Source organism: Citrobacter sp. Cy070, assembly GCF_030332245.1.
Lineage (GTDB): Bacteria > Pseudomonadota > Gammaproteobacteria > Enterobacterales > Enterobacteriaceae > Citrobacter > Citrobacter youngae.
Window position 1 is genome coordinate 1 of the sequence record NZ_JAOWIG010000053.1, and the last position, 56,791, is coordinate 56,791.

Annotated in this window: 56 protein-coding genes, 2 tRNA genes, 1 pseudogene and 1 riboswitch; of the genes and pseudogenes, 43 read left to right on the plus strand and 16 right to left on the minus strand. The window is 52.8% G+C overall.

From position 1 onward, the window contains the following. Window positions 1-367 precede the first annotated feature (367 nt). Window positions 368-542: riboswitch (cobalamin riboswitch) on the plus strand. An 88-nt stretch (window positions 543-630) separates the two neighbouring features. From OGY19_RS07395 to ldtA, 21 genes and pseudogenes are all read left to right on the plus strand, one after another. Next, the gene (locus tag OGY19_RS07395; RefSeq protein ID WP_115602226.1) at window positions 631-2,010 is read left to right on the plus strand and encodes a cobyrinic acid a,c-diamide synthase CobB; all 1,380 of its coding nucleotides are present in this window, start codon (window positions 631-633) and stop codon (window positions 2,008-2,010) included. Continuing rightward, a complete protein-coding gene (gene cbiB, locus OGY19_RS07400) occupies window positions 2,007-2,966 on the plus strand; it encodes an adenosylcobinamide-phosphate synthase CbiB (protein ID WP_048211989.1) in 960 nt (319 codons plus the stop codon). The genes OGY19_RS07395 and cbiB overlap by 4 nt, the downstream gene beginning before the upstream one ends. Window positions 2,967-2,976: 10 nt before the next feature. Next, window positions 2,977-3,609 (plus strand): cobalt-precorrin-8 methylmutase, encoded by a 633-nt coding sequence (locus OGY19_RS07405; protein ID WP_048211988.1) that lies wholly within the window; start codon window positions 2,977-2,979, stop codon window positions 3,607-3,609. Then, complete coding sequence (gene cbiD, locus OGY19_RS07410; protein WP_048211987.1) at window positions 3,606-4,745, plus strand: cobalt-precorrin-5B (C(1))-methyltransferase CbiD; 1,140 nt, start codon at window positions 3,606-3,608, stop codon at window positions 4,743-4,745. The genes OGY19_RS07405 and cbiD overlap by 4 nt, the downstream gene beginning before the upstream one ends. After that, a complete protein-coding gene (locus OGY19_RS07415) occupies window positions 4,739-5,344 on the plus strand; it encodes a cobalt-precorrin-7 (C(5))-methyltransferase (protein WP_048211986.1) in 606 nt (201 codons plus the stop codon). Before cbiD ends, OGY19_RS07415 begins: the two co-directional genes overlap by 7 nt. Continuing rightward, window positions 5,334-5,903: a decarboxylating cobalt-precorrin-6B (C(15))-methyltransferase gene (locus OGY19_RS07420; protein ID WP_048211985.1), complete on the plus strand. Its 570-nt coding sequence runs from the start codon at window positions 5,334-5,336 to the stop codon at window positions 5,901-5,903. Before OGY19_RS07415 ends, OGY19_RS07420 begins: the two co-directional genes overlap by 11 nt. Continuing rightward, window positions 5,896-6,669: a cobalt-precorrin-4 methyltransferase gene (locus OGY19_RS07425; protein WP_005123046.1), complete on the plus strand. Its 774-nt coding sequence runs from the start codon at window positions 5,896-5,898 to the stop codon at window positions 6,667-6,669. Before OGY19_RS07420 ends, OGY19_RS07425 begins: the two co-directional genes overlap by 8 nt. Beyond that, window positions 6,650-7,705, plus strand: a complete 1,056-nt coding sequence (gene cbiG, locus OGY19_RS07430) for a cobalt-precorrin 5A hydrolase (protein WP_061067717.1) — start codon at window positions 6,650-6,652, stop codon at window positions 7,703-7,705. Before OGY19_RS07425 ends, cbiG begins: the two co-directional genes overlap by 20 nt. Next, the gene (locus OGY19_RS07435; protein WP_115602225.1) at window positions 7,705-8,430 is read left to right on the plus strand and encodes a precorrin-3B C(17)-methyltransferase; all 726 of its coding nucleotides are present in this window, start codon (window positions 7,705-7,707) and stop codon (window positions 8,428-8,430) included. The genes cbiG and OGY19_RS07435 overlap by 1 nt, the downstream gene beginning before the upstream one ends. Next, a complete protein-coding gene (locus tag OGY19_RS07440; RefSeq protein ID WP_048211982.1) occupies window positions 8,427-9,212 on the plus strand; it encodes a cobalt-precorrin-6A reductase in 786 nt (261 codons plus the stop codon). The genes OGY19_RS07435 and OGY19_RS07440 overlap by 4 nt, the downstream gene beginning before the upstream one ends. Window positions 9,213-9,222: 10 nt before the next feature. After that, window positions 9,223-10,017 (plus strand): sirohydrochlorin cobaltochelatase, encoded by a 795-nt coding sequence (gene cbiK / locus OGY19_RS07445; protein ID WP_048211981.1) that lies wholly within the window; start codon window positions 9,223-9,225, stop codon window positions 10,015-10,017. Then, entirely contained in the window at window positions 10,014-10,727 is a 714-nt protein-coding gene (locus tag OGY19_RS07450; RefSeq protein ID WP_115602224.1) for a cobalt-factor II C(20)-methyltransferase, read from the plus strand. Before cbiK ends, OGY19_RS07450 begins: the two co-directional genes overlap by 4 nt. Then, window positions 10,724-11,461 carry a cobalt ECF transporter S component CbiM gene (gene cbiM / locus OGY19_RS07455; protein WP_048211980.1) on the plus strand — a complete coding sequence of 246 codons (738 nt, stop codon included), beginning with the start codon at window positions 10,724-10,726 and terminating at the stop codon, window positions 11,459-11,461. Before OGY19_RS07450 ends, cbiM begins: the two co-directional genes overlap by 4 nt. A 2-nt stretch (window positions 11,462-11,463) precedes the next feature. Further along, window positions 11,464-11,745 (plus strand): energy-coupling factor ABC transporter substrate-binding protein, encoded by a 282-nt coding sequence (locus tag OGY19_RS07460; protein WP_003030289.1) that lies wholly within the window; start codon window positions 11,464-11,466, stop codon window positions 11,743-11,745. Beyond that, complete coding sequence (locus tag OGY19_RS07465) at window positions 11,732-12,409, plus strand: energy-coupling factor ABC transporter transmembrane protein (protein WP_048211979.1); 678 nt, start codon at window positions 11,732-11,734, stop codon at window positions 12,407-12,409. Before OGY19_RS07460 ends, OGY19_RS07465 begins: the two co-directional genes overlap by 14 nt. Window positions 12,410-12,417: 8 nt before the next feature. After that, window positions 12,418-13,233 (plus strand): energy-coupling factor ABC transporter ATP-binding protein, encoded by an 816-nt coding sequence (locus OGY19_RS07470; protein ID WP_061067720.1) that lies wholly within the window; start codon window positions 12,418-12,420, stop codon window positions 13,231-13,233. Then, complete coding sequence (locus OGY19_RS07475; protein WP_115602223.1) at window positions 13,230-14,750, plus strand: cobyric acid synthase; 1,521 nt, start codon at window positions 13,230-13,232, stop codon at window positions 14,748-14,750. Before OGY19_RS07470 ends, OGY19_RS07475 begins: the two co-directional genes overlap by 4 nt. Further along, a complete protein-coding gene (gene cobU / locus OGY19_RS07480) occupies window positions 14,747-15,292 on the plus strand; it encodes a bifunctional adenosylcobinamide kinase/adenosylcobinamide-phosphate guanylyltransferase (protein WP_115602222.1) in 546 nt (181 codons plus the stop codon). The genes OGY19_RS07475 and cobU overlap by 4 nt, the downstream gene beginning before the upstream one ends. Next, on the plus strand, window positions 15,289-16,032 hold the full coding sequence (cobS, locus tag OGY19_RS07485) for an adenosylcobinamide-GDP ribazoletransferase (protein ID WP_061067722.1): 744 nt from the start codon (window positions 15,289-15,291) through the stop codon (window positions 16,030-16,032). The genes cobU and cobS overlap by 4 nt, the downstream gene beginning before the upstream one ends. A 24-nt stretch (window positions 16,033-16,056) precedes the next feature. Continuing rightward, window positions 16,057-17,121, plus strand: coding sequence for a nicotinate-nucleotide--dimethylbenzimidazole phosphoribosyltransferase (gene cobT / locus OGY19_RS07490; protein ID WP_048211974.1), 1,065 nt, complete (start codon window positions 16,057-16,059; stop codon window positions 17,119-17,121). 185 nt (window positions 17,122-17,306) lie between these two features. After that, window positions 17,307-18,113: pseudogene (gene ldtA, locus OGY19_RS07495) on the plus strand (L,D-transpeptidase); the annotation flags it as partial. Window positions 18,114-18,136: 23 nt separating this feature from the next. Here ldtA and OGY19_RS07500 read toward each other — a convergent pair. The 4 genes from OGY19_RS07500 to OGY19_RS07515 all read right to left on the minus strand — a co-directional run bounded on the left by OGY19_RS07500 (window position 18,137) and on the right by OGY19_RS07515 (window position 22,654). Beyond that, the gene (locus tag OGY19_RS07500; RefSeq protein ID WP_115602221.1) at window positions 18,137-18,826 is read right to left on the minus strand and encodes an ABC transporter ATP-binding protein; all 690 of its coding nucleotides are present in this window, start codon (window positions 18,824-18,826) and stop codon (window positions 18,137-18,139) included. A 10-nt stretch (window positions 18,827-18,836) separates the two neighbouring features. Continuing rightward, a complete protein-coding gene (locus OGY19_RS07505) occupies window positions 18,837-20,525 on the minus strand; it encodes an ABC transporter permease (RefSeq protein ID WP_048211971.1) in 1,689 nt (562 codons plus the stop codon). Further along, window positions 20,509-21,546: an extracellular solute-binding protein gene (locus OGY19_RS07510; RefSeq protein WP_048211970.1), complete on the minus strand. Its 1,038-nt coding sequence runs from the start codon at window positions 21,544-21,546 to the stop codon at window positions 20,509-20,511. The genes OGY19_RS07505 and OGY19_RS07510 overlap by 17 nt, the downstream gene beginning before the upstream one ends. 235 nt (window positions 21,547-21,781) lie before the next feature. Continuing rightward, window positions 21,782-22,654, minus strand: coding sequence for a LysR family transcriptional regulator (locus OGY19_RS07515; RefSeq protein ID WP_115602220.1), 873 nt, complete (start codon window positions 22,652-22,654; stop codon window positions 21,782-21,784). A gap of 107 nt (window positions 22,655-22,761) precedes the next feature. Between OGY19_RS07515 and OGY19_RS07520 the strand changes: the two genes are divergently transcribed. From OGY19_RS07520 to OGY19_RS07535, 4 genes are all read left to right on the plus strand, one after another. Further along, window positions 22,762-23,940 (plus strand): MFS transporter, encoded by a 1,179-nt coding sequence (locus OGY19_RS07520; RefSeq protein ID WP_061067727.1) that lies wholly within the window; start codon window positions 22,762-22,764, stop codon window positions 23,938-23,940. Between the two features lie 151 nt (window positions 23,941-24,091). Next, complete coding sequence (locus OGY19_RS07525; protein WP_048211967.1) at window positions 24,092-24,301, plus strand: 2-hydroxymuconate tautomerase family protein; 210 nt, start codon at window positions 24,092-24,094, stop codon at window positions 24,299-24,301. Between the two features lie 75 nt (window positions 24,302-24,376). Further along, entirely contained in the window at window positions 24,377-24,658 is a 282-nt protein-coding gene (locus OGY19_RS07530) for a hypothetical protein (protein WP_233608831.1), read from the plus strand. After that, window positions 24,643-24,888 carry an AbrB family transcriptional regulator gene (locus tag OGY19_RS07535; protein ID WP_286596288.1) on the plus strand — a complete coding sequence of 82 codons (246 nt, stop codon included), beginning with the start codon at window positions 24,643-24,645 and terminating at the stop codon, window positions 24,886-24,888. The genes OGY19_RS07530 and OGY19_RS07535 overlap by 16 nt, the downstream gene beginning before the upstream one ends. Window positions 24,889-24,933: 45 nt before the next feature. On the opposite strand, the gene OGY19_RS07540 is transcribed toward OGY19_RS07535, so the two are convergent. Then, a tRNA-Asn gene (locus OGY19_RS07540) sits at window positions 24,934-25,009 on the minus strand. 6 nt (window positions 25,010-25,015) lie between these two features. On the opposite strand from OGY19_RS07540, the gene OGY19_RS24425 reads away from it, so the two are divergent. The 3 genes from OGY19_RS24425 (at window position 25,016) to OGY19_RS07550 (ending at window position 26,832) form a co-directional block, all read left to right on the plus strand. Next, entirely contained in the window at window positions 25,016-25,123 is a 108-nt protein-coding gene (locus OGY19_RS24425; RefSeq protein WP_353622658.1) for a DUF5951 family protein, read from the plus strand. Window positions 25,124-25,169: 46 nt separating this feature from the next. Next, entirely contained in the window at window positions 25,170-26,657 is a 1,488-nt protein-coding gene (locus OGY19_RS07545) for an EmmdR/YeeO family multidrug/toxin efflux MATE transporter (protein ID WP_225807936.1), read from the plus strand. Window positions 26,658-26,756: 99 nt separating this feature from the next. Next, window positions 26,757-26,832, plus strand: a tRNA-Asn gene (locus OGY19_RS07550). Between the two features lie 104 nt (window positions 26,833-26,936). Here the strand turns inward: OGY19_RS07550 and fhuE are convergent. After that, window positions 26,937-29,123: a ferric-rhodotorulic acid/ferric-coprogen receptor FhuE gene (gene fhuE / locus OGY19_RS07555; protein WP_286596290.1), complete on the minus strand. Its 2,187-nt coding sequence runs from the start codon at window positions 29,121-29,123 to the stop codon at window positions 26,937-26,939. A 348-nt stretch (window positions 29,124-29,471) separates the two neighbouring features. Here fhuE and hinT point away from each other — a divergent pair, with 348 nt between their 5' ends. The 8 genes from hinT (at window position 29,472) to OGY19_RS07595 (ending at window position 35,517) form a co-directional block, all read left to right on the plus strand. Beyond that, on the plus strand, window positions 29,472-29,831 hold the full coding sequence (gene hinT / locus OGY19_RS07560; protein ID WP_115602421.1) for a purine nucleoside phosphoramidase: 360 nt from the start codon (window positions 29,472-29,474) through the stop codon (window positions 29,829-29,831). Window positions 29,832-29,833: 2 nt separating this feature from the next. After that, complete coding sequence (locus OGY19_RS07565) at window positions 29,834-30,208, plus strand: YcfL family putative periplasmic lipoprotein (protein WP_048211964.1); 375 nt, start codon at window positions 29,834-29,836, stop codon at window positions 30,206-30,208. 22 nt (window positions 30,209-30,230) lie between these two features. Then, on the plus strand, window positions 30,231-30,863 hold the full coding sequence (gene lpoB / locus OGY19_RS07570) for a penicillin-binding protein activator LpoB (RefSeq protein ID WP_048212601.1): 633 nt from the start codon (window positions 30,231-30,233) through the stop codon (window positions 30,861-30,863). Continuing rightward, a complete protein-coding gene (gene thiK, locus OGY19_RS07575) occupies window positions 30,844-31,668 on the plus strand; it encodes a thiamine kinase (RefSeq protein ID WP_115602218.1) in 825 nt (274 codons plus the stop codon). The genes lpoB and thiK overlap by 20 nt, the downstream gene beginning before the upstream one ends. Window positions 31,669-31,678: 10 nt before the next feature. Continuing rightward, window positions 31,679-32,704, plus strand: a complete 1,026-nt coding sequence (nagZ, locus tag OGY19_RS07580) for a beta-N-acetylhexosaminidase (RefSeq protein WP_115602217.1) — start codon at window positions 31,679-31,681, stop codon at window positions 32,702-32,704. A 21-nt stretch (window positions 32,705-32,725) separates the two neighbouring features. Continuing rightward, window positions 32,726-33,268, plus strand: a complete 543-nt coding sequence (gene ycfP, locus OGY19_RS07585) for an alpha/beta hydrolase YcfP (protein ID WP_061067733.1) — start codon at window positions 32,726-32,728, stop codon at window positions 33,266-33,268. Window positions 33,269-33,504: 236 nt separating this feature from the next. After that, entirely contained in the window at window positions 33,505-34,809 is a 1,305-nt protein-coding gene (ndh, locus tag OGY19_RS07590) for an NADH-quinone dehydrogenase (protein WP_048211961.1), read from the plus strand. A 168-nt stretch (window positions 34,810-34,977) separates the two neighbouring features. Further along, a complete protein-coding gene (locus OGY19_RS07595) occupies window positions 34,978-35,517 on the plus strand; it encodes a glycine zipper 2TM domain-containing protein (RefSeq protein ID WP_048211960.1) in 540 nt (179 codons plus the stop codon). A gap of 56 nt (window positions 35,518-35,573) precedes the next feature. On the opposite strand, the gene OGY19_RS07600 is transcribed toward OGY19_RS07595, so the two are convergent. Then, window positions 35,574-37,754 (minus strand): TonB-dependent siderophore receptor, encoded by a 2,181-nt coding sequence (locus OGY19_RS07600; protein ID WP_115602216.1) that lies wholly within the window; start codon window positions 37,752-37,754, stop codon window positions 35,574-35,576. A 253-nt stretch (window positions 37,755-38,007) separates the two neighbouring features. Further along, entirely contained in the window at window positions 38,008-38,643 is a 636-nt protein-coding gene (gene comR / locus OGY19_RS07605) for a TetR family copper-responsive transcriptional repressor ComR (protein ID WP_115602215.1), read from the minus strand. A gap of 243 nt (window positions 38,644-38,886) precedes the next feature. Here comR and bhsA point away from each other — a divergent pair, with 243 nt between their 5' ends. Next, window positions 38,887-39,144: a multiple stress resistance protein BhsA gene (bhsA, locus tag OGY19_RS07610; RefSeq protein WP_040231961.1), complete on the plus strand. Its 258-nt coding sequence runs from the start codon at window positions 38,887-38,889 to the stop codon at window positions 39,142-39,144. An 83-nt stretch (window positions 39,145-39,227) separates the two neighbouring features. Here the strand turns inward: bhsA and ldtC are convergent, their stop codons facing one another. From ldtC to OGY19_RS07625, 3 genes are all read right to left on the minus strand, one after another. Then, complete coding sequence (gene ldtC / locus OGY19_RS07615; RefSeq protein ID WP_115602214.1) at window positions 39,228-40,193, minus strand: L,D-transpeptidase LdtC; 966 nt, start codon at window positions 40,191-40,193, stop codon at window positions 39,228-39,230. A 147-nt stretch (window positions 40,194-40,340) separates the two neighbouring features. Next, window positions 40,341-43,787, minus strand: coding sequence for a transcription-repair coupling factor (gene mfd / locus OGY19_RS07620; protein ID WP_137378674.1), 3,447 nt, complete (start codon window positions 43,785-43,787; stop codon window positions 40,341-40,343). A 118-nt stretch (window positions 43,788-43,905) separates the two neighbouring features. Beyond that, entirely contained in the window at window positions 43,906-44,970 is a 1,065-nt protein-coding gene (locus OGY19_RS07625; protein WP_115602212.1) for an acyltransferase family protein, read from the minus strand. Window positions 44,971-45,231: 261 nt separating this feature from the next. Here OGY19_RS07625 and lolC point away from each other — a divergent pair, with 261 nt between their 5' ends. The 5 genes from lolC to cobB are packed head-to-tail and all read left to right on the plus strand — an operon-like array spanning window position 45,232 to window position 50,161. After that, a complete protein-coding gene (lolC, locus tag OGY19_RS07630) occupies window positions 45,232-46,431 on the plus strand; it encodes a lipoprotein-releasing ABC transporter permease subunit LolC (protein WP_003030806.1) in 1,200 nt (399 codons plus the stop codon). Next, on the plus strand, window positions 46,424-47,125 hold the full coding sequence (gene lolD, locus OGY19_RS07635; RefSeq protein WP_003030805.1) for a lipoprotein-releasing ABC transporter ATP-binding protein LolD: 702 nt from the start codon (window positions 46,424-46,426) through the stop codon (window positions 47,123-47,125). The genes lolC and lolD overlap by 8 nt, the downstream gene beginning before the upstream one ends. Then, entirely contained in the window at window positions 47,125-48,369 is a 1,245-nt protein-coding gene (gene lolE, locus OGY19_RS07640; protein ID WP_115602211.1) for a lipoprotein-releasing ABC transporter permease subunit LolE, read from the plus strand. Before lolD ends, lolE begins: the two co-directional genes overlap by 1 nt. Window positions 48,370-48,412: 43 nt before the next feature. Next, window positions 48,413-49,324 carry an N-acetylglucosamine kinase gene (nagK, locus tag OGY19_RS07645; protein WP_048211952.1) on the plus strand — a complete coding sequence of 304 codons (912 nt, stop codon included), beginning with the start codon at window positions 48,413-48,415 and terminating at the stop codon, window positions 49,322-49,324. Between the two features lie 15 nt (window positions 49,325-49,339). Beyond that, window positions 49,340-50,161: a Sir2 family NAD+-dependent deacetylase gene (gene cobB / locus OGY19_RS07650; RefSeq protein ID WP_040231971.1), complete on the plus strand. Its 822-nt coding sequence runs from the start codon at window positions 49,340-49,342 to the stop codon at window positions 50,159-50,161. A 99-nt stretch (window positions 50,162-50,260) separates the two neighbouring features. On the opposite strand, the gene potD is transcribed toward cobB, so the two are convergent. Genes potD through potA form a run of 4 tightly spaced genes read right to left on the minus strand, consistent with a single transcriptional unit; the run spans window position 50,261 to window position 54,088 of the window. Then, window positions 50,261-51,307, minus strand: coding sequence for a spermidine/putrescine ABC transporter substrate-binding protein PotD (gene potD, locus OGY19_RS07655; RefSeq protein ID WP_115602420.1), 1,047 nt, complete (start codon window positions 51,305-51,307; stop codon window positions 50,261-50,263). Between the two features lie 27 nt (window positions 51,308-51,334). Next, window positions 51,335-52,114: a spermidine/putrescine ABC transporter permease PotC gene (potC, locus tag OGY19_RS07660; RefSeq protein ID WP_003030794.1), complete on the minus strand. Its 780-nt coding sequence runs from the start codon at window positions 52,112-52,114 to the stop codon at window positions 51,335-51,337. Further along, entirely contained in the window at window positions 52,111-52,968 is an 858-nt protein-coding gene (gene potB, locus OGY19_RS07665; RefSeq protein ID WP_003030793.1) for a spermidine/putrescine ABC transporter permease PotB, read from the minus strand. The genes potC and potB overlap by 4 nt, the downstream gene beginning before the upstream one ends. After that, the gene (potA, locus tag OGY19_RS07670; RefSeq protein ID WP_048211951.1) at window positions 52,952-54,088 is read right to left on the minus strand and encodes a spermidine/putrescine ABC transporter ATP-binding protein PotA; all 1,137 of its coding nucleotides are present in this window, start codon (window positions 54,086-54,088) and stop codon (window positions 52,952-52,954) included. The genes potB and potA overlap by 17 nt, the downstream gene beginning before the upstream one ends. 250 nt (window positions 54,089-54,338) lie before the next feature. Here potA and pepT point away from each other — a divergent pair, with 250 nt between their 5' ends. Beyond that, a complete protein-coding gene (gene pepT, locus OGY19_RS07675) occupies window positions 54,339-55,562 on the plus strand; it encodes a peptidase T (protein WP_005121077.1) in 1,224 nt (407 codons plus the stop codon). A gap of 106 nt (window positions 55,563-55,668) precedes the next feature. Here pepT and roxA read toward each other — a convergent pair whose 3' ends face one another. Next, a complete protein-coding gene (gene roxA, locus OGY19_RS07680) occupies window positions 55,669-56,790 on the minus strand; it encodes a [50S ribosomal protein L16]-arginine 3-hydroxylase (protein WP_048211950.1) in 1,122 nt (373 codons plus the stop codon). Between the last annotated feature and the right edge of the window lies 1 nt (window position 56,791).

The window sequence follows — 56,791 nt, forward strand, 5'->3', positions numbered from 1 at the left end:
ACAGCTGATAGAAACAGAAGCCACTGGAGCACCTCAAAAACACCATCATACACTAAATCAGTAAGTTGGCAGCATCACCGTCAGTCATTATAAAATGAAAAATAACTACAGCAGTCAATAAATTGTCATAGCGCAACAAAATAATAGTATTTGAGGGATAAACTGCACCAGTTTTTATTTTTGTGATGAGATACAGTGTCTGAGTGAAAGACTTTCTTTATTCTTTAATGACGCTTTCATTCAAAAAATGAACATATGAATAAACGGGTTGAGGCCATAACATTGGTTGAATGTACCCGGCAAGATATTAAATTGAATTATTGTCATGAGGTCGTGAATTTGCCTCAAGACACAGAGCCAAATTAAATCGGCTCTTGAACTGACAGGTTTGCCACATTTGTGGTAGGGAAGGGGGTGAGAATCCCCCGCAGCCCCCGCTGCTGTGATGCTGACGACCCCGTATAGACCACTGATCGTAAGATTGGGAAGGACGGGCGAGGACGACGCTAAGCCAGAAGACCTGCCTGTCGGTGACTACCAACAACTTCGGTGGGAAGTGGGTTGCGCAGATGCATACAGTCGAGAGACTGGGTATCTATACACCCCTACCACCCTGAACAGGATCAGGGTATGGCGGCCAGTTTTCACGCATTTGTTCTTGCAGGTACCGGTAGCGGCTGTGGCAAAACCACGGTGACGCTGGGCTTGTTGAGCCTGATGAAAAAGCGCGGTTTACGCGTCCAGCCATGCAAAGTCGGTCCTGATTACCTTGATACTGGCTGGCACACCGCGGTGTGCGGCACGGCTTCCCGTAATCTTGATAGCTTCATGCTACCCACCTCTACACTGAATGCCTTATTTTGCGAGCAGATGCAGCACGCGGATATTGCCGTTATCGAAGGCGTTATGGGGTTATATGACGGCTATGGTACAGACCCTGATTACTGCAGTACTGCGGCGATGGCGAAACAGTTAGGTTGCCCGGTCATCTTGCTGGTTGATGGTAAGGCGGTTTCCACTTCGATAGCCGCCACGGTGATGGGATTCCAGCATTTTGATCCCAGTCTGAACATTGCAGGCGTGATTGTTAATCGGGTCAACAGCGAAACACATTACCAGCTACTCAAAGTTGCCATTGAGCGTTACTGCTCCGTGCCTGTATTAGGCTACGTTCCCCGCATGGAGGGCGTCGCGCTTCCTGAACGTCATCTGGGCTTAGTTACCGCTCGTGAGTCAGTTATCAACCAGCTGCCGTGGCAGGATTTTGCCGCGACGCTGGAACAGACGCTGGATATCGACGCGTTGTTGGCATTAAGCCAGTTAAACACCCTTCCTGTTGGCGAATGGCCCGCGCTACCGGCAGCAGACGCAGGGGTAGGGCTAACGCTGGCCATCGCTGATGACGAGGCGTTCAACTTTTATTATCCGGATAACATTACATTACTGGCGCGTACGGGCCTCAATATTGTTCGTTTTAGCCCGCTGCATGATACCTGTTTACCAGACTGTCAGATGATTTGGTTAGGCGGCGGATATCCGGAACTGCATGCTGCGGCCCTGGCCCGTAATGTCACCATGCTGGAGCAACTGCGAGCGGCGCATCAGCGTGGCGTCGCTATTTATGCAGAGTGCGGAGGGTTGATGTATCTCGGTAGCTCGCTGGAGGACAGCAACGGCGATTGCTGGCTAATGGCGGATATCATTCCAGGACACAGCAAAATGGGCAAACGGCTGACCCGGTTTGGCTACTGCGAGGCACAAGCCACACAGCAATCATTGCTGGCAACGGCCGGTGAAGTCCTGCGCGGGCATGAATTCCACTATTCCGACTTTACCCCTGAAACCCCGGCGGTGATGAATTGCCGCAAGGTGCGTGATGGCAAAACGCTGCAGGCCTGGTCAGGTGGATGGCAGGTCGGAAATACCTTCGCCAGTTATCTGCACGTTCATTTTGCCCAGCGCCCCGAAATGCTCAATCACTGGCTGGCCGCTGCGAGGAATGCGCTATGACGATACTCGCATGGTGCGTTGCCTGGCTGCTGGATTTTATCATTGGTGATCCGCAGAACTGGCCTCACCCGGTGCGCTGGATTGGCAATCTGATTTCTGCCGTGCAACGCGTTGTTCGTCGTTACTGCCATAGCGACCGCGCGCTTCGCATTGGTGGTGCAGTGATGTGGATTGTGGTGGTTGGACTGACCTGGGCTGTGTCCTGGGGGGTACTGGCGCTGGCGCAATCAATTCATCCCTGGTTTGGTTGGGTCGTTGAGGTGTGGATGATTTTCACTGTGCTGGCGGGGCGTTGTCTGGCAAATGCTGCGCTGGATGTAGAGCGTCCATTGCGTGCCAATAATCTTGCCGAAAGTCGGGAAAAACTCTCCTGGATTGTGGGACGTGATACCTCACAGCTGCAACCAAAACAGATCAACCGCGCCGTGGTGGAAACCGTGGCGGAAAACACCGTTGACGGCATCATCGCGCCGTTGTTCTTCCTCTTACTGGGCGGTGCGCCACTGGCGATGGCCTACAAAGCGGTGAATACCCTCGATTCAATGGTGGGGTACAAACATGAAAAGTACCGTGCTATCGGCATGGTCAGCGCCCGTCTGGACGATGTCGCTAACTTTATTCCGGCAAGACTGAGCTGGCTGTTGCTGGGTGTGGCGGCGTTTTTATGCCGCCAGGACGGCGTACGCGCTTTGCAGCTTGGCTGGCGTGATCGCTACAACCATAGCAGTCCAAACTGCGCATGGTCGGAAGCTGCTGTGGCCGGCGCATTAGGTATTCGCCTGGGGGGACCCAATGACTACTTCGGCGAGCGCGTTGAAAAACCGTGGATTGGCGATCAACAACGAGACATTTCTGTAGACGACATTTCCCAAACGATTCGATTGATGTGGGTAGCATCGACCCTGGCACTGGCGCTTTTTATTGCGCTGCGCTGGCTGTGGCTCGGTGTCGCCTGAGGACAACAAAATGCACTATATCCAGCAGCCTCAAGCAATTGAGGCCAAAAGTTTCGACATCATTGGCGAGATTATCAGTGAAACCCGCCCGGACTATCAGTTTGCCAGTCCGTTGCATGAAGCCATCATCAAGCGGGTGATCCACACCACCGCGGATTTCGACTGGCTGGACATTCTGTGGTTTTCCAGCGATGTGCTGGAACAGTTTTGCGCTGCATTGAGTCGCCCGAGCGTGATTTATACCGATACCACGATGGCGCTTTCCGGGATCAACAAAAACCTGCTGGCAAAATTCGGTGGCGAATGCCGCTGTTACATCAGCGACCCACGTGTGGTGCGGGCAGCAAAAGAACAGGGGATCACTCGTTCAATGGCTGCAGTCGACATTGCCGTGAAGGAAGAGGGCGAAAAACTGTTTGTCTTTGGCAACGCGCCAACCGCGTTGTTCCGACTGCTGGAACATGATGCACCTGTCAGCGGTGTGGTTGGCGTACCGGTAGGATTTGTTGGCGCGGCGGAGTCGAAGGATGCCCTGACACAAAGTCATCTGCCCGCCATTGCCGCATTAGGTCGCAAAGGTGGCAGTAACGTCGCCGCCGCTATCGTCAACGCCATGCTTTATCACATGCAGGGGGCGCGATGAGCGACCAGTCCTTCGACACGCCAGTGTGGCACAACGGTAAAGCGCTGCGTAAAGGATACACCACGGGATCGTGTGCGACGGCGGCGGCAAAAGTCGCTGCGTTGATGGTGCTGCGCCAGCATCTGATCCATCAGGTTTCCATTGTGACGCCTTCCGGGGTGACGTTATGCCTGAACGTGGAGTCACCGCATATCGAAGGGCAGCAGGCGATTGCCGCCATCCGCAAAGATGGTGGCGATGATGTGGACGCCACGCATGGGATGCTGATCTTTGCCCGCGTGACGTTAGACGATAGCAAAGAGATCGTCTTACAGGGCGGTGAAGGTGTCGGTACGGTGACCCGTAAAGGGATTGGTTTGCCGGTGGGCAGTTCGGCGATTAACCGGACACCTCGTCAGACCATTGAGTCCGCAGTACGTGAAGCGATTGGACCAAATCGCGGGGCAAAAATTGAGATTTTTGCGCCTGAAGGTGAAGAACGGGCGCAAAAAACCTACAACTCGCGGCTGGGGATTCTGGGCGGTATTTCGATCATTGGTACCACGGGCATTGTTACGCCGATGTCAGAAGAGAGCTGGAAACGTTCGCTATCGCTGGAGCTGGAGATCAAACGCGCGGCAGGGCTGGATCGCGTAGTACTGGTACCGGGTAATCACGGCGAACGTTTTGTGCGTGAGCAAATGGGGATCGACACACAGGTTGTGGTCACTATGAGCAACTTTGTCGGTTACATGATTGAAGAAGCGGTACGCCTGGGATTCCGCCAGATCGTGCTGGTCGGCCACCCCGGCAAACTTATCAAAATCGCGGCAGGGATCTTCCATACCCACAGTCATATCGCTGATGCCCGCATGGAAACGCTGGTGGCTCACCTCGCATTACTTGGCGCGCCGTTGGAACTGCTGACGCTGGTCAGCGACTGCGATACCACCGAGGCGGCGATGGAACACATCGAAGCGTATGGTTTCCAGCACATTTATGACCATCTGGCCAGGCGCATTTGTATGCGCGTCCTGCAAACGTTGCGTTTTACCAAAAATCCCCCGACCTGCGACGCCATCATGTTCTCTTTTGATAACCAGGTGCTGGGGAGCAATCGCCCGATCGCCGAGATCGCTGAGGAGATGCAATGTTAACCGTTGTAGGGATGGGGCCCGCAGGGTTGCATTTGATGACGCCGGTGGCGCGCGATGCGGTTGCAATGGCCGATGTGCTGATCGGTGGCAAGCGACATCTGCAGCAGTTCCCGGATTTTGCCGGTGAGCGGTTTGCTCTTGGCGCCAATATTCCGGAGCTATTGAACTGGATAGGCGAACATCAGGCGCAAAACGTGGTGGTGCTGGCATCCGGCGACCCGCTGTTCTACGGCATTGGCACGCGGATGGTGGCGCATTTTGGTATTGAAAATGTGCGCATTATTCCCGGCATTAGCGCGGTGCAGTATCTGTGTGCGCAAGCGGGTATTGATATGAACGACATGTGGCTCACCAGTAGCCATGGTCGCAGTGTCTGTTTTGATGAACTGGCGCGACATAACAAGGTTGCGATGGTGACCGACGCGCTGTGTGGTCCGCGTGAAATTGCACAGCAGTTGGTTGCCAGAGGCAAAGGACATCGCTGGATGGTGATTGGCGAAAACCTGGCGATGGACAATGAGCGTATCCACTGCCTGCCTGTGAGCAAAATTACAGCCGACTATGACATGAATGCAGTGGTGATACTCGATGAAAGATGAGCTTTTTCTACGTGGAGAGAAAGTGCCGATGACCAAAGAAGCGGTACGCGCACTTGCCCTCTCAAAACTTGAATTACACCGCGCCAGTCACCTGATTGATATTGGTGCCGGAACCGGCAGCGTGTCGATAGAAGCCGCGCTGCAATACCCAGGATTACGCGTGACGGCAATTGAGCGTAATCCGGATGCGCTCAGGCTGCTGGACGAAAACCGTCAGCATTTTGCCTGCGCAAATATCGACATTTTTCCAGGTATCGCGCCGATGACTATCGCGGAAAAAGCCGATGCCATTTTTATGGGCGGCAGCGGCGGCCATCTGACCGAACTGATTGACTGGTCAATGCGTCAATTGCATCCCGCAGGGCGGTTGGTGATGACATTTATCCTTCAGGAAAACCTCAACACCGCGCTGGCTCATCTGGACCGTCCTGGCGTACAGGGTGTGGATTGCCTGCAACTGCAGGTTTCCTCACTTACCACGCTGGGTAGTGGTCACTATTTCAAACCGAATAACCCCGTATTTGTTATCGCCTGTCAGAAGGAAGGAACCCATGTCTGAGATTTTTGATCCCCGTAGTGTGTGGTTTGTTGGCGCAGGTCCTGGCGATCGCGAGCTGATTACCCTCAAAGGGTACCGGTTGCTCCAGCAGGCACAGGTAGTTATCTATGCCGGATCGCTGATTAACACTGAATTACTGGAATATTGCCCGGCCGGAGCGGAATGTCATGACAGCGCCGAACTGCATCTGGAGCAGATCCTTGATCTGATGGAAGCGGGTGTGAAAGCCGGTAAAACCGTCGTGCGTTTGCAAACCGGTGATGTTTCCTTATATGGCTCCGTGCGTGAGCAAGGCGAAGAGTTGACTAAACGCGGGATCGACTGGCAGGTGGTGCCTGGCGTTAGCGCATTCCTGGGCGCGGCTGCGGAGTTGGGCGTCGAGTATACCGTACCGGAAGTGTCGCAGAGTTTGATCATTACCCGTCTGGAAGGTCGCACGCCGGTACCGGAACGTGAACAACTGGAGTCGTTTGCCAGTCACCAGACATCGATGGCGATTTATCTTTCCGTCCAACGTATCCACCGGGTTGCTGAGCGTCTGATTGAAGGCGGTTACCCGGCGGCCACGCCAGTGGCGGTGATCTACAAGGCAACCTGGCCGGAAAGTCAGACCGTGCGTGGTACCCTGGCAGATATTGGCGACAAAGTTCGCGACGCAGGGATCCGTAAAACGGCGCTCATTCTGGTCGGTAATTTCCTGGGCTCGGAGTATCACTACTCCAAACTCTATGCGGCGGATTTTAGCCATGAATACCGTAAAGCCTGAATCACTTGCGCTATTTTGCCTGACCCCCGGCGGCGTTGTGCTTGCTAAACGTCTGGCGGCGATGCTGCCGGTAACCTGTTTTACCAGTGAAAAGCTGCTGGAGGAGGGGTTTATTCCCTTCGAAAACGGCTTTGCTAATACCGCCCGCGAAGCGTTTGCGAATTACTCGGCGCTGATTTTTATCGGGGCGACCGGCATTGCGGTGCGCGTGCTGGCCCCGCTGGTCAACGACAAATTTTGCGATCCGGCAGTGGTGGTCATTGATGAACGTGCCCAGCATGTCATTAGCCTGCTCTCCGGTCATGCGGGAGGAGCTAATGCTCTGGCGCGTTATCTGGCGGGGATGCTGGGGGCCGACCCGGTCATTACCACCGCGACGGATGTTAACGATATGGCGGCGCTGGACACGCTGGCGTTTCAGTTAAATGCCCGTATGAATGATTTCCGCTCGGCGGTCAAAATTGTTAACCAGATGCTGGTCAGCAACAAACGGGTTGGTCTGTGGTGGGACGACGAACTGGCACAGGACGTCAGCCATTGCGACCGCCGTGGATTTATCACGGTGACCGACCTCAATCAGCTTCCTGAACTGGATGCGCTGATTTGTATTACCTTGCGCAACAATCTGCCTGAGCTGCCAGTTGTGCACTGGAAGCTGGTACCGCAGCGAGTGGTTGCCGGAATTGGCTGTCGTCGGGATACGCCGTTTCCACTGTTAGCAGCGCTGCTGGCACGTCAACTCGAAGCACAGCGCTTCGACCCGCTGGCGTTAAAAGCCATTGGCAGCATCACGCTGAAAAAAGACGAACAAGGGCTTATCCAGTTGGCCTCCTGTTGCCGCGTGCCTTTCGAAACCTTTACCGCTGACGCGCTGCGTGAGCATGAACACCGTTTTCCGGCCTCATCGTTTGTTCGCAAAACGGTGGGTACAGGAAGCGTTTCCGGTCCTGCAGCCTGGCTGCTGAGCCACGGACAACTGTTAGGCGAGACCCTGCGAGAACAGGGCGTCACGATCACTTTGGGAGTTTCACACTGATGTTAAGCGTAATTGGAATTGGCCCTGGCTCGCAGGCAATGATGACCATGGAAGCCGTTGAAGCATTGCAGGCAGCGGAAATCATCGTGGGTTATAAAACCTACACCCATCTGGTAAAAGCGTTCACAGGCGACAAGCAGGTGATCAAAACCGGGATGTGCAAAGAGATTGAACGCTGTCAGGCAGCGATCGAACTGGCGCAGGCGGGTCACAACGTGGCGTTGATCAGCAGCGGTGACGCTGGGATTTATGGTATGGCCGGGCTGGTACTCGAACTGGTCAGCATGCAAAAGCTGGACGTTGAGGTCCGGTTGATACCTGGCATGACCGCAAGTATTGCCGCCGCTTCTTTGCTGGGTGCGCCGCTAATGCACGACTTCTGCCACATCAGCTTAAGCGATCTGTTAACGCCATGGCCGGTTATCGAAAAACGCATTATTGCTGCCGGTGAAGCTGACTTCGTTATCTGTTTCTACAACCCACGCAGCCGGGGTCGCGAAGGACATCTGGCGCGTGCATTTGAACTGCTTTCCGCCAGCAAGAGCGCACAAACGCCGGTTGGTATTGTGAAGTCAGCCGGACGTAAAAAGCAGGAAAAATGGCTGACCACGCTCGGTGATATGGATTTTGAACCGGTGGATATGACCAGTCTGGTGATTGTGGGCAATAAAACAACCTATGTTCAGGACGGCCTGATGATCACGCCACGAGGTTATGTGCTGTGAATTATGGTGATGTGCTGGTCATGGGCGGCACCAGCGACGCGCGCATGCTGTGCCAGCAACTGGATGCGGCAAACGTGGCTTACACCCTGTCAGTTGCGACCCCGACGGGAAAGCAGCTGGCGGGAGACATCAAAGGTCAGGTGCGCTGCGGGCGTCTGGAACGTGAGCAAATGATTGCCTGGCTTCAGGAAAATCGGACTCGCTGGGTGATCGATGCCTCGCATCCTTACGCCGAGGTAGTGAGCCGCAACATCATGAATGCCTGCGAAGCGGCGGGCGTACTGCTGAGTCGCTATCAACGCCCTGAACAGTTAAGCGGTTTAACCCACCCGCACCTGTATACCGTACAGAGCATTCAGCAAGCCAGCGAGGTTGCGCGGCGCTTCGGTGACCGCGTGCTGCTGACGACCGGCAGTAAAGATCTGGCCATCTGGCGCGAAGAGTTGCCTGAAAAAACGTTGCTGGCGCGCGTCCTGCCTGTACCCGAAGTCATTCAGCAATGCGCGGACCTGGGATTTGGCGTCGGTGAGATCTTTGCGCTGTGCGGACCGTTTAGCGCCGAGTTCAACGCTGCGTTTTATCGCCAGTGTCAGGCTGATGTGGTGATCACTAAGGCATCAGGCGCGGAAGGGGGTTATCAGGAAAAAGTGCAACCCTGTCTGGATGCCGGTATCCCCTGCATCGTGATTACACGCCCGGCACCGTTGGTGACGGGAGAAGAATTACTGGAAAGTCAGGCTGCCTTTGCGGCGCGTTTAACGCGCTGGCTGGCCGCGGCTTAAGGAGTTAGAGATGAAAAAGGCGCTTCTGGTGGTCAGCTTTGGCACCAGCTATCACGACACCTGCGAGAAGAATATTGTGGCCTGTGAGCGCGATCTTGCAGCCAGTTGCCCTGACCGCGACCTGTTCCGGGCGTTTACCTCAGGGATGATTATCCGCAAGCTCAAGCAGCGTGACGGCATTGAAATCGACACGCCGCTGCAGGCGCTGCAAAAGCTGGCGGAGCAGGGGTATCAGGATGTCGCGATTCAGTCGCTGCACATCATCAACGGCGACGAATACGAAAAAATTGTCCGCGAAGTACAAAGTATGCGCCCGCTGTTTTCTCGCCTGACGCTGGGTGTACCACTACTGAGCAGCGTTGAAGATTACGCACAGCTGATGCTGGCGCTGCAACAGCAGATGCCGGCGCTTGGCGAAAATGAAAAAGTGGTCTTTATGGGGCACGGGGCCAGCCATCACGCCTTTGCTGCCTATGCCTGTCTTGACCACATGATGACGGCGCAGCGCTTCCCGGCTCGCGTAGGTGCAGTGGAAAGCTACCCGGAAGTTGAGGTGCTGATCGAAAGCTTAGGTCAGGAAGGCGTGACGGCGGTTCATCTAATGCCGCTAATGCTGGTTGCAGGCGACCACGCTATCAATGATATGGCCTCCGATGAAGAGGATTCGTGGAAAACGTTGTTTAACGCAGCAGGCATTCCAGCAACGCCATGGCTCAGCGGTCTGGGTGAGAATCCGGCGGTTCGTGCCATGTTCGTCGCCCATTTACAGCAAGCGCTGAACGTAGCGTTGGAGGAAGCAGCATGAGTGGCAAATTGTATGCACTGAGCACCGGGCCTGGTGCTGCCGATCTGATAACCGTGCGCGCAGCACGCACGCTTGGGGCGCTGGATATTCTTTATGCACCAGCCGGGCGTAAAGGTGGCGATAGTCTGGCGTTGTCGATTGTGCGGGAGTATATCGGTGAGCAGACCGAGGTTCGCTGCTGCCATTTCCCGATGAGTGCCGACAGTGCTGAAAAAGAGGCCGTCTGGGATGAGGTCGCTGCTGCGTTGGTACAGGAAGTGGAAGCGGGTAAACAGGTAGGTTTTATTACCCTCGGCGACGCCATGCTGTTCAGCACCTGGGTCTTTTTACTGCAGCGTATTGGTTCGCCTGACTGGTTAGAAATCGTCCCGGGCGTGACCTCTTTCGCTGCGATTGCCGCGCGTTCGAAAACTCCGCTCGCCATGGAGCAACAATCGCTGGCAGTGGTCTCCTGTACCGCGCCGGAAGCTGAAATTCAGCAGGCGTTAAAGCAGCATGACAGCCTGGTGCTGATGAAAGTGTACGGTCGTTTTGCGCGCATCAAAACGCTGCTGCAACAAGAAGGCTTGTTGGACTGTGCACTGATGATGTCTGAAGCCACGCTGCCGGGCGAGCAGTGCTGGCGCCATCTCGACGAGGTGAGCGACGATCAGCCGCTGCCTTATTTCTCGACCATTCTGGTCAACAAACAGTGGGAGTATGCACAATGAAGCTTGAACAACAGCTAAAACAGCTGTCTTTCAGCGGGTTGGCAGCGGCGCTATTACTGATGATTGTTCCTGAGCAAGCGTTCGCGATGCACATTATGGAAGGCTTTTTGCCACCGATGTGGGCGCTGGCATGGTGGCTGCTGTTTTTACCCTGCCTGTGGTACGGGCTGGTGCGCCTGCGCCAAATCGTGCAGGAAGATAATCACCAGAAAGTTTTACTGGCACTGTGCGGCGCCTTTATTTTTGTGCTGTCGGCGCTGAAAATTCCTTCCGTTACCGGAAGTTGTTCACACCCTACCGGCGTAGGCCTGGCGGTTATCCTGTTTGGACCAGGCGTAGTGGCCATCCTCGGGGCAATCGTTTTGCTGTTCCAGGCTCTGCTGCTGGCGCACGGTGGTTTGACGACGCTTGGCGCTAACGGTATGTCGATGGCGGTAATCGGCCCGGTTGTTGGGTATATGGTGTGGAAGTTGGCCTGTCGCGCGGGGTTCCGCCGTGATGTTTGCGTCTTCTTGTGCGCGATGCTGGCGGATCTTGTTACCTATTTCGTCACCTCAGTGCAACTGGGCGTGGCGTTCCCGGATCCGTCTGCTGGCGCTACCGGTTCAATCATTAAGTTCATGGGAATTTTCTGTCTGACGCAGATCCCCATCGCGATTGCGGAAGGGTTACTCACCGTGCTGATTTACGATCAGCTAACCAAACGCCAGTTAATAACCGCACAAGGACATTAACGATGAAAAAGACGCTGATTATATTGGGCATGGTAGTGGCGCTGGTGATCCTGCCGTTCTTTATCAATCACGGTGGTGAATACGGCGGCTCGGACGGTGAGGCGGAGAGTCAGATTCAGGCTATTGCCCCGCATTATGAGCCGTGGTTCCAGCCGTTATATGAACCGGCAAGCGGTGAGATTGAAAGCCTGCTGTTTACGCTCCAGGGATCGCTGGGCGCAGCCGTAATTTTCTACATATTGGGTTATACCAAGGGCAGGCAACGTCGTGATGACCGGGCTTGACAGGCTTAGCTATCAAAGCCGCTGGTTTCATGTCTCACCGGTGCGGAAATTTCTGCTCTGGCTAATGATGATGATTCTGGCCTTTACTCTGCCCCCGCTGGGGCAGGGTATCGAGATGTTGCTGATAGCGGCGCTCAGTTGCTGGCTGCTGCGGGTTTCTTTCTGGCGCTGGTGTCGCTGGATGGCTCTACCATTTGGCTTTCTGCTGGTGGGCGTCGTGACGATTTTGTTTAGCGTCAGTCGCGACCCGCATACCTTACTGGCCAGCGTACCCGTGGGCAGCTACTGGTTGGGCGTTAGCGCCCCAGGACTTGTCACCGCCAATGAAACCTTCTGGCGCAGCCTGGCTGCGCTGGCGGCAACGTTCTGGCTGGTGCTGAATTTACCGTTTCCGCAGTTAATTATCCTGCTCAAACGTGCACATGTCCCACGACTGATGACCGAGCTGATTCTGCTGACCTGGCGCTTTATTTTTATCCTGTTAGACGAGGCACTCGCCATTCATCGCGCACAAACGCTGCGTTTTGGTTATCGTAGCTTGCCATTAGGCTATCGCTCGCTGGCGATGCTGGTGGGATTATTGTTTACCCGCGTGTTGATCCGTTATCAGCAAATGACCACCACACTGGATATCAAACTGTATCAGGGTGATTTTCACCTGTAAGGAAAAGTATGCTTGCCACCTCAGCGCTTTGGTTTCGCTACCAGGATGACCCGATTCTCAAAGGGCTAACGCTGGACTTTTCTCAACATGCCGTCACCGGACTGGTGGGGGCCAATGGCTGTGGGAAGTCCACGCTGTTTATGAACCTGAGCGGTTTACTGCGCCCACAACAGGGGGCGGTGATGTGGCAAGGAAAACCACTGGATTACAGCAAGCGCGGCCTGCTGGCGCTACGTCAGCAGGTGGCAACGGTATTTCAGGACCCCGATCAGCAAATCTTTTATACCGACATCGACAGTGACATCGCGTTTAGCCTGCGTAATCTTGGCGTGGACGAGGCTGAAATTGCCCGTCGGGTGGACGATGCCTTGACGCTGGTCGACGCCCAGCATTTTCGCCATCAGCCGATTCAGTGCTTAAGTCACGGGCAAAAAAAACGCGTGGCGATTGCCGGGGCGCTGGTGCTGCAGGCGCAGTATCTGTTACTGGATGAACCCACCGCCGGTCTCGACCCATCAGGGCGTACGCAGATGATCGAGATTATCAAACGCATTGTGGCGCAAGGAAATCATGTGGTTATTTCCAGCCATGATATTGATCTCATCTATGAAGTCAGCGATGCGGTGTATGTTTTACGTCGCGGAGAAGTGCTGACGCACGGTACGCCGGGTGACGTGTTTGCCCGTACCGATCTTATTGAACAAGCCGGGTTAACTCAGCCATGGCTGGTGAAATTGCACACCGAGCTGGGCTTCCCGCTGTGTAAAACAGAGGCTGAATTTTTTAGTTGTATGCGAGAGAACGCACTGAAGGAGGCGTCATGACGCAGGCGATAATGTTGCAGGGAACGGCATCTGATGTGGGTAAAAGCGTGTTGGTCGCCGGGCTGTGTCGAATTTTTTATCAGGATGGGCTGCGTACCGCGCCGTTCAAATCGCAAAACATGGCGCTGAACTCTGGTATTACGCCAGAGGGCAAAGAGATGGGCCGCGCGCAAATTTTTCAGGCTGAAGCCGCTGGCATTACGCCAGATGTGCGTATGAATCCGGTGCTGCTTAAACCGACCAGCGACCGTAAAGCGCAGGTTGTGCTGATGGGCAAAGTGGCAACCGATATGGATGCGGTCAGTTACCACGAGTACAAACCGCGTCTGCGGGATCAAATCCTGTCAGTTTATAACAGTCTGGCGCAAGAGTTTGATGTGCTGGTGCTGGAGGGGGCGGGAAGCCCGGCCGAGATTAACCTGCGCGATCGCGATATCGTCAATATGGGCATGGCTGAAATGGCGCAATGTCCTGTGATTTTGGTGGCGGATATCGACCGTGGCGGGGTGTTTGCCTCCATTTACGGTACGCTGGCGCTATTGCACGATCATGAACGCGCCAGGGTCAAAGGGGTGATCATCAATAAATTTCGCGGCGATGTGGCGCTGCTGTATTCCGGTATTGAGCAAATTGAAGCGCTGACCGGGGTGCCGGTACTGGGCGTCATGCCATGGCTGGATGTGGATCTGGAAGATGAAGATGGCGTTGCGCTGCAAAAGGGCAAATATTTGCGCACTGATAAACGCGACATCGACATCGCCGTGGTGCAAATCCCGCACATTTCTAACTTTACTGATTTCAATGCGCTTGCCGCACAGCCGGATGTGCGCGTGCGCTATGTGCGCCAGCCTGAAGAGCTGGCGGGGGCCGATCTGGTGATTCTGCCCGGAAGCAAAAATACGCTGGGCGATCTTGTGTGGCTGCGTGAGAGCGGAATGGCGCACGGCGTCGTGCAATTGCATCGTAATAACGTGCCGGTGGTGGGGATTTGCGGCGGCTATCAAATGCTCGGCGATACGATCATCGATGAAGTGGAGTCAGGGCTTGGCACGCTGCCGGGTCTGGGCTTGCTCAATACCGTCACCCATTTTGCCCAGCACAAAACCACCACTCTGGTTGAGGGAAAAATGTCCTCCTCGCTGCCTGACTGGCTGGCGGGCGCGGCAGGGTTATCCGTTCGTGGTTACGAAATCCATATGGGCGAAACGAGGTTAACCGAAGAATGCCGGTCGGTGATGACGCTGCGCAAAGACGGCGGCAATGTGGCTGACGGCGCGGTTACGCCGGATGGCCTGGCGTTTGGTACTTATCTTCACGGTCTGTTCGACAGCGATGAATTTACCCGGGAGTTGGTTAATGGCCTGCGTGTACGTAAAGGGTTAGCACCGCTGGATTCCACCTTCCATTACGCGCAATATAAATCGCAGCAGTTTGATCTGCTGGCGGATGCGATGCGGCAACACATCGATATTGAGAAAATTTATACCATCATGCAGCAACACCGGGAGCCCGTATGATGATTCTGGTTACCGGCGGTGCGCGAAGCGGCAAGAGTCGACATGCGGAAGCGCTGATCGCGGATTCTCCAAACGTTTTGTATATCGCGACTTCGCAGATCTTTGATGAGGAGATGGCGGCGCGAATTCAGCATCATCGCGATGGACGCCCTGCGCACTGGCGTACAGCTGAACGCTGGCAACATCTCGATGAACTGATAACGGCAGAAAACGATCCGCAGGAAGCCATTTTGCTGGAGTGCATTACCACGATGGTGACCAATCTGCTGTTTGCACTGGGCGATGACAGTGACCCGGATAGCTGGGATTACGCGGCGATGGAGCAGTCGATCGAGGATGAGATCCGTTCGCTGATTGCTGCCTGTCAGCGCTGCCCGGCAAAGGTTGTGCTGGTGACCAACGAAGTGGGAATGGGGATTGTTCCGGAGAACCGTCTGGCACGGCATTTTCGCGATATTGCAGGACGCGTGAATCAGCGACTGGCGGCAGCAGCCGATGAGGTCTGGCTGGTGGTATCAGGAATTGGAGTCAAAATTAAATGAGTAAGTTGTTCTGGGCAATGCTCTCTTTTATCAGTCGCTTGCCCGTTCCTGCTCGCTGGTCGCAAGGACTGGATTTCGAGCACTATTCACGTGGCATTGTGATGTTCCCGCTGATTGGCGTGGTGCTGGGCGGGCTTACGGGGCTGGTCTTTATGGCGCTACAGGCCTGGTGCGGTATCCCACTGGCGGCGCTGTTTGCAGTGTTGACCCTGGCGCTGCTGACCGGCGGTTTTCATCTTGATGGCCTGGCGGATACCTGTGACGGTATTTTCTCTGCCCGTCGACGCGAACGGATGCTGGAGATCATGCGCGACAGCCGGCTGGGAACCCACGGCGGACTGGCGCTAATTTTCGTGTTGCTGGCAAAAGTGCTGGTAGTGAGCGAACTGGCTTTGCGTGGCACACCGATGTTGGCGGCGCTTGCTGCGGCTTGTGTCGCCGGGCGGGGCTGTGCTGTTTTGCTGATGTATCGACATCGTTACGCGCGCGAAGAAGGGCTGGGCAATGTCTTTATCGGCAAAGTCTCCGGGCGTCAAACCTGCGTCACGTTGGGATTTGCGGCGATCCTTGCCGCCGTACTACTTCCCGGTATGCGTGGTGTGGCAGCACTGGTCGTTACGTTGGTGGCGATCTTCATTCTTGGGCAGTTATTAAAACGCACGTTAGGTGGGCAAACCGGCGATACGCTGGGTGCGGCCATTGAACTTGGCGAGTTGGTTTTCCTGCTGGCTCTGCTTTGAGTCAGTCAACATACTGGAACCCTTATGCAGACTTTATCCTCTTTACTTCACGCGATCCCTTCTCCCGATAGCGCTGCAATGTTGCGCGCGCAGCAACATATTGATGGCCTGCTTAAGCCGCCGGGAAGTCTTGGGCGACTCGAATCTCTCGCTGTGCAACTGGCCGGTATGCCAGGCCTGAAGGGTGTGCCGCATGTGAATGGCAAAGCGATGCTGGTGATGTGTGCCGATCATGGCGTGTGGGATGAAGGGGTTGCCGTTTCGCCTAAAATCGTCACGGCTATTCAGGCTGCTAATATGACGCGTGGGACGACCGGCGTTTGCGTGCTGGCTGCTCAGGCGGGGGCAAAGGTACATGTGATTGATGTCGGCATCGATGCTGAACTCATTCCCGGCGTGGTGAATATGCGCGTGGCGCGCGGCTGCGGTAATATTGCTCAAGGCCCGGCAATGCGCCGTTCTCAGGCCGAGGAACTGCTGCTGGAAGTTATCCGTTATACCCATGAGCTGGCCAGGGATGGCGTAACGCTGTTTGGCGTCGGTGAACTTGGTATGGCCAATACGACCCCCGCGGCGGCAATCGTCAGCGTATTGACCGGCAGCGATGCCGAGGATGTGGTCGGTATCGGCGCTAACCTGCCGCTCTCGAGGGTAGGCAATAAGGTTGATGTTGTACGGCGAGCCATTGCCGTCAATCAGCCGGATCGCAATGACGGTATTGATGTGCTGGCAAAAGTGGGTGGTTTTGATCTTGTCGGTATGGCGGGGGTGATGTTAGGTGCGGCGTCTTGCGGTCTGCCGGTCATCCTGGATGGTTTCCTGTCTTATTCGGCGGCACTGGCTGCCTGTCAGATAGCGCCGGAGATTAAACCTTATCTGATCCCGTCGCATTTCTCCGCCGAGAAGGGCGCTCGTACTGCACTGGCGCACCTGGAACTGGAGCCGTATCTCAACATGGGAATGCGTTTAGGCGAAGGCAGTGGTGCCGCGCTGGCGATGCCCATTGTTGAAGCGGCCTGCGCGATGTATAGCAATATGGGGCAGTTAGCTGCCAGTAATATTGTATTACCGGATGGCAAAGAAGCGTAGCCGCTCACGACCCCGCTTTATGGCGGGGTTTTTAATGTGCATTCTCGTCGTAACCCCCTAAAACAGATAAAAAAGCTATACTTAATGGATATCTGCTGCGACGAAGGAAAGGAAAAAGATGCGTCGTGTAAAACTGCTGTGTGCTCTTGTTATGCTGCTCGCGAGTCAGGGATCGCAGGCGGTGAGCTACCCCCGCTGGTAATACTCAGCCCCTGGAGGCTTTTGCCGCACAGTATGGACAGGGATTGAGCAATATGCTCGAAGCCAATCCTGGTGTGGACGTATTTCTGCCAAAGTCGGGTTCCACACTGGTGGTGCCACAACAATTGATATTGCCTGATACCGTACGTGAAGGCATCGTCATCAACGTCGCAGAAATGCGGCTCTACTATTACCCAGAGGGTGCTAATACGGTAGAGGTGTTACCTATTGGTATTGGGCAGGCGGGGAGGGAAACTCCGCGCAACTGGGTCACGGCGGTCGAACGTAAACAGGAAGCACCAAGCTGGACGCCCACGGCAAATACCCGGCGGGAGTATGCTGCTCGTGGGGAAAGCTTACCGGCGTTTGTGCCTGCCGGGCCTGACAATCCGATGGGACTGTACGCTATCTATATCGGCAGGTTGTACGCCATCCATGGTACTAATGCCAACTTCGGTATTGGGCTACGCGTGAGCCAGGGCTGCATCCGTCTGCGTAATGACGACATCAAATACCTGTTTGATACTGTGCCAGTTGGCACGCGTGTTCAGATTATTGACCGACCGGTAAAATTCAGCACCGAGCCAGACGGTAGCCATTGGGTTGAGGTTCATGAACCGCTGTCCCGCAATCGCTCCGAATATGAATCTGACAGAAAGGTTCCGCTGCCCATCACCCCCGTTTTGCGTACTTTTATCAGCGGGAATGACGTGGATGTGAATCGTGGGAATCAGGCGCTGGAACGCCGTTCCGGGATGCCGGTGAATATCAGTCTGGTGCAGACACATTAGCGATGCCACTACGCGGCTCTTTCTTAGTCCTGACTATGGTGGGCCGCTTTTTTAAGCTGATACTGACCCATTTTCACAAAACCGATATGGTCCGCCATCAACTGAGCTTCGTGCTCGCTGTGGGTAACCAGCAGCGCGGTCTGGCCAGCAGCGCGTAAAATATCCCGAACCTCATTACCAAGGCGCTCGCGTGTGCGCTTATCCAGGCTGGAGAAGGGCTCATCCAGCAGTAAAATTTCTGGGTGTGGCGCCAGCGCGCGGGCTAACGCGATGCGCTGCTGCTGCCCGCCAGAAAGTTCATGAGGGTAATGGTTAGCATGACTGTGCAATTCCACCATTTTCAACAGCTCCGTCACTCTGGCCTGTTGCGCTTCACGTGGCATACGCCGTAAACCGAAGGCTACGTTTTGTTGTGCGGTCAGATGGGGAAATAAGGCGTATTCCTGAAAGACCATGCCGACATGACGTTTTTCCGGGGGCAAATGAACGCCGGGGCCAGCGATACGCCGCTCTGAGACATAGATCTCTCCACACTGCAGTCGTTCAAAACCGGCAACTGCACGCAACACCGTTGTTTTCCCACAGCCTGAAGCGCCAAGCAGACAGGCAATTTCTCCTTTGCGTACCGACATTGAGAATCCGCTCAGGACCGGTTGCTGGCTGTTGCCGTAGGCAACGTGCACGTCCTGGAGTCGTAATGCGATTTCTGACATTGTTGCTCTCTTAACCACGGCGAGTCATCTGGTGACGCACCAACAATATAACGGGCAGTGTACCTGCTAAAACAATCATTAGCGCGGCGATAGCACCTTCTTCATAGGTCCCGCGGGCCGCTTCTGCATACAGCAGAGTGGCCAGCGTTTCGAAATTTACCGGGCGCAACAGCAGCGTTGTTGGCAGTTCTTTCATCGCATCGGCAAAAACCAGCAATGCGCTGCTCACTAATGCCGGACGCAGTAACGGAAAATGAACGCGGGCAAATGTTCCGGCACCGTTTTCGCCGAGCAATCGTGAAGCCTGTTCGAGTGACGGCGGGATGCGGCCCAGACCGGAGTCCAGCGCGCCGATGGCAATTGCCTGGAAACGCATCGCGCAGCAAATGACCAACAAAATACCGCCAGACATCAGCGGTAACCCGCGAATATCCAGTAAGTCGGCCAGCCAACGATCGACAGCCATCGCTGGGGGCAAAAAACCAATCGCCAGAATCGTTCCGGGCACCGCATAACCGAGGGAGGCCAGACGCATCACGCCACGACGAAAGCCAGGCATCGCGTTGTCTGCTGCGCTATGGCGTGCGCTCCAGGCCACCAGCAAGCTGACGCAAATCACCACCAGCGTGGTGCCTGCTGCCAGCAAGAGCGTATTTTGTAATGCTGAAAGCAACGAGGCGGAAAGGGGGCTCGTGTCCCCTAAGCGTTTGGCACTTTCCCACATCAAAAAGAGAACCGGGGCCACAAAGCCCAATATAACCGGTAGCGAAATGACCGCGCCGAGTAGCCAGCCACGCCAGCCGGGCACGCGAGTGGGTTGGATTTCCCGCAGGCTGCGGCTGCTGAATCCTTGCTTTCTGCGCCCGTAAAATTCCAGCGTCAGAATGAAGAAGATAAACATCAGCATCATGCAGGCGATTTGTGCGGCGGCGGATAAATCAGAGCGAGAGATCCACGTGGTGTAGACGGTAACGGTTAACGTTTGTACGCCGAGGAACTCCGATGCACCAATATCGTTGAGCGTTTCCAGAAGTGCCAGGCTGATGCCGACAGCCAGTGCCGGGCGCGCCATTGGCAGGGCGACCCGGAAGAACGTCCCGGCAGCGCTGCATCCCAGCGTACGGGCAGCCTCAAGTAAATGGGCCGGTTGACTGATAAACGTGGCGCGGGTCGTCAGGTAGACGTAAGGATAGAGCACTAAACCGAGCAAAATAATCGCGCCGGAAAGCGAACGCAAATCCGGTAGCCGGAACTGCCGTGGACTGTCAAAGCCCAGCAGGAAGCGGATAAAGGTTTGCAGAGGGCCAATCGGATGCAGTAGATCGAGCCAGGCAAAGGCGACGATGTAGGTTGGCATCGCCAGCGGCAGCAGCAACGCCCAACTGAGGATCTTACGTCCAGGAAAGTCCCATGCTGTGATGGCCCAGGCGCTGCCTACGCCAATCACGCCAACCAGCACTGCCACACCGGCTAACAGCAGTACGGTATTTTTTAATGCTGCAGGCAGCACAAACGTAATGAGATTGTCCCAGTGCGATAAATCCGACTGGGTAGCTTGCCAGATAAGCGCAATGATGGGAGTCAGGACGCCAAGCGCAATGCAAAGCGCCCCAAGGTGCAACGGCGTTAATAATGACTGCGGCCCGGAAACCAGGCCGCGTAACGTCGGAAACTGTAGAAGTTTATTGATCGAATCCAACTTTATCTACCAGCAGACTTGCTTGTTTACGGTATTTCACGATTTCGGTTAACGGAATTTTATCGACATCGATCTCACCAATTGTGGCGTTGATCACCGGATCGAGAGTGACACCTTTCAGTACCGGGTATTCGAAGTTCGCTTTTGCGTACTGCTGCTGGGCAGGTGCGGAAACCAGATATTCCATCAACTTAACGGCATCGGCTTTATTGGGGGCATAGCGTGCTACTGCCGCGCCGCTGATATTGACGTGCGTGCCGCCATTTTCAAAGGTTGGCTTAACGACTTTAATTGCATCGCCCCACTGGCGTGCATCGCTGCCTTCTTTGGCGTTTTTCATATGGCCGACGTAATAGGAGTTCGCCAGGCCAATATCGCAAATACCCCCGAGGATATCGCGGGCAACGTCACGGTCGCCGCCAGTCGCTTTACGTGCCAGATTCGCTTTCACGCCACGCAGCCATTCTTCCGTTTTTGCTTCGCCGTGATGCGCGATCATGGCGGCAATCAATGCAGTGTTATACGGGTGTTGTCCGGAACGGATACAGACTTTACCTTTGTACTCGGGGCTGGCGAGCTGTTCGTAATGCCAGTTATCGATTGGCATTGACTTCTCGGCGTACAACACTCGCGCACGCATTGACAGCGCAAACCACTGATTATCCGCACCGCGGAGATTGGCCGGAATAGCCGCTTTCAGTGCTTCTGATTCCACGGGTTGTGTCACACCCGCTTCGACTAAATCGATAAGGTTCCCGGCGTCAACGGTCATCAGCAGGTCGGCAGGGGAGTTTTTACCTTCCGCTTTAACACGCTCAAGCATGCCGTCCTTGATATAGACCGTGCTGACTTTTATACCGCTGGTTTTCGTCCAGCTATCAAGCAGGGGCTGAATCAGGCCCGGTTCACGGGTGGTATACAGCGTTAACGCATCCTGGGCGAAAGCCGGCAGGCTGACAGAGAGGACGAGAGCAGAAGCAAGCGTGATACGGCGCAGTCCAGTGCGAGGCAGAGCATTCATCGTTTATATCCCAGCGTAATTGGAACGTACAGTGACCCGGGCAGGGGCTCATTTTTTGCCTGCGTACAATAAATGATAATCACTAGCAATTACAATCATTGCAAAGTGTAAATAATTTACATTTACATAACTTTAATCAACGGTGTGAAGTGGCCTGTCCCTGTTATGGATAAGATATTTAGCATCCATGAATACACTGGGTTGCCGGCTGCCTGGCGTTACCAGACGTAATCACTTAAGCCCGCGTAATAAACGAGACAAAGTGATTAAGTACCCGGCTGACTTCGCGGCTTTTTAGCCATATCATCATGGTGTTCACTTTACCTATCTGTGGCGTAATCCTATGACTGCGGACAGGGAAGTTATTCTCATACTGTCTGACAACATTTTCTGGCAACAGCGCAATCCCCATCCCGGCACTCACACAGCCAAGGATCGCCTGAAAAGAGCCAAATTCCAGAGGATCGGCGTAATCGATCCCCTGTAGGCGCAGCCATTCTCCCAGGCGGGAGCGATAGTTGCACCCTTTAACAAAAACCAGCGGCCTTGTCACCTGGAGGTCAGCGCCAGTAATGACATTCTGGTGCTCTGCCGCTGTTACCAGTACCAGCGTTTCCTGACATAACACGTGTGATTGCAGGGGCGAATTTTCCATATGCAGTCCCTGATGATCGGCAACGAATGCGATTTCCAGTTCATTGTTCAGAATGTGTTGCACCAGCGCCTCAGTAGGGGAGGTTTTCAGGTTTAACTCAATGGAAGGCATTTCGCGGTGGAAATTCGCCAGTATCGAAGGGAGACGTACCGCTGCGGTCGTTTCCATTGCACCAATTCGCAATGGCCCCGCCACTTTTGTTCCCAGCATCGACAATTCTGCTTCCTCTAACAACGCCAAAATTTTGTTGGCGTAACGCAGAAGCAGTTCGCCCTCAGGGGTAATGTAGAGTCGATTTTTCTCGCGCACAAACAGAGAGACATCAAGGCTGGCTTCCAGCTGTTTAAGGCGGGTTGTGACATTCGAAGAAACGCAGTTCAGACTACGTGCAGCAGCGGATATGGAGCCCGTTTCCGCCACCGTTTTAAACAAGTTCAGAGAGGTACTGTTCATAGAAGCATCACTCAAAGTGAATGTTTTCGTTATTTTTATTAACTTTTTATTATCATTTCCTTGTGTAAGATAACAATCAAACTTAATTCGTCTTTTGAGGCCAAAATATGGATCTCGATCACAGTGCTGTTGGCCTCCGTCAGTTGAGTACTGCTGTATTTGGTATGATCGTCTTGACCTTAGGAATGGGCATTGGGCGCTTTTTATATACGCCTATGCTCCCGCTTATGCTTCATGAAGGACTGTTTACCTTTTCACAATTATCCATAATTGCCAGCGCCAACTACGCAGGTTACCTTGTGGGCAGCCTCCTTTTCTCTTTTGGTATTTTTAGCGCTGTCAATAAGTTAAGAGTGTTGTTACTGGTCTCAGCACTACTTACCGTCGTGCTGATTTTTTTGATGGCAAAAGTGACCCAGCCAGAAATTATTTTGTTAATCAGGTTCCTCGCAGGTGTGGCAAGCGCGGGAATGATGATATTTGGTTCAATGCTGGTCCTTCAGCATACTCATAACCCTTTTGTTATCGCCTCTTTGTTTTCGGGCGTAGGAATGGGCATTTTTATCGGCAATGAATATGTCATTGCTGGTGTATCCTACGCCTTAAATTCACATGTGTTGTGGATTGGCGCAGCCATAATTTCAGCGATACTTTTCGTCATACTGACGATGCTATTGCCGAAAGATAAGTATATGATCTCCTCAGTAAAAGCTGCCGCAGGTGCGGAGTCGGATATCCAGTGGTGGAATTTAGCCTTACTGTATGGCCTGGCGGGGTTCGGTTATATCATTGTCGCCACGTATTTGCCGTTAATGGCCAGGGGGGGTGGCAACACTTTTTTAGCCGACCATATCTGGTCTATTGTCGGCCTTGCTGTTATTCCTGGTTGCTATGGCTGGCTATGGGCTGCTCGCAAATGGAATATATTATCCTGCCTGAGCGTTAACTTAATTGTGCAAGCGAGTTGCGTAGTCATGGCCATATTTATTAACTCGCCACTGCTGTTAACCATTAGTTGTATTGGATTTGGCGGCACATTTATGGGTACAAGCTCTTTGGTCATGCCGCTGGCTAGAAAAATAAGCGCACCCCAGAAGATTAATCTCCTCGGTCTTGTTACGCTGACATATGGGATAGGGCAAATCCTCGGCCCATTAGTTGTCAGTGTCTTTCAGAGTAATAAAAATGGGATGACCTACTCCATATTGCTGGGGGCAGCCTCTTTATTTATCGCAGCAGCAATTAGTTATTGGCAATACAACAAAGTTAAATATTCTGGAAAATAATGATAATAGTTATATTTCAGCTAATAACCTTAATAGTTCTTGCGGCAGAACTCGTTTTCAAAAGCAGTATGACTCTGTTCTGCTGTTTAACGGGTTTGCGCTCTTCTATCTGTGCGCATTTCCCATAATTATCTGGTTTACAGGAGTTTTTATGCCCTATGTAAATATTAAGATCACCAAAGAAGGTGTTACTGATAAACAAAAGAAACAGCTGATGGAAGGTGTTACTCAGCTACTGGTGGATGTGCTTAACAAAAATCCTGACACCACTATTGTGGTTATTGACGAAGTCGATACTGATAACTGGGGAATTGGTGGCGTACCGGTGACCGAATTGCGTGAAAAAGCCAGTAAAGAGTGAATCTGATGGCGGGGGGCGTGGGCTCCTCGCCTGATATCAGTTTGTGATAGAACAATTGACCTGGAGAGGGCGTCGATGAGAGTGTTGGCAGGTATTATCCTCTGTTTTCTCGTCGGGCAGGGATTCACGTTCTGTAATGTTCCACTGGGTATGATGTTTGGTGCCCTCTTTACCGTGATTATACTTAAGCGGGTTGGGATCTCCGTAACCTCAATGCCGGGGAGTATAACGGTCATCCAGCTTTCTCTCGGTATCTCAATCGGGATGATGTTTAGGGATTTTTCATATGGTGAACATCGCCAGTTCAGTCTTTTTTTGCTCTGTTATTACTTTGCTTATCTTTGCAATTTACCTTGAGCTACTTCTGGTGTGTGCGGCGGTTGGGCTGGAGTAAAGAAGAGGCGCTTTTGGGTGCGGTGCCCGGAGCGATGGCGGCGGTGCTGGCGCTAGCCTCCCATATTAAGACTCCGCCACAAAAGATTGTTATCTCGCATTTTCTGCGTCTCATTACCCTGACGTTTCTGGCTGGCTACTTACAGCCCGACTGGAAGCCATTCTGGCCTGATGTTTTAGTCGCAATGCCATAATAACAAAAAGCCCGCTCAAGTTTCCTTAAGCGGGCTTCTTAAATATGGCTCCTCTGACTGGACTCGAACCAGTGACATACGGATTAACAGTCCGCCGTTCTACCGACTGAACTACAGAGGAATCGTTGTGGAGGCTTATCTTAGCGGCGAAAAAACTTTTGTCAAACCCCAATTCCTACATTGGGGATCAATTGGTGCTTCTCTCGACAGTTTGTTGCATTTACAGACATTTTAAATGGAAAAAACTTTGCAGCTTTTTTGATTCTCCCTCATCATTTGAAATGAGGTTTCAACTTTCTTCATTAAGGTCCACTTTGAACGTCTCCGCAGCCTTACGCCAGGTCGCATCCCGCACGCCCTGGTATGCCAAACGCAAGCGTTATAAAGTTCTCTTTTGGCGCGAAATTACCCCGCTTGCTGTCCCCATTTTTCTGGAAAACACCTGTGTACTCTTGATGGGAGTACTGAGCACCTTCCTGGTGAGCTGGTTGGGTAAAGAAGCTATGGCAGGCGTCGGACTCGCCGACAGCTTCAACATGGTCATCATGGCATTTTTCGCCGCCATCGACCTTGGCACGACGGTGGTGGTTGCTTTTAGTCTCGGAAAGCGCGATCGCCGACGCGCCAGAGCCGCAGCCAGACAATCACTGGTTATCATGACGATATTTGCTGTCGTACTGGCGGCGGTGATTCACTATTTCGGTGAGCAGATTATTGATGTCGTTGCAGGAGAAGCCACCCCTGATGTAAAAGCACTGGCACTTACCTATCTGGAATTAACAGTGCTCAGCTACCCTGCTGCGGCAATTGCGTTAATTGGCAGCGGCGCACTGCGCGGTGCCGGAAATACCAAAATACCGTTATTGATTAACGGTGGTATGAATATCCTGAACATTATTATCAGTAGCATCCTGATCTACGGCATTTTTTCCTGGCAAGGGCTGGGATTCGTCGGAGCAGGTCTGGGGTTGACGATTTCACGTTACATTGGTGCCATCGCCATTATATGGGTGCTGATGATTGGATTTAACCCAGCGCTGCGCATTCCCCTGAAGAGCTATTTTAAACCGCTGAATCTTGCCATCATCTGGGAAGTCATGGGGATTGGTATTCCTGCCAGTATAGAGTCAGTCCTGTTTAACGGTGGCAAGTTACTTACGCAGATGTTTGTTTCGGGTATGGGTACCAGCGTAATTGCCGGTAACTTCATTGCCTTTTCGATAGCGGCACTGATCAACCTGCCGGGAAACGCTTTAGGTTCCGCGTCTACTATCATTACCGGCAGACGTCTGGGAAATGGACAGATTGCTCAGGCGGAAATCCAGTTGCGGCATGTATTCTGGCTCTCCACAATCGGATTAACCGCCATCGCCTGGCTAACCGCCCCGTTTGCTGGCGTGATGGCTTCGTTTTACACCCACGATCAGGATGTAAAAGAGGTCATTGTCATCCTGATTTGGCTGAACGCGGCATTTATGCCGATATGGGCAGCATCATGGGTTCTTCCTGCTGGATTTAAAGGTGCACGTGACGCCCGTTTCGCTATGTGGGTCTCCATGTTGGGGATGTGGGGCTGTCGTGTTGTCGCCGGCTACACCCTCGGGATCGTATTAGGATGGGGTGTCGTTGGCGTCTGGATGGGGATGTTCTTCGACTGGGCAGTACGGGCCGCGTTATTTTACTGGCGAATGGTCACAGGCCGTTGGCTGTGGAAATACCCACGTTCTGAACGTGAAAAGTGTATAAAACAACCGTCTACGTCTGAATAAACGACGAAATGAAGAATATTTCAGCAAACGATCGCGAATATCCATTCAGGCTTTGACAACGCAGACAGGCATCGCTAATATTCGCCCCGTTCACACGATTCCTCTGTAGTTCAGTCGGTAGAACGGCGGACTGTTAATCCGTATGTCACTGGTTCGAGTCCAGTCAGAGGAGCCATATTTAAGAAGCCCGCTTAAGGAAACTTGAGCGGGCTTTTTGCTTTTTAGCTTTTCAGTAAATCCACCCGACATGCAGGTGGATACTTTACAGACTGGGTATTATCAGAACTGGTAGCTGGCAGTGAGGCTGACGTTACGCGGCTCACCATAGACGATAGAGCCTTCGACATTGGTATCGTAGGTTTTATCGAACAGGTTATTGATATTGCCCTGGAGGGCGAAATTCTTCGTTACCTGGTAGCGAGTGAATAAATCCACCAACGCGTAGCTTCCCTGTTCTGCACGGAACGTGCCGTATGGCGTCACGGTATCGCTATACACTCGATTCTGCCAGTTAACTCCGCCCCCCACGGTCAGTGCCGGCAGGGCAGGCAGGTTATAACGGGTGAACAGTTTTACTGTAGTACGCGGCAGGTTCGGATTGACGGCATTGCCGTCGTTGTCATCCGCAACGTACCGCGTTGCGCCGAAAGTCATCTGCCAGTTATCCGTGATCGCACCGTTCACTTCGAATTCAACGCCTTTGCTGACCGTTCCATCCATCGCTTTAAAGGCCGTATCCCCATTGCTACCGGCGATTGGTACGCCGGTTGATTGCGCCACGTTATCCTGCTCAATGCGGAATACGGCGAGGGTGGTGGTTAAACGGCTGTTCATCCAGTCTGATTTCAGACCAACCTCGTAGTTGTTGCCGGTAATCGGGGAGAGATATTTACCGGAACTGTCGCGTTTGTTCTGCGGCTGGAAGATAGAGGTATAGCTGGCGTAAGTGGACCAGTTATCATCGATGTCATAAACCAGACCCGCATAGGGCGTGGTGTGGTTTTGTTCCATGCTGTAGGTCAAGGTGTCGATACGCCAGTTGGTATAGCGCGCGCCGACGATCAAATGCAATGGGTCGGCCAGAGAAATGCGTGTCGCGGCGTACAGCGATTTCATGTGCGTGGTATCGTCCTGAGCCAATGACTGCGGGTTCCAGTTGGTTTCCGGGAAGTTACCATTGTAGGTATAGAAGCTGCCGATTTCGTTGGGGAAAACGTTCGCCCACGAGCTCTCATAACGGTTATTTAGCTTGCTGTAACTGCCGCCCAGCATCAGGTTATGCTGACGACCAAACAGGTCGTAGCCACCATCGGCAAAGAGATCGACGGCATCGACTTTACGCTTGCCGCTGTTCCAGCCTGTTCCACCCACGTAATCATAGCCCGGTCCATAGTTGCCATAGGGACCGATCAGTGTGCCGTCAGCTTTATTAACGTAAGCGTCGACGTACATCATCTTGCTGTCGAACTTGACCTCGGAATGTGTGGCATTCAGGGTTGTTTGCCAGGTATCCGCGAAACGCTGTTTGAGTGACACGAAGACTTTGTTGATGTCTTTGTCATTGTAAGTCCAGTCCGGCGCGGTGCTGCGCGAGCGGTCGTAGCTGTTTTTGCTGCCATCGGTATTCCAGCGCGGCAAGCCGCCCCAGGTCGGACTGTTGATATCAATACGCTGGTATTCGTAACCTGCTGACAGGCTGGTGGTGTCGCCCAGATCGGCATCGACAATCCCCGAGAAAAACATTTTTTCATTGTTGTAACGGTCAAGCCAGGAATCGTTATTTTGATAACCCGCCACGATGCGGGCACGCACGTTGCCGTCTGCCGTCAATGGGCTTTGCAAATCCGTCACATAGCGTTGCTTATTCCAACTGCCGTATTCCGCGGAGACATTCCCCGTGAACTCGCGGCTGGTTGCATGTTTACGGATCATGTTAATTGATGCCGAAGGATTCCCCGTGCCGGTCATTAACCCGTTTGCACCACGAACCACCTCTATACGTTCAAACAAGGCCGTGTCAGAAAGGGCATCGCCGAGGTTCCAGCGGGATTCAAAATAGGTCGGGATCCCATCGACCATGTAGTTATCGATCTGGAATCCGCGAGAGAAATAGCTGCTGCGATCAGAGTCCGCCTGGCTTTTACTGATCCCCAGGGTGTTATCCATCACATCGCCCAGTGTCTGGAGTTGCTGATCTTCCATACGCTGTTGGCTGACGATGCTGACAGATTGCGGGATATCTCGCTGTGTCATCTGCATTTTTGTGCCTGCGGATGTCGATTTAACGCTGTAATCCTGCTCATCACTGGATGTGGCGGAGGCTGAACCATCAACGATCACGGTCTCTTCTGCGGAGGCGGCGAGGCTGGTACAAGGCAATAACGCAGCCGTAATACAGGCTGCCAGGAGGGATGGGACAATGGCAGAACGATGCTGTTCGTCCCTGTAGTGTGTTGTGAAAGACATCGGAAAGTCCTTGATAATTATTAATATTAAGTTCGAATCACGTGACTGCGTAATGAACCCTTTGGCTGTTAATTATTTTTCTTGCATGAGAATGCAAATGCGAAATATACGCATTCATGTTCAATGTGTAAACAAATGCTACGCATAAATGAAATATTGTTTCAGTACTATGTCTGAGCGATAGCGCCGGGAAATGGTTATAAGAACAGCGCTGGCAGGGCTTTTTGCTTAAAAAATCGAGGGTTAAAGTTGAAAGAGCGTGAGTAACTCGCTCATACTCTATACTCGCAGAGTCACCCGGCGTAGCATGGCACAACGCATGGGCTCTTAATGAAAAAGGAAAACGTCGTGGCAGAAGAAACTATATTCAGCAAAATTATTCGTCGTGAAATTCCGTCGGACATCGTATACCAGGATGAACTGGTCACTGCGTTTCGTGATATTTCACCTCAGGCACCAACGCATATTCTGATCATCCCGAACGTTTTAATCCCAACCGTCAACGATGTGACGGCAGAGCATGAGCAGGTGCTGGGACGAATGATCACAGTGGCGGCGAAAATCGCTGAGCAGGAAGGCATTGCCGAAGATGGATACCGTTTGATTATGAATACCAACCGTCACGGCGGTCAGGAGGTGTATCACATTCATATGCATCTGCTGGGTGGACGTGCGCTTGGTCCAATGCTTGCGCATAAAGGTCTTTAAAAATGACCAGAGGATGCATTGCGCTTACGTTGGGTCTGCTGTTGCTGGCTGGCTGCCGTTCACACCCGGAAATTCCGGTCAGTGATGAACAGTCTCTGGTGATGGAATCAACAGTACTGGCGGCGGGTATCACCGCAGAGCCGCCTGAATTAACAACGTCTGATATTCAGGCCTCAGCATCCTCACGACTCTATAACGAAAGACAAGAACCCGTTACCGTTCATTATCGGTTTTACTGGTATGACGCCAGAGGGCTGGAGATGCACCCTCTGGAAGCGCCACGCAGCATGACTATCCCGGCTCGTTCGTCGGTAACGCTGTACGGCAGCGCCAATTATCTGGGGGCGCACAAGGTTAGGCTTTATCTTTATTTGTAAGGGGTGAATCTTGAAGATCAAAATGAATCGCTACGCATTGATTGCCGCGCTGGCGATGTTTCTCTCTGGTTGTGTGGCTCAACGTGAGCCCGCGCCGGTAGAGGAAGTGAAGCCAGTACCGGAACAACCCGTGCAGCCGCAACAGCCAGTTCCGGTTGTACCAACGGTGCCAACCATACCGCAGCAGCCGGGTCCGATTGAACACGAGGACCAAACGGCGCAGCCAACCCCACGTCAGCGTCATTATGACTGGAACGGGGCAATGCAGCCGATGGTCGGCAAAATGCTGCAAGCTGAGGGTGTGAAAGCTGGGGGCGTACTGCTGGTTGATAGCGTAAATAACCGTACCAACGGCTCGTTAAACGCGGGTGAAGCCACCGAGACTTTGCGAAATGCGCTGGCGAATAATGGTAAATTTACCCTGGTTTCTGCGCAGCAGTTGGCAGTAGCCAAGCAGCAGTTAGGTCTGTCGCCTAACGACAGCCTGGGAACACGCAGCAAAGCGATTGGTATTGCCCGTAACGTTGGCGCGCAGTATGTGCTCTATTCCAGCGCTTCCGGTAACGTCAATTCACCTGCGCTGCAAATGCAATTAATGCTGGTACAAACTGGCGAGATAATCTGGTCAGGTAAAGGTGCTGTTCAGCAACAATAACAAACTGACGCGCGATGAAGTTCTGTCGCGCTATTTCCCGCAGTATCATCCCGTCGCAGCCAGCCAGAGCGGCCTAAGCGGCGGGAGCTGCATCATCGAACATCAAGCCCACCGTTTAGTGTTGCGCTGTCATCACGATCCTTACGCGCCAGAATCGCATTTCTTACGCCACTATCATGCGTTAAAGCATTTGCCAGAAAGTCTTGCGCCGCGTCCTCGCTTTTATACGCGCGGATGGATGGTCGTCGACTTTTTTCACGGTAAGGTAGAATCCAGATTACCGGACGCCGACGAACTCGCTGGCTTATTGTATCATCTGCACCAGCAGCCCCGATTCGGCTGGCGAATCAGCCTGCTGCCGCTACTCGAGCAGTACTGGCAGTGTAGCGATCCAGCACGTCGTACGTCATGCTGGTTGCGCGCCCTGAAGCGGCTAAGAAAAAGCGGTGAGCCTCGACCTTTGCGCCTGGGGCCGCTGCATATGGATGTCCACGGCGACAACATCGTACGTACAGACTCAGGGCTGCGGCTGATTGACTGGGAATATGCCGGCGACGGTGATATTGCCCTAGAGCTGGCGGCGGTATGGGTCAGCGATGAGTCCCAGCACCAACGGCTGGTTAGCGCCTACGCCCAACGAGCGCATATTGAGCAAGATGCGCTCTGGCGACAGGTCAGGCGATGGCAAATCTGGATAATGATGCTGAAGGCGGGGTGGTTTGAGTATCGCTGGCAACAAACCGGCGATCGACAATTTATCAGGCTGGCCGATGAAACCTGGCGGCAGCTAACAATGAAAGGATAAGGAGAGCAGTGTGGGCCCAGTAATGTTGGATGTCGAAGGGTATGAGCTGGACGCTGAAGAGCGTGAGATTCTGGCGCATCCGCTGGTAGGTGGGTTGATCCTCTTTACCCGAAATTATCATGACCCGGAACAGTTGCGTGAATTAGTGCGCCAGATCCGCGCGGCATCGCGTAATCATCTGGTGGTGGCAGTGGATCAGGAAGGGGGGCGCGTCCAGCGCTTTCGTGAAGGTTTTACCCGTCTGCCCGCGGCGCAATCTTTTGCTGCACTGCATGGGCTGGAAGAGGGGGGCAAACTGGCTCAGGAAGCTGGATGGCTGATGGCCAGTGAAATGATCGCGATGGATATTGATATTAGCTTCGCGCCCGTTCTGGATGTGGGGCATATCAGCGCAGCAATCGGCGAGCGCTCTTACCATGCCGATCCGCAAAAAGCGTTAGCGATGGCAACCCGCTTTATTGATGGCATGCATGCGGCCGGAATGAAAACGACCGGTAAACACTTCCCCGGACATGGTGCAGTGACGGCGGATTCGCATAAAGAAACGCCAACCGATCCGCGTTCAGAAGCCGAGATCCGCGCGAAAGATATGTCGGTATTCCAGACGTTAATCACTGAAAACAAACTGGATGCCATTATGCCTGCGCACGTCATCTACAGTGATGTGGACCCGCGCCCGGCGAGCGGCTCGCCACACTGGTTAAAAACGGTACTGCGTCAGGAGCTGGGTTTTGACGGCGTGATTTTCTCCGACGATTTGTCGATGGAAGGTGCGGCGATTATGGGGAGCTACGCAGAGCGCGGGCAGGCATCGCTGGATGCAGGTTGCGATATGATCCTGGTCTGCAATAATCGTAAGGGAGCGGTCAGTGTGTTAGATAATCTGTCGCCGATCAATGCAGAACGTGTTACACGTTTGTATCATAAAGGTTCATTTTCACGTCAGGAACTGATGGACTCGGCACGCTGGAAGACGGTAAGCGCCCAGCTCAACCAGCTTCATGAGCGCTGGCAGGAAGAGAAAGCAGGTCATTAACGCACGTTTGGCGAGGATGCGATGATTATCTATTTACACGGTTTTGACTCTAACAGTCCGGGCAACCACGAGAAAGTATTGCAACTGCAATTTATTGACCCGGATGTCAGGCTGATTAGCTACAGTACGCGGCATCCTAAACATGATATGCAGCATCTGCTGAAAGAAGTGGACAAAATGCTGCAGCTTAATGTCGACGACCGACCGCTGATTTGTGGCGTCGGGCTCGGGGGATATTGGGCAGAACGAATTGGTTTCCTGTGTGATATTCGTCAGGTGGTGTTTAACCCTAACCTGTTCCCGTATGAGAATATGGAAGGGAAAATCGACAGGCCGGAAGAGTATGCTGATATCGCCACAAAATGTGTGACCAACTTCCGCGAGAAAAATCGCGATCGCTGCCTGGTTATTCTGTCACGCCATGATGAAGCCTTGAACAGCCAGCGTTCATCGGAGGAGCTGCATCATTACTATGAAATTGTATGGGATGAAGAACAAACCCATAAATTCAAAAATATCTCCCCACATTTGCAGCGAATCAAAGCGTTCAAGACGTTAGGTTAATCTTTACTGAGCGTTTAAAAAACCAGCCTTCGGGCTGGTTTTTTTGTCCTAAAAGTCTGGGTTGTCTATCTTTTCAGCATCAAAACTTGATGCACATCAATTTTGGTATGACCAATGCACCGTTCGTGTTATTCTCAGTCTCGAGGAACATTTTCAATATCGTAACTTGTTGTTAATTAAAGGCTATATACATAACTTTTAATTAACAATTGGTTAATAAATTTGAGGGGGTCACGTTGACTACACCATTGAAAAGGATCGTGATTGTCGGCGGCGGTGCTGGCGGACTGGAAATGGCGACGCAGTTGGGTAAAAAACTGGGTCGTAAGAAAAAGGCAAAAATCACGCTGGTAGACAGAAACCACAGCCACCTGTGGAAACCGTTGCTGCACGAAGTAGCAACAGGATCGCTGGATGAAGGTGTTGATGCGCTGAGCTATCTGGCGCATGCCCGTAACCATGGGTTCCAGTTCCAGCTGGGTTCGGTGATGGATATCGATCGTGAAGCGAAAACCATCACGATTGCTGAGCTGCGAGACGAGAAAGGCGATCTGCTGGTCCCTGAGCGTAAAGTGCCATATGACACGCTGGTGATGGCACTGGGCAGTACGTCCAACGATTTCAACACGCCGGGCGTCAAAGAGAACTGTATTTTCCTCGATAACCCGCACCAGGCGCGTCGCTTCCACCAGGAAATGCTGAATCTGTTCCTGAAATATTCTGCAAACCTGGGCGCGAACGGCAAAGTGAATATCGCTATCGTCGGCGGTGGTGCAACGGGGGTAGAACTCTCCGCTGAGCTGCACAATGCGGTAAAACAGTTGCACAGCTATGGTTATAAAGGGCTGACCAATGAAGCGCTGAACGTCACACTGGTGGAAGCCGGTGAACGTATTTTGCCAGCGTTGCCGCCGCGTATTTCCAGCGCCGCGCATAACGAGTTAACCAAGCTGGGCGTACGTGTACTGACTCAGACGATGGTCACCAGCGCTGACGAAGGTGGGTTGCATACCAAAGATGGCGAGTACATCAAAGCTGATCTGATGGTGTGGGCAGCAGGTATCAAAGCGCCAGACTTTATGAAAGAGATTGGTGGTCTGGAAACCAACCGTATCAACCAACTGGTGGTTGAACCAACCCTGCAGACGTCGCGTGATCCGGACATCTATGCGATTGGTGACTGTGCTTCCTGCGCGCGTCCGGAAGGGGGTTTTGTGCCGCCGCGTGCCCAGGCTGCGCACCAGATGGCATCCTGCGCGATGAACAACATTCTGGCGCAGATGAACGGTAAACCGCTAAAAGCGTATCAGTATAAAGATCACGGTTCTCTGGTTTCTCTCTCCAACTTCTCTACCGTGGGCAGTCTGATGGGCAACCTGACGCGTGGCTCAATGATGGTGGAAGGGCGTATTGCACGCTTTGTCTACATTTCACTGTACCGTATGCACCAGATTGCGCTGCATGGTTACTTCAAAACCGGCCTGATGATGTTGGTTGGCAGCATTAACCGGGTGATTCGTCCGCGTCTTAAACTGCACTAATACTGGCTTATAATGCCGGATGGAATGCTTCATCCGGCACTTTCTTTCAGAGTTCTCTGAATCATGCTGCTTTACCCCCTTTCTCCGCGATTTTCATCCGTAATCTGATTGGCATTATTTACCTTCTGTTGCAAAGTTGTTGCTAATAGCAAAAAAGGAGGAAGTCCCGTGAATAAATCAATGTTGGCGGGTATAGGGATTGGCGTAGCTGCTGCGCTGGGTGTTGCAGCGGTGGCCAGTCTAAACGTTTTTGAGCGTGGCCCACAGTTTGCACAAGTCGTCTCTGCAACACCGATTAAAGAAACGGTAAAAACACCGCGCCAGGAATGTCGTAACGTAACGGTTACTCACCGTAAACCTGTACAGGATGAAAACCGTATTGCCGGTTCCGTGCTGGGCGCGGTTGCCGGGGGCGTAATTGGTCATCAGTTTGGTGGTGGCCGCGGCAAAGACATTGCGACCGTTGCCGGTGCGTTAGGTGGTGGTTATGCAGGTAACCAGATTCAGGGGTCAATGCAGGAAAACGATACGTACACAACCACACAACAACGTTGTAAAACAGTGTATGACAAATCAGAAAAAATGCTGGGCTACGACGTAACGTATAAAATTGGCGATCAGCAGGGCAAAATCCGCATGGATAAAGATCCCGGTACGCAAATTCCGCTGGATAACAACGGCCAGTTGGTTCTGAATAACAAGGCGTAAAATAGCGTTATCATGAATATTAGCCCCCCATCGCTCAGGCTGGGGGGCTTTTTTTATCAGAAGGTTAAGGCATAGTTCAAACCAAAGGTGCGACCCCGACCTTTGTATTCATACAAGGATGGACTGCCATAAGTCGGGCTGTAGAGTAACGGTGCACGCTGTCCCCAGAGGGTGGTGTACTCTTCATTCAGCAGATTCTCAACGCTAAAGGTCAGTTTACCCAGCGGGAGCTGATAGCTGCCGATAAAGTCCATCGTATTGTACCCATCCAGCTTGTTGCCACTGGCGTCGCTCAGGTCAAATGTCTGCTGGCTCTGTACTCGCAGCGACCACGGTTCCGGCGCCCAGCCAACCCATGCGGTTGCTTTAGATGGCGAAGCCAGAGTGACATCCCATTTTTGCCATTTACCGTTTTGCTTCACTTCCGATTTAATGATGTTGAAGTTACTTCCCAGACTCCAGTCTGTATCAGCAATGAAATAATCCACCGCGCCTTCAAGGCCATAAATCCGGCGATCGTCGGGTTGTACGTTAATGGTCATATCGTTGCGGTTAACGACGATCGATTTATCAGACGTGGAATAGTAAGCGGCGAGCTGTGTACGCAGGTTATCGCCGGTGTAGCGCCACCCCAGTTCGTAAGAGTTAACTTTAATGCCTTCCAGACGTGAATCCGCTACGTTAACACTGCGCTGGAGCTGATAATGATCGCCAACCAGCGAGTAGGTACCGTTGCCGTAGTATTTTCCGGGGTCGGGAAGTTCCACACCTTGAGAGAAGTTGAACCAGGTCTGCTGGCGATCGGTCAGGTGTGCGAGGATGCCCGCATTAAACAGGAAGTTATCATAGTCTGCTTTGCCACCCGGGATACTATCAGCAGAGTTCGCCAGACCCGTTGCGATGCCTTGTTGTTGCGTATAGCCGACAAAATCATCAACGCGGTTTTCAGTCCACTGGTAGCGGATACCACCGCTGAGCGTAAAGATGTCATTAATGTCGTAGCTGTTTTGCAGGAAAGGCGCGAAGTTGGTGATGCTGTAACCGGGATAGCGCCCGGTGGTGTAGGCCGTTCGGTTATCCATACCGCCAGAGGGGAGGGAATAAGCCAGATCGAAGAATTCTTGATTGGAATCGAATGTTTCGTGATCGGCGTCGATACCCCATGTCAGTTCCCAGTTTTCCATCAGCTGGCTGTTGAGGGTGATTTTGGCACCAAACTGGTCAGTATCCTGCTGTGATGCGGAGAAACTGGTGACCTTACCTTTGCTCAGCGTAGGGAAGGGATAGAATTTAAGTGATTCGTCACGGTAATAGATCTGGCTGACCAGATTCTGGCCGAAGAAATTGGCATCGGAATATTGCAGACTGATCAGATGCCGTTCCGTGCCGGGGATACGGTCGGAATTGAGACCGCTGCTGGTATGAGCGTTGCCGGTTCCCGTCACGGCAGACATGTTCTTGCCGAGATCCAGTCCGTAGTCGTCATCGCCCTGGCTTTTGTAGTACTGCGTAACCAGCTGCAGCTGGCGGTTGTCATCAAGCTCAATCGTCCCGGTACCCATCAGATCCAGGCGATCGGAATGCTGCAGACCGGTTTGGGTATTATCGAGCATTAAGGCGTCGTGGTTGGCATCATACCACCCCCCAAACCGTTGATAAGCGACAGACATGCGTCCGGATGCGCGGTCGGTTCCTCCGCTCACTGCGGCGGCAACACGCTCGTCATGATCGTTACTGTTGTTGAAACCGCTTTTGCTGCCCAGCTCGAGTTCAACTTCACGCTCAGGCTGACCTTTTTTGGTGACGATGTTGATCAAACCACCGGTACTTCCGCCGCCATACAGTGATGTTGCCCCAGAGATAACTTCAATGTGTGCAATATTAAACGGATCAATGGAGTCGAGCTGGCGGCTGTCGGTGCGGGAAGAGTTGAGACGAACACCGTCAATAAGCACAACGATGGCGCGACCACGCATGTTCATCCCGTAGTTGGTCCGTCCCTGGCTGCTAACGTCGATTCCGGGGATCAACTGAGCCAGAACATCTTTAAACTCTTTCCCCCCCTGAACCTGCTGTTCAATCTCTCTGCCTTCGATAACCCATGTCGTTTGCGCCATTTCTGCCACGGTGCGTTGGCTCCGGTTGGCGCTGACGATGAGATCTTCTTCTTCTGCCGCCATTGCCGGTAGGGTTAAAGACAGTAACAGAGGATTGAGCACCCAGAGATGCTTATTCATTTGTATTCCTTATAAAATTTGTTGGCCTGTTTTTATTTTTACGGCATGGAAACCGATCGTTACATTATGAAACGGGTATTAAAACAAATGCGAATATTGCTGATAATGATTGACATTATCAATATATTTTACAAAATAAATGCATTAACCCAATGAAAACAATAAAGAATGTAGGGGTTAAGATGTGCCGTTTCCACCAGGAGCAGCGTAAGCTCCCGGTGATGACATTAAGACGTGGGCAGTGTGGGAATGGTTAATCTTTAATCAGTTCAGGCCACAATCGTAATGTGGTGCGCGCGATCTGCATCAGTTTTTCGAACGTGGCTCCTTCGCGGGCGCTGATCGACATACCCTGCAAAATACAGTTCAGATATTCAGCCAACTTTTGTACATCGCAGTGTGCTGGTACTTCACCCTTTTCCTGTCGTTGACGCAGAAACTGAGCCAGCGTCTGTTCCTGCATGGCGTGACGGGATTTAACCGTGTGCGCAATGTCCCGGGAGGAGGCGGCCAGCGTAGCGGATGTGTTAATCATAAAACATCCCGCAGGCGTGTCTTTACTGGTGAAGCAGGTCGCTATGGCGGTGAAATAGTCCTCAAGTGCAGATTCGAGGCTTTTTTCTTCACAAAACAGTTGGGCTTCGTGTTTTGCCGCGAAGCGACTGATATAGCGGTCCAGCACGGCACGAAACAGTCCTTCCTTATTGGTAAATTCTGCATACAGCGTAGGCGCTTTTGCCCCGGTTGCTTCTACGAGATCGGCGAGCGATGTCGCTTCATATCCGTGCTGCCAGAAGAGTGTCATGGCCTTATCAAGCGCGGCTTCCCTGTCGAACACTTTTGGTCGGCCACGGCTTTTTTTTGCACAACCTGTCGTTTCAGTTGTCATGGTGCCGTTGTACCTGGTTGGGTTTATTGAATAACCATTATAAAAATAATCGCGCAGACACTCCAGTGCATTCAAGATAAAAATAATTCAATGCTATTGATATGAAAAATAAGACCTTTGTACTTTAAATAACAATCGTTATAAAAAAATGTTGACGTGTGACCTGGATCACATCTATGATTTGTATATCGATCGTTAAGTTAATCGCTTACGGCACACATTCATCTGCTAAAGGTCACTATCATGAAAAACGTAAAAACTCTTTTTGTCGCTGCTGTCCTGAGCTCACTTTCATTTGCAAGCTTTGCCGCTGTTGAAGTTCAGGCTACACCTGCAGGCCAACAGAAAGTCGGTATTATCTCCGCCAACGCCGGGACTAATTTAGGTTCTCTGGAAGATCAACTGGCACAGAAAGCAGATGAAATGGGGGCGAAGTCATTCCGTATTACTTCTGTTACCGGTCCTAACACCCTTCACGGGACTGCAGTTATCTATAAATAAGTTGTAAGCCCTCGCAATGCCACTGCGAATTCAATAAAAAACCCCGCGGGAACAAACCGGCGGGGTTTTTTTATGGCCTGAATTTACAGCGTTTGTGCAGGAGCATCGTGATGGCGTGTCACGTCTACAGGCATGCCTGAACGTAGCTCCATTGCATGCTCCATCACAGCTGCGTCTGTTTGTGCCGCATTTTTAAAGTTCTGCATTGATGAATTCAACACGATTGGCAGTAACTGCGGGTCGTCATTAATCTTTTCTGACAGCGGTTGGTGTACTTCAACCATGCGCATACCGTTAGGTTCAACGGAGGCTTTAATCGGCGTGTTGATGATGTTCACTTTGGTTCCCGGCGTAACCTGACGGAATAAGGTTTCAATATCACCGTCACGCAGGCGAATACACCCGGAACTAACACGCATACCGATGCCAAAATCCGCGTTGGTTCCATGCAGCAAATACACACCGCCGTAAGCCGCTAAGCGGATTGCATGATGGCCCATCGGGTTATCCGGCCCGGCAGGTACTACGGCAGGGAGGTCGATACCATTGGCTTTATACCGTGCGCGGATATTCGCTGTTGGTGTCCAGGTCGGGTTAGCACGCTTATCAGAGATGGTGGTGACCATTGTTGGCGTCAGGGTGTCGCCGCCTAACTGGCCAATGCCAATGGGATACACGGTCACCGATTTTGTCCCTGGCTGGTAATAGTAAAGACGCAGTTCGGCGAGGTTAATGACAATCCCTTCGCGTGGGGCATCCGGTAGCAGAGTTTGCAATGGGATGGTTAAAACACTGCCCGGGCGAGGTACGTATGGATCGACGCCGGGGTTAGCCTGCAGCAGCGCTAAAAAGCCGACGTTGTATTTTTTCGCAATGGCTTCCAGCGATCCGCCGTTGTTTTCGACAACGTGAGTGGCATTTTCGCCCACCAGTTTGCTGCCTGGCGGCGGGAGCGGCCAGGTATTCGCTTGAGCCGGGAGCGCTAATGCGACGGTCGCCGCGAGCGTAAAAAGCGTTAGCCAGCGAGAGAGTCGTTTATTGTTTAACATCACCTAAATCCATTGTTTTTACGTGGTTTTTATTATGTAAAAGTAAACAGGAATTATGGCGGTTTGCTGTGTCGGGAAGTGCAGGGAAGTGCAAAGAGTTTGTAAATTCATCGGCCGGGCAAGCACCGTGCTCACCCGGCCGGAACGCTATGCTATGGCGTTTTCTTCCAGTTGACGCATAAACTGACGTACCCAGTCGATACGGGTTTTACGCTCAGCTAAATCTTGCATGAACTTCAGCCTGGTTGGGCCATCCAGACGGAAGTGTTGCGGTTGCTTTTGCAGTAAGCCAATCAGCCACACCGGGTTGACGTGGTTCTTCTCGGCAAACTCAATCGTCCCGCCTTTTTCATTGCCTTCTAGCTTTCTGATACCCAGTTTTTGCGCTTGCTGGCGCAAACGGGCAATATCAAGCAACGTACGGGCCGGGTCAGGCAACAAACCAAAACGGTCTATCAGCTCGACCTTAATTTCTTCCAGCTCGTTTTCGCCTTTCGCACTGGCAATGCGCTTGTAGAACGACAGTCGCGTATTCACATCGGGGATGTAGTCATCTGGCAATAGTGACGGCATCCGCAACTCGACTTCAGTTTGCTGGTTGGTGAGATCTTCGAGTGACGGTTCGCGTCCCTCTTTTAGCGCGTCAACCGCGTTCTCCAGCAGTTCCATGTATAGTGAGAAGCCGATGGTTTCCATCGAACCGCTCTGATCTTCGCCCAGCAGTTCCCCCGCGCCGCGAATTTCGAGGTCGTGAGTGGCTAGCGCAAAACCTGCACCCAAATCTTCCAGTGATGCAATTGCCTCAAGGCGTTTTTGTGCATCGGTGGTCATCGCTTTTGGATGCGGCGTCAACAGCCAGGCATAGGCCTGATGGTGTGAACGTCCCACGCGGCCGCGTAGCTGGTGCAATTGTGCCAACCCGAAATGGTCAGCGCGCTCGATAATAATGGTGTTAGCGGTTGGAATGTCGATCCCGGTTTCGATGATGGTGGTACACACCAGCACGTTGAAGCGCTGATGGTGGAAATCGTTCATCACGCGTTCCAGCTCGCGTTCGCGCATTTGTCCGTGTCCAATTCCGATTCGCGCTTCCGGTACCAGCTCAGCCAGCCTGTCAGCGGTTTTCTGGATGTTTTCAACATCGTTGAACAGATAGTAGACCTGCCCGCCGCGCAGCACTTCACGCAGGATAGCTTCACGTACCACCAGGCTATCGTATTCGCGTACGAAGGTTTTGACCGCCAGACGACGCGCTGGCGGTGTGGCGATAATTGACAGATCGCGCATGCCGCTCATCGCCATATTGAGCGTACGCGGGATCGGGGTTGCGGTCAGCGTCAGAATATCGACATCGGCGCGCATTGCTTTAATACGCTCTTTGTGACGGACACCGAAGCGGTGCTCTTCATCGACAATCAGCAGACCCAGATCTTTTAACTTCACATCCGCTTGCAGCAGTTTGTGCGTGCCAATGAGAATATCAATTTTCCCCTCGGCAACCTGCTCCAGAATCTGCGCTTGCTCTTTGGCGCTACGGAAACGGGACAACATCTCAATGCGTACCGGCCAGTTGGCAAAACGATCGCGGAAGTTGTCGAAGTGCTGCTGTGCGAGCAGGGTCGTCGGAACCAACACGGCAACCTGTTTGTGGTTCTCTACGGCGAGGAAGGCGGCGCGCATCGCCACTTCGGTTTTACCGAAGCCGACATCGCCACACACCAGGCGGTCCATGGCCAGCGGCTGACACATATCGCTGAGTACCGCGTTGATGGCCTGCGCCTGATCGGGTGTGGTTTCAAATGGGAAGCTGTCACAAAACAGCTGATACTGCTCGCGGTCGTGTTTAAAGGCAAAACCTTCTTTCGCCGCGCGCTGGGCATAAATATCAAGTAGCTCTGCCGCGACATCGCGCACCTTCTCAGCGGCTTTCTGTCGGGCGCGTGACCAGGCATCGCCGCCCAGTTTATGCAGCGGCGCATTCTCTTCTGCACCGCCCGCATAGCGACTGATCAGATGCAGTGACGACACCGGCACGTACAGTTTGGCGTCGTTGGCATAGGTGAGCATCAGGTATTCGCCGGTAATGCCGCCCGCTTCCAGCGTGGTCATACCGGCATAGCGACCCACGCCGTGCTCAAGGTGCACGACGGGTTGCCCCGGATGCAGCTCCGCGAGGTTACGAATTAACGTATCCGGGTTGATGGTACGACGAGAATCCTGGCGGCGGCGCGCCACGCGTTCACCCAGCAGATCGCTTTCACAAATCAGCGCCAGATTGCGTTTGCTATCGATGAAGCCATGCTCGGCTGCACCAATCATCAAATAACGACCATTGTCTGCGGCTTCATCAAGACGCAATATCCGCTTCGGCGCAACTTTGATGCGAGCCAGAAGTTCGCCGAGTGCTTCACGGCGACCTTCACTTTCCACTGAGAAAATTACCGGACCGGTAAAGCTCTCAAGGAATTTACGTAACGCATCTAACGGTGATTTTTGCTGCGCCTGCACGGCGATATCCGGCAGCTTCTGGAACCCGAGGTTAGTATTCGCAGCTTTGTTCGCCAGACTCTCGGTTTTTAGCTGAACGCGCGGCCAGCGTTTCAGTTCAGAAAACAGCTCATCCACCCGCAGCCACAGTGATTCAGGTGGCAGAAGCGGGCGCATTGGATCAACGCCGCGATTCTCAAAACGTGACAGGGTATCGGCCTGGAAGCGCTCAGCGCTGGTCTCGATATCGCCGGTATTCACCAGCAGCGTATTGGCCGGGAAGTAGCTGAACAACGGCGGCAACGGCTCGCTGAAAAATAGCGGCTGCCAGTATTCAATACCCGCAGGTAACGTGCCTTTGCTGACCTGCTGATAAATATGTTCGGCGTCGCGTTTAACCTCAAAGGTGTCGCGCCACTGACTACGGAACAGCTCGATGGCCGTTTTGTCAGTCGGGAATTCGTGTGCGGGAAGCAAATTAATGGCGTCGACTTCTTCCAGCGTGCGCTGGGTGTCGGTATCAAACAGACGCAGGCTGTCGATTTCGTCATCAAAGAAATCAAGGCGATAAGGCAGTTCACTGCCCATTGGGAATAAGTCCAACAACGCACCGCGTGTAGCGTATTCACCGTGCTCCATAACCTGATCAACATGGCGATAACCGGCGCTGTCCAGCTGCTCACGCAGGGCATCACGCGACAGGCGCTGACCCTTTTTCATCACCAGTGCATGACCGTGTAGATAGCTGTGCGGGCAGACGCGCTGCATCAACGTGTTGACCGGTACGATCAGCACACCGCGTTGCATCGCAGGCAGTTGATACAACGTGGAGAGTCGCGAGGAGATAATTTCCTGATGTGGGGAAAAACTGTCATAGGGCAGTGTTTCCCAGTCAGCCAGATTCATCACCATCTGGTCGGTAAACTGACGAATTTCATCATGCAAACGCAGTGCATTTTGCATGTCCGGCGCGATCAGCACCACTGGCCCCGCGTGATGTTCAGCGATTTCGGCGACCAGCGTCGCGCAGGCGGCACCGGTAAGTTCACCCAACTGGCGCTGATCGCCAGCTTTTGCTGGAAGCGTGTAACGATGTTGTTCAGGCATTCGGTTGTCAGGATCTCGTTTGGATATACGTCTGATAAGCAATGTTTCTTTATTATCCGTGATCGTTTCTCATAAGCAAATTGATTCGCCCCCGAAGGGGGGCAAAAACGCGTTGAAGTTAGCGCGAGGCGGTCGATAAAGAAGGCGGGGAAAATAGCAGGTCGGCCACTGTTTTTTGTGAAATTTTACGCACCAACAGGCCAAACAAGGTGCACAGCAGCAGGCAGGCGAACGGATACACCAGCAGCAGGGCCAGCTCTGCATATGCAGGCCAGGCGGCATGATTGATTTTGGGGATTAGCGTTAAGCTGAACAGCTCAACCAGAATACGGTGGGTGGTGTAGATGGCGATGGTATTGGCGCCAATCACGCTTAACGGGCCGGACTCACGCATACCAAAGCGCAGCTCAAATTGATAAAACAGCTTCATGATCAGCACAATGGAAAGAAGAGAAAGTAATAGTGAAACATTTGCCAGCCATGCAACGGCGGCGACGATTGTACTAACCAGAAAAAGCACAGAATGGCGGCGCAGGGGAACCTCTTTGATCCATGCCATCAGCGTTGCACCAAACCACGCGCCGAGGCTGTAGTATGGCAGGTTACGAATGACGCTGTTCATTCCCCACCACGGCGTCGGGACATAATTGATCGCCACGCTCAACACGACAAATAACGCCAACAATGGCGCCGCCCAGCGGCTGAAAAGCTTACACAAAACAAAATAAACAATCAGTGCGTACAGATACCACAAGCTGGTGCTGGCGGTGAGCATCCCGTGGGTAAAATCACTGATCGAACCGGCATAGGCGGCGTTGGCGGTATGGTTCAGATCGCGCTGCGGGGCCAGCCAGTTATTGAGCGCGACTAACGCCAGCCATTGTACCACTCCCCAAAGCACCAACACCCAGGCGATGCTCCAGATTCGTTTATCCAGACAGGTTGTCCACGGGACGCTATCGATATAGCGACGGATCAGATACCCCGAAATAAAGAAAAACACCGGCATGCGAAACGGCGCCAGGTACAAGTTCAGGTAAATCCAGCATTTGCTCAGTATCTCTGAAAGCGGATGCTGAAACGTAGTGAGGTGTGGGTAAAACGTGATTACCGAGTGATAAATTACCACCAGACAAATACATAACCCTTTGATCTGATTAATCCATAGTTCTTTTTTAATCATCGAGACGGCGTATCCATATTGATTGCTATAGCCTGCCATCCTGCGCAACTCGCGGTGGGCTGTAATGCGTAACTGTCTGCATTTTGTTTTTTTAAGATAAAGATCAGGGAGCTGGACTTAAGGAAAGAGAGATAACTTTAGCGGATTGATTTATTTATACTTTTAGGACAAGTGCTGACGAACACTTACGGTTCAGTCATTTACCCATTCTGCTTTCGCTTATATACTCGTGACTTTGCTAACAGCAACCAGACGGATTTCATGTACCAACCTGTCGCTCTATTCATTGGCCTGCGTTATATGCGTGGGCGTGCAGCAGATCGCTTCGGTCGCTTCGTTTCCTGGCTCTCCACCATTGGCATTACCCTCGGGGTAATGGCGCTGGTCACGGTGTTGTCGGTGATGAACGGTTTCGAGCGCGAGCTGCAAAACAATATCCTTGGCCTGATGCCTCAGGCCGTTCTCTCGTCTGAACAGGGTTCTCTGAACCCGCAGCAACTGCCGGAAAAAGCCGTGGTGTTGAACGGCGTCAACCGCGTCGCACCGATAACTACGGGGGATGTGGTGCTGCAAAGTGCGCGTAGCGTGGCGGTCGGCGTGATGCTGGGCATCGACCCGGCGCAAAAAGACCCTCTCACGCCGTATCTGGTCAATGTGAAGCAAACAGATCTGCAGCCGGGTAAGTATAATGTCATCCTCGGTGAGCAGCTTGCCGGGCAGTTGGGCGTGAACCGTGGCGATCAAATTCGCGTGATGGTGCCTTCGGCCAGTCAGTTTACCCCGATGGGACGCCTGCCGAGCCAGCGTCTGTTTACGGTGATTGGCACCTTCGCCGCCAACAGCGAAGTAGACGGCTACCAGATGCTGACCAACATTCAGGATGCTTCCCGCCTGATGCGCTATCCGGTGGGCAATATTACCGGCTGGCGTCTGTGGCTGAACGAACCGTTAAAAGTTGACACGCTGAGCCAGCAAACGCTGCCGCAGGGCACCAAATGGCAGGACTGGCGCGAGCGCAAAGGGGAACTGTTCCAGGCCGTGCGCATGGAGAAAAACATGATGGGGCTGCTGCTTAGCCTGATCGTGGCAGTTGCGGCTTTTAATATTATTACCTCGTTGGGTCTGATGGTAATGGAGAAGCAAGGGGAAGTGGCGATTCTACAAACGCAGGGGCTAACGCCGCGGCAAATCATGATGGTGTTTATGGTTCAGGGGGCCAGTGCCGGAATTATCGGCGCGCTGCTGGGCGCGGTGCTGGGCGCATTGCTTGCCAGCCAACTGAACAACCTGATGCCGATTATCGGCGTGCTGCTGGACGGTGCCGCGTTGCCGGTTGCTATTGAGCCGCTGCAGGTGATCGTCATTGCGCTGGTGGCGATGGCCATCGCGCTGCTGTCTACGCTTTATCCTTCCTGGCGCGCTGCCGCCACTCAACCCGCTGAGGCTTTACGTTATGAATAAGATCCTGTTGCAATGCGACAACCTGTGCAAACGCTATCAGGAAGGCACGGTGCAGACTGATGTTCTGCACGATGTCAGTTTTAGCGTCGGCGAGGGTGAGATGATGGCGATTGTCGGCAGCTCAGGCTCCGGCAAAAGTACACTGCTTCATCTGCTCGGCGGGCTGGATACACCGACTTCCGGCGACGTCATTTTTAGCGGTCAGCCGATGAGCAAACTCTCGTCAGCGGCGAAAGCGGAACTGCGTAATCAGAAGCTCGGATTTATTTACCAGTTCCACCATTTGTTGCCAGACTTTACCGCGCTGGAAAACGTGGCGATGCCGTTACTGATTGGCAAGAAGAAGCCGGCTGAAATTACCGAGCGCGCACGTGACATGCTGAAAGCGGTTGGGCTGGATCACCGTGCCAGTCATCGCCCGTCTGAACTGTCGGGCGGCGAACGCCAGCGCGTAGCCATCGCCCGTGCGCTGGTGAATAACCCGCGCCTGGTACTGGCAGACGAGCCAACGGGTAACCTTGATGCGCGAAACGCGGACAGCATTTTCGAACTGCTGGGTGAGCTGAACCGCTCTCAGGGCACGGCATTTCTGGTGGTGACGCACGATCTGCAACTGGCGAAGCGCATGAGCCGCCAGCTTGAAATGCGCGATGGTCGCCTGACGGCTGAACTGAGCCTGATGGGGGCTGAGTAATGGCATCGCCTTTATCATTATTGATTGGTCTGCGCTTTAGCCGCGGTCGGCGGCGCGGTGGCATGGTGTCGCTGATTTCCGTGATTTCTACCGTCGGTATTGCATTGGGTGTGGCGGTGTTGATCGTCGGTCTAAGCGCCATGAACGGATTTGAGCGAGAGTTGAACAACCGTATTCTGGCCGTGGTTCCGCACGGTGAGATTGAAGCGGTAAATCAGCCGTGGAACAACTGGCAGGAAGCGCTCGACAAGGTACAGAAGGTTCCAGGCATTGTCGCTGCGGCACCTTATATTAACTTTACCGGGCTGGTGGAGAGTGGGGCGAACTTACGCGCGGTGCAGGTGAAGGGCGTTGACCCGATACAGGAACAGCGTTTAAGCGCACTGCCATCCTTCGTGCAAAACCACGCCTGGGATAATTTTAAAGCCGGTGAGCAACAAATCATCATTGGTAAGGGTATTGCCGATGCGCTGAAGGTGAAGCAGGGCGACTGGGTGTCAATTATGATCCCCAACGCCAGTGCGGATCATAAGTTACAGCAGCCCAAACGCGTGCGTTTGCACGTGACGGGAATTTTGCAACTGAGCGGTCAGCTCGATCACAGCTTCGCCATGATCCCAATGGAAGACGCGCAGCAGTACCTGGATATGGGTTCCAGCGTTTCCGGGATTGCGCTGAAAGTTAACGACGTGTTTAACGCCAATAAGCTGGTGCGAGATGCGGGCGAAGTGACCAATAACTATGTTTATATTAAGAGCTGGATCGGTACTTACGGCTATATGTATCGCGATATCCAGATGATCCGCGCCATTATGTATCTGGCGATGGTGCTGGTGATTGGCGTAGCCTGCTTTAATATCGTTTCAACGTTAGTGATGGCGGTAAAAGACAAAAGCGGCGATATTGCGGTATTAAGAACGCTGGGGGCGAAAGACGGACTGATCCGCGCCATCTTCGTCTGGTATGGACTGCTGGCGGGTCTGTTCGGTAGCCTGATCGGCGTCGTCATTGGGGTGGTTGTCTCGCTGCAACTGACACCGATCATAAACGGAATCGAGGCGCTTATCGGCCATCAGTTCCTCTCCGGCGATATCTATTTCATTGACTTCCTGCCATCGGAATTACACTGGCTGGATGTGATTTACGTGCTGGTGACAGCATTAGTGCTGAGTCTTTTGGCGAGTTGGTATCCGGCGCGTCGCGCCAGCAATATTGATCCTGCGAGAGTACTTAGCGGCCAATAACAATATATACACTAAAGCATTCATGCTGCATCAAGGAGCGGTGATGTATTACGGATTTGACATCGGTGGGACTAAAATTGCGTTAGGCGTATTCGATAATCAACGTCGTTTGCAATGGGAAACGCGCGTCCCTACGCCGCGTGACAGTTATGACGCTTTCCTTGATGCGGTGTGCAATTTGGTGCAGGAAGCAGACCAGCGGTTTGGCATTAAAGGTTCGGTTGGCATCGGCATTCCTGGTATGCCGGAAACGGAGGACGGTACGCTGTATGCAGCCAACGTTCCTGCTGCCAGTGGCAAACCGCTGCGGGCCGATCTCAGCGCACGACTGGATCGTGATGTGCGTCTGGATAATGACGCCAACTGTTTTGCACTCTCCGAAGCCTGGGACGATGAGTTCACCCAGTATCCGTTAGTGATGGGCTTAATCCTCGGCACCGGTGTCGGTGGTGGCCTGGTGCTTAACGGAAAGTCTATCACTGGACGTAGCTATATTACCGGCGAGTTCGGTCATATCCGTTTGCCTGTTGATGCGTTGACGTTGATGGGATTTGATTTCCCGCTGCGTCGTTGCGGATGTGGTCAACTGGGGTGCATCGAAAGTTATCTTTCCGGTGGCGGATTTGCGTGGTTGTACCAGCATTACTACCATCAACCTCTGGATGCCCGTGAAATTATCACCCTCTGGGAGCAAGGCGATGAACACGCGCATGCGCATGTAGAGCGTTATCTGGATTTGCTGGCCGTTTGCCTGGGGAATATCCTGACTATCGTCGATCCAGATTTAGTGGTGATTGGCGGTGGCTTGTCGAACTTTACCGCTATTACGACGCAACTGGCGGGCAGGCTGCCACGTCATTTGCTGCCCGTTGCCCGTGTGCCGCGTATTGAGCAGGCACGACACGGTGATGCGGGTGGGATGCGCGGAGCCGCTTTCCTACATCTTACCGATTAATACAAAGAGGTTGTTATGCTGTCGCGTCGGGGTCATCGATTAAGCCGTTTTCGTAAAAATAAACGCCATTTGCGCGATCGCCTGCGTCAACGGATCTTTTTCAGAGACAGAGTGGTGCCTGAACTGGTGGAAAAACCAAGGGTGTTAGTCCTGACTGGCGCGGGAATTTCCGCTGAATCAGGGATTCGTACCTTCCGTGCTGCGGATGGTCTTTGGGAAGAACATCGGGTTGAGGATGTGGCAACGCCGGAAGGATTTAGCCGTAATCCTGGACTGGTTCAGTCGTTTTATAACGCCCGTCGTCACCAGTTGCAACAGCCCGAAATTCAGCCAAACGCGGCGCATATTGCGTTGGCAAAACTCGAAGCCGAGCTGGGTGATCGCTTTCTACTGGTAACGCAAAATATTGATAATCTGCACGAACGTGCGGGAAGTCAGAACGTTATCCACATGCACGGCGAGCTTCTTAAGGTTCGCTGTTCGCAAAGCGGGCAGATTTTAGACTGGACAGGGGATGTCACGCCAGAAGACAAATGCCATTGCTGCCAGTTCCCTGCGCCCCTGCGACCGCACGTTGTCTGGTTTGGCGAAATGCCGCTGGGGATGGATGAAATTTATATGGCGCTGGCGATGGCAGATGTTTTCATTGCCATTGGCACGTCAGGGCATGTTTATCCGGCTGCGGGTTTTGTCCACGAAGCGCGTCTGCATGGGGCGCATACGGTGGAGTTAAATCTGGAGCCAAGCCAGGTGGGTAGCGAGTTCGAAGAGAAGTATTACGGCCCGGCAAGCCAGGTGGTACCCGAGTTTGTTGAGAAGTTATTGAAAGGTCTGTGAGCACGGATGGCGTAGGCCCGATAAGCGCAGTGCCATCGGGCAGTGATGATGCGCCGGATGCGACGCTGGCGCGTCTTATCCGGCCTACGAGGAGGGCAATTAGCGTCCTGCTTTCAGCTTCTGATAATACTCTTCATAGATGGCGCTGGCGGAACCAACATCGTTCTGCCATTCCCCTCTGTTGATGGTTTCTGCATCCGGGTACAGGGTTTTATCATTCGCGACTTCCGGACTTAGCAGCTTGCGTGCCGCCAGGTTTGGCGTTGGATAACCAATAGTTTCCGCCACTTCTTTCGCCACGTCCGGGCGTAGCAGGAAGTTAATCAGCTTCAGCGCACCTTCTTTGTTTTTAGCATTTGCCGGAATAGACAGGCTGTCCATCCAGAAAATCCCACCTTCTTTCGGCCAGACGACTTCCAGCGGTGTACCTGCCTGACGCGCAACATATGCGGAGCCGTTCCACACCATCCCCAGATTGACTTCACCTTCCATATACGGGTTGGCCGGGTTGTCAGAGTTAAACGCCGCAACGTTAGGCATTAGCTTCTTCAGCTCGTTATACGCAGCTTCAATCTCTTTCGGGTCGGTGGTATTGCCGGAGTATCCCAGCTTGCGCAGCGCCATCTGGAACACTTCGCGGGCATCATCCGTTAACAGCAGGCTGCCTTTGTATTCCGGTTTCCACAGGTCAGCCCAGCTGGTCACGGTTTTGGGATCAATGGCATCACTGTTAATACCAATGGCCGTTGCACCCCAGATATACGGGATTGAGTAGTCGTTGTTCGGGTCAAACGGCTTATTGAGCATTTCCGGATCGAGGTTGTGGAAGTTGGTTAACGTCGACTTGTCGATCTTCTGGATCATGCCTTCTTTACGCATTTTGTCGACGTAATAGGTGGAAGGCACCACCAGATCGTACGCACCGTCTTTATAGGTTTTGAGCTTGGCGTACATGGTTTCGTTCGACTCGTAGGTCGAATAGATTACCTTAATGCCGGTCTCTTTGGTGAACTGTTCCAGTAATCCTGGCGGAACGTATTCGGTCCAGTTGTAGAAATAAAGCGTGTTGTTGTCATTCGCGTGAGCGGCGCTCATGCCCAGTGCCAGAGCACCCGCCGCGAGCAGGTGGCGTGACCATTTTTTCATCATTTAACGTCCCCTGAATTAAGGGCCTTAACGGCCCTTGGTTTTATCACGTGCAATAAGCTGGCTGGCAATCACCATAACCAGCGACAGAACCAACAAAATGGTTGCCAGTGCATTCACCTCTGGTGATACACCGACTTTAACCATTGAGTAGATTTTTAATGGCAAAATTTCATAGCCGGGTCCGGTGACGAAGGACGAAACCACGACATCATCCATCGACAGCGTAAAACTTAGCAACCAACCTGCAGCTACCGCCGGCATGGCCAGTGGCAGAATGATCTTGCGCAGAATGGTCACTTCACTGGCACCCAGGTCTTTAGCTGCTTCAAGCATACGTACGTCAAAGCCTTTCAAACGTGAGTAGACCGTTACGACCACAAAAGGCAGGCAGAACGTGATATGTGAAAACAGCAGCGACCAGAAGCCCAGTTGAATGCCAATCAGCATAAACAGCACCAGCAGCGAAATTGCCATCACGATATCCGGCGACATCATCACCACAAACAACATGCCGCTGACAAATGGTTTGCCACGAAAACGGTAGCGATATAAAGCGACCGCAGTCAGTGAACCGATCAGGGTGGCAAAGGTCGCGGAGAGCACGGCCATCGTCAGTGAGTGCTGTGCCGCCTGCAGCAAACTGTCGTTGTTCATCAGCAGCCCGTACCATTTGGTGGTAAAACCCTGCCAGTTAATGCCGAAGCGCGAGCTGTTAAAGGAGTTCACAATCAAAATGATGATTGGAATATACAGATACGCGTAGATAGCGGTCATGAAACCGCCTCTGAGCAGCCGACCGATCATTCGAGTTCCACCTTCTTGTTCAGCAAGCGCGAGGCGCGCCAGTAGATCAGCAGCATCAGCCCCATCACAATGGTCAGCGTAATGCTGGTGGCGGCACCAAACGGCCAGTCGCGGATGTTCAGGAACTGCACTTTAATCACATTACCAATCAGCAGGTTTTTCGCCCCGCCCATTAAGTCGGATACGTAAAACAGCCCCATGGCTGGCAGCATAACCAACAGACATCCGGCGATAATTCCCGGCATCGTCAACGGAATAATGATGCGGGTGAAGGTCTGAAGTTTACTGGCACCCAAATCACGCGCGGCTTCCAGTAGCGGTTTATCGAGTTTTTCAATGCTGGAATAGAGCGGCATCACCATAAACGGCAGCAGGATGTACACCAGGCCGATAATCACCGCGCTGGGGGTAAACATGATACGAATAGGAGTATCGATAACGCCGAGCCACAACAGAAATTCGTTGAGATAGCCTTTGGTACTGAGGAAAATTTTGAGTCCGTAGATGCGGATAAGTGAGTTGGTCCAGAACGGAACAATCAGCAGGAACAGCAGCAGTGGACGCACTTTTTCCGGCAGTTTCACCAAAAACCAGGCAAACGGGTAGCCGAGTACCAGGCAGGCGAGCGTGGCAATCAGCGCCATATTGAGGGAATGAACCAGCACCTCAAAATAGAGCGGATCGAGCAGGCGTGTATAGTTTTCCAGCGTAAAGACCATTTTGACGAAATTGGCGTCGTCGCGGGTCAAAAAGCTGGTACCGATGATCATCAGGTTGGGCAGAAAGACAAACAACACAAGCCAACCGACAATGGTGACGATCACCACACTCTGGAATTTACTTGTGTTCTTCATCAGCCAGTACGACCTCCCAGCTTTCTACCCAGTTAATCGCCATTTTCTGGTCGAGAGAGTGGTCAAAGTCAGGATCGTCTTCGTTGAAGAATTCACTGACCATCACCATCTTGCCATTTTCCAGTTCCACAACCGACTCCAGCGTCATGCCTTTGTAGTTGCGTTCGCGCACGTAGCCGATCAGGCCTTCGATATGATTATCGTCGTTGATTTCATCCACGCGCAGATCTTCCGGGCGTAACAGAACGTGCAGTTTCTGTCCGGGAACCACCGCGAAGTTGACGTAAATATTGCACTCGCGGCCTTCAACGTTAGCACGAACGCGCTGCTCGTCCAGACGTTCTATCACCGTGGCGTTAAACATATTGATCTCGCCGATAAATCCGGCAACGAACAAATTTTTCGGCTCTTCGTAGATCTCGCGCGGTGTACCGTCCTGCTCAATCTTGCCGTCACGCATCACCACGATACGGTCTGACATCGTCAGCGCTTCTTCCTGATCGTGAGTGACAAAGACGAAAGTGATACCCAGCTTACGCTGTAACGCTTTCAGTTCGTTCTGCATCTGCTTGCGCAGTTTGTAGTCCAGCGCAGAGAGAGATTCATCTAACAGGAGTAAACGCGGTTTATTGACCACCGCACGGGCAATCGCCACGCGCTGCTGTTGGCCACCGGAGAGTTGATGCGGTTTTCGCTGAGCGAACTCTTCCAGTTGCACCATGCGCAGGGCTTCAGTAACGCGAGGAGGAATATCGGCTGCGGGGGTTTTCTGCATGCGTAAACCAAAGGCCACATTCTCATACACGGTCATGTGGGGGAATAACGCATAGCTTTGGAAGACGGTGTTCACGTAGCGGTTTTCCGCAGGAACGTGAGTGATGTCCTGGTTGTCCAACATAATATGACCGGAATCAACCGTTTCCAGACCGGCAATCAGGCGAAGAACGGTTGTTTTACCGCAGCCAGAGGGGCCGAGCAGCGTGAGAAATTCGCCATTGTTGATGGTCAAATCCAGGCTGGAAATCACCTCTTTGCCATCGAAACTTTTGCGAATTCCCGCTAATTGCACCAATGGAGAAAGCGAACGCGGTTGTTTATTCAATTTTTTACTCTGTCCCATGTAAACGCAACGGATGGCTGACCGATGCGGGGTTTGTGGTTAACCACCTTGATGACTCTTAATGAGGGCGGTTATTCTACGGCAAACCATTGTAATCGCCAATCCTTGTTGCGAATTACTGACTTAACCCTATAGTCAGAGGGGATGTCAGGGAGAAATATTCTCACTTGCGGGGATAAAAGTGACCTGACGCAATATTTGTCTTTTGTTGCTTATTGATAATGTTGTCACAAAAAGTGAGGGTGACTGCATGGATAAACTACTTGAGCGTTTTTTACACTACGTGTCGCTGGACACCCAATCAAAATCGGGCGTGCGGCAGGTACCCAGCACTGAAGGACAGTGGAAGTTATTGCAGTTGCTTAAGCAGCAACTCGAAGAGATGGGGCTGGTCAATATTACCTTGAGCGACAAGGGGACGTTGATGGCAACGTTGCCCGCTAACGTTGCAGGCAATATTCCCGCGATCGGTTTTATTTCCCATGTGGATACCTCACCGGATTTCAGCGGTAAAAACGTTAATCCGCAAATTGTCGAAAACTATCGCGGCGGCGATATTGCGCTCGGTATTGGCGATGAGGTTTTGTCGCCGGTGATGTTCCCGGTGCTGCATCAACTTCTGGGTCAGACGTTGATCACCACAGATGGCAAAACGCTGCTGGGTGCGGATGATAAAGCCGGTATCGCCGAAATCATGACCGCACTGGCTGTGTTGATACAAAAAGATATTCCGCATGGCGATATCCGCGTGGCCTTTACGCCAGATGAAGAGGTCGGTAAAGGCGCAAAGCATTTCGACGTTGCAGCATTTGATGCGCAGTGGGCCTATACCGTCGACGGTGGCGGCGTGGGCGAACTGGAGTTTGAAAACTTCAACGCCGCGTCGGTCAATATCAAGATCGTCGGTAACAATGTGCATCCGGGTACGGCAAAAGGGGTGATGGTGAACGCGCTGTCGCTGGCGGCTCGCATCCATGCCGAAGTTCCCGCCGATGAAAGCCCGGAAGCGACGGAAGGCTATGAAGGTTTTTACCATCTGGCAAGCATGAAAGGGACGGTTGATCGGGCTGATATGCACTACATTATCCGCGATTTTGACCGTAAGCAGTTTGAAGCGCGTAAACGCAAAATCATGGATATTGCCAAAAAGGTCGGTAAAGGGTTACATCCGGACTGCTATATCGAGCTGGTGATTGAAGACAGCTACTACAATATGCGTGAAAAAGTGATCGAGCATCCGCATGTGCTGGATATCGCCCAGCAGGCAATGCGCGATTGTGACATTGAGCCGGATCTTAAACCCATTCGTGGTGGTACCGACGGCGCGCAACTGTCGTTCATGGGATTACCTTGCCCGAATCTGTTCACCGGTGGCTATAACTACCATGGTAAGCATGAGTTTGTGACACTGGAAGGCATGGAAAAAGCCGTGCAGGTGATTGTGCGAATTGCGGAATTGACGGCGAAACAGTAGCCGCTTTTGCCGGTAGATGCCGGATGGCGCTTCGCTTATCCGGCCTACAAATATCGTATCCCGTAGGCCGGATAAGCGAAGCGCCATCCGGCGCACTCTCAATAGGTTACCCTTCGAAGAACCAGTATCCGCTATTCACCAGTGCGGCAAGCATGGCGAGGAAAGACGGATCTTCCAGTGCATCCTCAAAGTTTTCCGCTGTCAGAACAATATGGCTGGCGAGCGCATCCAGCGCCGGACGGTGAGGGGAGTCAATTTTCTCACCATTTACATAAACGTCATCGTCAATGCGCAGTACACGCAATCCACCCAGACGGACCAGGACATCGCCTTGCTTCAGGGCATCATAGATTTCGTCAGGCTGATAAGGCGGCTCAGGCGGCGCAACGTCCAGTTCATGACGCGACTGAGAGATAAACTCGCCAAACCACTGTTTAAAATGCTCCGGCTGGTTAATGAGCCCCAGCATCATTTCGCGCAGCTTGTCCATTTCCTGTGGCAGCACGTCTGCTGGATGGTCGCGCGGCGGTAGATCTGGATCGCTGTAGTACGTGCTACCCAGTTCGCGTTGCAGAACGTAATCCGCAAATCCGCTGATCAGCTCCCGGGTATTCGGTGCGCGGAAACCTACCGAGTAATTCATCGCGTTTTCTAACGCGTAGCCTTCGTGCGGGAATCCAGGTGGAATATACAGAATATCGCCTGGCTCCAGCTCTTCATCAATGATGGCTTCAAACGGATCAACCTGGAGCAGGTCAGGGTGCGGGCAATGCTGCTTCAACTGCAGTTTTTCACCCACACGCCAGCGACGGCGACCGGTTCCCTGGATGATGAACACATCATATTGATCCAGATGCGGGCCAACACCACCGCCGGGTACAGAAAATGAGATCATCAAATCGTCAATGCGCCAGTCCGGCAATTCACGGAATGGCCGCATCAGCGCGGCAGTTGGTTCGTGCCAGTGGTTTACGGCCTGGACCAGCAGTGACCAGTTGCTTTCACCAAGATGGTCATAGCTCTCGAAAGGACCGTGGCTAACCTGCCATTTGCCATCCTGGTGGCTGACCAACCGGCTGTCGACTTCGCTTTCCATTGCCAGCCCAGCCAGTTCGTCAGGGGAGAGTGGATCAATAAAGTTGTTAAAGCCGCGTTTTAAGACCACCGGGCGTTTTTGCCAGTGACGTTCAAGAAAATCGGGCCAGTTAAGAGTGAGTTGGTATTCCATA

Excerpts from the sequence above, each read along its gene's own strand:
- OGY19_RS07395 (WP_115602226.1), top strand. The coding sequence starts at position 631 with ATGGCGGCCAGTTTTCACGCATTTGTTCTTGCAGGTACCGGTAGCGGC.
- cbiB (WP_048211989.1), top strand. The coding sequence starts at position 2,007 with ATGACGATACTCGCATGGTGCGTTGCCTGGCTGCTGGATTTTATCATT.
- OGY19_RS07405 (WP_048211988.1), top strand. The coding sequence starts at position 2,977 with ATGCACTATATCCAGCAGCCTCAAGCAATTGAGGCCAAAAGTTTCGAC.
- cbiD (WP_048211987.1), top strand. The coding sequence starts at position 3,606 with ATGAGCGACCAGTCCTTCGACACGCCAGTGTGGCACAACGGTAAAGCG.
- OGY19_RS07415 (WP_048211986.1), top strand. The coding sequence starts at position 4,739 with ATGTTAACCGTTGTAGGGATGGGGCCCGCAGGGTTGCATTTGATGACG.
- OGY19_RS07420 (WP_048211985.1), top strand. The coding sequence starts at position 5,334 with ATGAAAGATGAGCTTTTTCTACGTGGAGAGAAAGTGCCGATGACCAAA.
- OGY19_RS07425 (WP_005123046.1), top strand. The coding sequence starts at position 5,896 with ATGTCTGAGATTTTTGATCCCCGTAGTGTGTGGTTTGTTGGCGCAGGT.
- cbiG (WP_061067717.1), top strand. The coding sequence starts at position 6,650 with ATGAATACCGTAAAGCCTGAATCACTTGCGCTATTTTGCCTGACCCCC.
- OGY19_RS07435 (WP_115602225.1), top strand. The coding sequence starts at position 7,705 with ATGTTAAGCGTAATTGGAATTGGCCCTGGCTCGCAGGCAATGATGACC.
- cbiK (WP_048211981.1), top strand. The coding sequence starts at position 9,223 with ATGAAAAAGGCGCTTCTGGTGGTCAGCTTTGGCACCAGCTATCACGAC.
- OGY19_RS07450 (WP_115602224.1), top strand. The coding sequence starts at position 10,014 with ATGAGTGGCAAATTGTATGCACTGAGCACCGGGCCTGGTGCTGCCGAT.
- cbiM (WP_048211980.1), top strand. The coding sequence starts at position 10,724 with ATGAAGCTTGAACAACAGCTAAAACAGCTGTCTTTCAGCGGGTTGGCA.
- OGY19_RS07460 (WP_003030289.1), top strand. The coding sequence starts at position 11,464 with ATGAAAAAGACGCTGATTATATTGGGCATGGTAGTGGCGCTGGTGATC.
- OGY19_RS07465 (WP_048211979.1), top strand. The coding sequence starts at position 11,732 with ATGACCGGGCTTGACAGGCTTAGCTATCAAAGCCGCTGGTTTCATGTC.
- OGY19_RS07470 (WP_061067720.1), top strand. The coding sequence starts at position 12,418 with ATGCTTGCCACCTCAGCGCTTTGGTTTCGCTACCAGGATGACCCGATT.
- OGY19_RS07475 (WP_115602223.1), top strand. The coding sequence starts at position 13,230 with ATGACGCAGGCGATAATGTTGCAGGGAACGGCATCTGATGTGGGTAAA.
- cobU (WP_115602222.1), top strand. The coding sequence starts at position 14,747 with ATGATGATTCTGGTTACCGGCGGTGCGCGAAGCGGCAAGAGTCGACAT.
- cobS (WP_061067722.1), top strand. The coding sequence starts at position 15,289 with ATGAGTAAGTTGTTCTGGGCAATGCTCTCTTTTATCAGTCGCTTGCCC.
- cobT (WP_048211974.1), top strand. The coding sequence starts at position 16,057 with ATGCAGACTTTATCCTCTTTACTTCACGCGATCCCTTCTCCCGATAGC.
- OGY19_RS07500 (WP_115602221.1), bottom strand. The coding sequence starts at position 18,826 with ATGTCAGAAATCGCATTACGACTCCAGGACGTGCACGTTGCCTACGGC.
- OGY19_RS07510 (WP_048211970.1), bottom strand. The coding sequence starts at position 21,546 with ATGAATGCTCTGCCTCGCACTGGACTGCGCCGTATCACGCTTGCTTCT.
- OGY19_RS07515 (WP_115602220.1), bottom strand. The coding sequence starts at position 22,654 with ATGAACAGTACCTCTCTGAACTTGTTTAAAACGGTGGCGGAAACGGGC.
- OGY19_RS07520 (WP_061067727.1), top strand. The coding sequence starts at position 22,762 with ATGGATCTCGATCACAGTGCTGTTGGCCTCCGTCAGTTGAGTACTGCT.
- OGY19_RS07525 (WP_048211967.1), top strand. The coding sequence starts at position 24,092 with ATGCCCTATGTAAATATTAAGATCACCAAAGAAGGTGTTACTGATAAA.
- OGY19_RS07530 (WP_233608831.1), top strand. The coding sequence starts at position 24,377 with ATGAGAGTGTTGGCAGGTATTATCCTCTGTTTTCTCGTCGGGCAGGGA.
- OGY19_RS07545 (WP_225807936.1), top strand. The coding sequence starts at position 25,170 with ATGAGGTTTCAACTTTCTTCATTAAGGTCCACTTTGAACGTCTCCGCA.
- fhuE (WP_286596290.1), bottom strand. The coding sequence starts at position 29,123 with ATGTCTTTCACAACACACTACAGGGACGAACAGCATCGTTCTGCCATT.
- OGY19_RS07565 (WP_048211964.1), top strand. The coding sequence starts at position 29,834 with ATGACCAGAGGATGCATTGCGCTTACGTTGGGTCTGCTGTTGCTGGCT.
- lpoB (WP_048212601.1), top strand. The coding sequence starts at position 30,231 with ATGAATCGCTACGCATTGATTGCCGCGCTGGCGATGTTTCTCTCTGGT.
- ycfP (WP_061067733.1), top strand. The coding sequence starts at position 32,726 with ATGATTATCTATTTACACGGTTTTGACTCTAACAGTCCGGGCAACCAC.
- OGY19_RS07600 (WP_115602216.1), bottom strand. The coding sequence starts at position 37,754 with ATGAATAAGCATCTCTGGGTGCTCAATCCTCTGTTACTGTCTTTAACC.
- comR (WP_115602215.1), bottom strand. The coding sequence starts at position 38,643 with ATGACAACTGAAACGACAGGTTGTGCAAAAAAAAGCCGTGGCCGACCA.
- bhsA (WP_040231961.1), top strand. The coding sequence starts at position 38,887 with ATGAAAAACGTAAAAACTCTTTTTGTCGCTGCTGTCCTGAGCTCACTT.
- ldtC (WP_115602214.1), bottom strand. The coding sequence starts at position 40,193 with ATGTTAAACAATAAACGACTCTCTCGCTGGCTAACGCTTTTTACGCTC.
- mfd (WP_137378674.1), bottom strand. The coding sequence starts at position 43,787 with ATGCCTGAACAACATCGTTACACGCTTCCAGCAAAAGCTGGCGATCAG.
- OGY19_RS07625 (WP_115602212.1), bottom strand. The coding sequence starts at position 44,970 with ATGATTAAAAAAGAACTATGGATTAATCAGATCAAAGGGTTATGTATT.
- lolC (WP_003030806.1), top strand. The coding sequence starts at position 45,232 with ATGTACCAACCTGTCGCTCTATTCATTGGCCTGCGTTATATGCGTGGG.
- lolD (WP_003030805.1), top strand. The coding sequence starts at position 46,424 with ATGAATAAGATCCTGTTGCAATGCGACAACCTGTGCAAACGCTATCAG.
- lolE (WP_115602211.1), top strand. The coding sequence starts at position 47,125 with ATGGCATCGCCTTTATCATTATTGATTGGTCTGCGCTTTAGCCGCGGT.
- nagK (WP_048211952.1), top strand. The coding sequence starts at position 48,413 with ATGTATTACGGATTTGACATCGGTGGGACTAAAATTGCGTTAGGCGTA.
- cobB (WP_040231971.1), top strand. The coding sequence starts at position 49,340 with ATGCTGTCGCGTCGGGGTCATCGATTAAGCCGTTTTCGTAAAAATAAA.
- potD (WP_115602420.1), bottom strand. The coding sequence starts at position 51,307 with ATGAAAAAATGGTCACGCCACCTGCTCGCGGCGGGTGCTCTGGCACTG.
- potC (WP_003030794.1), bottom strand. The coding sequence starts at position 52,114 with ATGATCGGTCGGCTGCTCAGAGGCGGTTTCATGACCGCTATCTACGCG.
- potB (WP_003030793.1), bottom strand. The coding sequence starts at position 52,968 with ATGAAGAACACAAGTAAATTCCAGAGTGTGGTGATCGTCACCATTGTC.
- potA (WP_048211951.1), bottom strand. The coding sequence starts at position 54,088 with ATGGGACAGAGTAAAAAATTGAATAAACAACCGCGTTCGCTTTCTCCA.
- pepT (WP_005121077.1), top strand. The coding sequence starts at position 54,339 with ATGGATAAACTACTTGAGCGTTTTTTACACTACGTGTCGCTGGACACC.
- roxA (WP_048211950.1), bottom strand. The coding sequence starts at position 56,790 with ATGGAATACCAACTCACTCTTAACTGGCCCGATTTTCTTGAACGTCAC.